A 48350-nucleotide genomic window follows, 5' to 3' on the forward strand; every position below is an offset into this window, starting at 1 on the left:
TTTCGATCTTCCAAAATAGTCAAAATTGGATTAAGGAATGAATTTGATAGTTGAACAATTGCAAATAAAGCACCTAAAGTAGTTTGCCCCTTAACCACCATGTAAATTCCCACTAAGAATGGAGTTAAGAACGTAAATAAACTAGCAATCAAGTTAATCCAAGAACTAGTATCTAGATTGAGTAAGTTCATTTTACGCAAAGCATCTTCTAATTGATTGATTAAAACTTTATTTTTCTTAACCGCATTATCGCGCTTGTTGTATAAGTTTAACGTTGTGCTACCAGCCAGAAAGTTTTTAATATGACTAACATATTTATCATTAGCAGTTGTCCAATTTTCTGCTGCAGTTTGAATCTTCTTTTGAAATAAATTAGAAACCAGCATCGGCAAACATGAACCGATTAAAAATAATAATGTAACTAACCAATTAACATATAAAGCATACCCTAGCGCAAAGACAATCATATAGGCCTGCATCATTATTTCAATTTCGGCATCAAAACGATTAGTTTCCAGCAGTTTAAAATCTGTAGTTAAAAAGCCTAAGCTAGCAGTATTTTCTTCGCTAGTCTGACCCAGCATCCCCTTTAAAATACCAGCTCGCAGCGTCGTATTAGTCTCTTGAATAGCACTTGTTTTTAACCGATTGAAAATCAGCGAAGCAATAAAAGTCGCAATAAACGCCCCAATAACAATAACTAGAAATTGTGCTAAATCGCCAAACCTTCTTTGCGTACCAACATTGGTCAATGTCTGTACCATATATGCAAAAATGATTTGTTGTGTACTAGCAATCAAGCCTAAAATAGTTAACATAATGAATTTTGCATGTGAAGAATATTTGTAAATCATTTTTTGTCCTCCTGTATTTTACTTGAGGCTAGTATCGCAGGATAATGACGTAAAATGCAGAAAATTTGCAGATCTGCAAATTTAAGCTGGTTAAAACTAAGTAAAAATCGAGAGGAGGATTTATTATGTTGCCGTTTGGGGCTTCAATGAAGCAAGATCTATTTTACCTACATATAAATGGCTAAATAATGATGGATTTAGCCAAGAACAAATCAAGTTTTTCAAAAAGTTTATGCATTCCAATGCTCACTTAATTTTCAAATATGCAAAGCAACATAAGCCAGATCTTCTTGATTAAAAGCATTAAAAAAGCGCAATCTACAAAATTGCGCTTTTTTATCATTCCTAATTTACTGTGATATTTCCATTTGAAGTATCAATCTCTAGCACATTATCCCCGACGTCATTTTGGCTATACGTGTCGCCTTCATCTTGTCCATTCACTGTAATTCGTCCGTTAGATGTATCAAGGTCATATCCTTGAGCCACACTATTTCTAACCACAACACTACCATTTGACGTGTCGATTTTACCTTGCTTAAGAGCAAGATCTTTCACTGTTACATTACCGTTTGAACTGTCAATTGTCACTTTATCAAGCTTCTTTTTAGGTATTTCAATTGTAATCGTAGGTACAATCGAATTCTTCTTAAACAAATCAAAAATATTTGCATTAATATTTACAGATCCATTATTACGTTCAACCTTTAAAACACTATTTTCAACTTTAACTGCCGGTACCATTTTTTCTCTACCGTTATAGATTACACGATAACTGTCACCTTTTTGAATCTTAATATTTGCGTTAGCAACATTTACATCGATTTGATTAAACTGTTGATATGTCAGCTCTTTTTGGACGATCGGACCTGCATTACCTTTTCTAAACATTAAACTCGCTCCAATTACTAAAGCCAAAATTACTACTAATATAGATACTTTCAAAACTCTTTTACCTTTCATTTTTTCCTCCAAGTACTTGATGTATTTTGATTATCGCAAGATAATAAGCCTAAATCTAACATATTTGCAGATCTGCAAATCGAGGTAAAAAATTATGTTCAAATATGGTTCAGTTTACAAACAATTGCGCAAAGATCAAGAAATCACTCAAACTGAAGCCTGCAAGGGTATTTGTTCAATCTCCAAGTTATCACGCTGGGAAAACAATCAGGTAGAAGTTGAGTTTAGCACCGCCATTGCATTACTCAGGCGCATCAACATTACGCTTAACGAATTCACGCATTACGCTGCAATGAAAACAGAATTTACATTGCCAGACGACATTATAACGGCCATTAAAGACAATGATACAAAGGTACTCGAAAAATTTGTTCAGGAGCAGCTAAATCATTATCACGCCACCAAAAATATTCTCGAACTCAAAAACATCATTCTTGTCTGCAATCAATTATTTCTCATGACTGGTAAAAACTATCTAACACCTGCAGACATTAATCGAATCGGTTCATACCTGCTTCACAACACCGTTTGGTCTAAATACAATATTTTGCTCTTTGCTAACTCACCGTTTTTGCTAAATTCTAAAATCGGCTATCAAATTGCTCTGCGAATTATTCACAACTTTCATCCTACAGAAAGTTTGAACGAAAACACCACCATTTTCATAGGTGGTTTATCTGATACAGTTATTGCCTTAGTTTTCAAAAAGAAGCTAGATTACGCTCAAAAAATTCTTAATGAATTAAAAAAGATAGAACTTCCCTTCTATCTCATGTTCTTTAGTTTAACATTGACCCTTTTACAAAAAATTATCGACTACTGTCATACTCTCGACGCACAGCCTGTATTGGCAATGATTGATACCATAGTTCAGCTGAATTGCATGGAAGTTGCTCAAAAATGGCTTGAGATTTTTAAAGACGTACAACAAATCTGGCCAGAAAAAGAAAATTAAAAACCGTAAAAGTAATTTACTTTCACGGCTTTTGACATGGTATTCATTATGCAAGCTTACAAATTTTTAGCTTTTAATTAATCCTTTACAACGTCTTTGATGTTCAACCATTGACTCTTGTTGATCTTGACGATCTTCTTGCCAGCAGCTTTCTTAACATCCTTAACGGTGTAAGTTGAACCCATTGAAACCTTTTGGCTAGTCTTGTGACCTTGTGCGTCCAAAACATTAACTTTTTGGTTCTTAGTGTCCTTTACAGTAACAAAGATCTTGTCACCCTTTTTAATTGCAGGATCAGTTGGCATAGTTTCGGCAACACCTAACTTTGGAGCAGGAAAACTAGCTGCTTGACTAACTGAAGCACCAACACCCATTAAACTCATTGAAGCAACTGCGATTGAAACAACTTTAACTAAATTCTTTGAAACTAACATAATGAATACCTCTAATTTCTATATCACTTAACTTGTTGGAACTTTTTGTTCCCTTATTCCTTACATCTTTATTGTATAACATATGTTATTAATTGCAAGGGGTTTATCGAAAGTTTTTTAAAAATAATTCGGTCGTCTCAAAGTGTTGCTATAATAACGATTATGAGGATCTTTTGTCCAAAAGCATTAAAAAAGTGTCTGAGAAACCGTTCTTTTCCAAACACTTGTTTCAATCTCTAAATAAAACCTAACGCGTTATAGAACATGTGCACCAAAATTGAATAGCGCAAATCCTTGGTTGACATATAGACCCAAGCTAAAACCATGCCTAAGACCCAATATACTAAGATATACTTACTTAATGCCGGATCATGCATATAGCCAAATAAAAATCCGCTTGCAACAATACCTAGCCACTTATTTCTAGTATTTTTCTTAGTGAAAAAGATATTGAAAAACATCCCTCTAAAGATATGTTCCTCACAAAATGGCGCGATGAAAACTACTAGGATCCTAAATAAACCTGCATTGTATTCCGCTATTTTATTCAAGCTTTCCTGGTTCTTTGAAACGCCGCCACCAACTAGATTAAGCATCACAATCGAACCTACTACAATCAGTACAAAACCGATCATCGCTATTCCGATTCTGCGCCAGTCCCAGTGTGGTGTTTCATCAAAGCCCCAATCATTTTCTTCTTTTAATTGCCTGCGATAAATATAGGAAATTGCAAACAAAACTATTACCGTAGCAAGCGCCGTAACGAAGACGCGATATTGCCCGAAATCAAATCGCTGAGGTCTAAAGTAAAGTACTTCTAATTCAGAATACATTACCAAAGCCAACACAGCCCCTGCAATATTTCCCAGGTAATGTCCAAATCTCTTCATTTTTCATTCACACCTTGATTCTTTCAACTAGTAATCATTGTTTCTATTATAATGTAAATAAGAAAAAATACCTAAGGAGGAGTATCTATCTATGCTTAATCAGATCATCGCTTTTTTGGGGAGACGCGGTGAGTTCTTCTACATTTCAGTCTTTATGTTACTGATATTTTTTGTCTTTTTAATCTCTTGGCTTATCGAACCAAGACGTTTGATTAATGGCGTTTTGTTTACTATCTTTATAGTCTCAATGCTCTCTTGGATCACCGTTATGGTACACAAAAGTACGAGTCACGGCTTGCAACGTGCCTATGACCTACTAGTTCTAGCTGCATTATTTGGCGTTGCATTGCTATTAATTTTTGCTTGGATCTTTCTGTTTTGGAACGCCTATTTCGTTTGGAAATATGAAAGCCATACCCTACCTAATTTACTCACTTTGATTTCTGGATTTTTGGCTTTAATTATTAGTATCATCGTGATTTTAGGACCTGGTAAATATTTGCCACGCTGGCTCAGCATAGCCCTAGCTTCAATTCCAGCGATTGCAATCTACCTAGGATTGGTACTCTACAATTTTTTACTAAATTTGCTCCTATACCAAATCTATCCTCGCACTTATCATCAAGACTATTTGATTGTTTTGGGAGCTGGCTTGATCAACGGTGACCAAGTGTCTAAATTGCTGGCAGCCAGAATTAATCGTGCGATTCAATACTCTAACCGTCAATACCAAAAGGGACGTAAGCGGCCAATTCTGATCATGTCAGGTGGTCAAGGTCCTGATGAGAAGATCTCAGAAGCACTCGCCATGTCTCGTTTTGCACAACGCCGTGGGATCCCCGTTGACCACATTTTATTAGAAGACCAGTCCAAAAATACTTACCAAAATATGCTTTTTTCTAAAAAAATCGCTACTGAAGACTTCGGTAATACTCACTTCAAAGCACGCTTCTTCAGCAATAACTACCACATTTTTCGCGCTGGCCTTTTAGCTAAAGAAGTTGGTTTAAAAGCCAATGGTGTCGGTGCTTACACCAGATTCTACTACTTGCCTAACGCAATTATCCGCGAATTTGCCGGTGTGTTTGTCATGCATAAACGCCGTCATTTCGTTATCATGGGATTAATCGTTTTATTCTTTATCCTGCAAGCTATCTTAGTCATGACAGGATTAGAAAGATTTACTGTAATTTAGAAAAGAGGGATGCAATGCTTCAACTAAAGCATATTTTTAAGTCATATAAGGTGGGGGACAACATCACCCACGCTTTAGACGACGTTACAATCTCGTTCCGTGATCAGGAATTCGTCGCTATCTTAGGTCCGAGTGGTTCTGGAAAAACTACCATGTTAAACGTAATTGGCGGACTTGACCGTTACGACCAAGGTGACTTGATCATCAACGGCAAATCTACCAAGAATTTTAAAGAGACCGACTGGGATGCTTACCGCAACAATACCGTTGGTTTTGTTTTTCAAAATTATAATCTAATCCCCCACTTGTCGATCATCGCCAATGTGGAACTAGGGATGAATTTGTCTGGTGTGCCTAAAAAACAGCGCCATGAAAAAGCAATTGCGGCGTTAACAGAAGTGGGATTGAAAGACCATCTAAATAAACGTCCTAACCAGTTGTCTGGCGGTCAGATGCAACGAGTAGCGATTGCTCGAGCAATTGCCAACGACCCTGATATTCTACTTTGTGATGAACCAACTGGTGCACTTGATACTGAGACTTCTGTCCAAATTATGAAGTTGATCAAAAAACTATCTAAAGATCGACTCGTTATTATGGTGACCCACAATCCTGAATTAGCTAAAGAATACGCCACAAGAATCGTTAATTTCCAAGACGGTAAGATTCGTCATGATTCTGATCCTTTTAGCCCTAATAAGGAAGAAGACAAATTTAACCTCAAGCGTACCAAGATGTCTTACTGGAACGCCATCAAGTTGAGTTTCACCAATATTATGACAAAAAAAGGTCGAACTCTGCTAACTGCTTTTGCTTCAAGCATCGGGATTATCTCAATTGCCGTAGTTTTAGCTATCTCTAATGGTTTTCAAAAGCAAATCAATACCACAATGAGCAAGGCCTTAGCAAAATATCCGATTTCTATTTCACAGACCGCAACTGACATTACTTCAGCTAATGCACGTAAAGAATCGGATAAAAATGTCAAAAACCGCGGCTATGTAACGGCAGAACAAGACCAAAGCGAACAGGCCCAACACGTTAATAAAATTAGCACAAAGTATGTTAACTACATCAAGAAGATCAATCCTAATTATGCCAATAACGTGTCTTACCAACGCGGCGTAAGCTTGAATTTATTAGCTAAAAACAAGGGAAAAATTGAACGCGTGCAATTTTCAAATACGGATCCTGATCAGACTAATTCTGTTCTAGCTGCTAGATCCCAAGCGATGAGTTCAATGGGACTGGGTTCAAGTGTCTTTCCCACTACTTTAAATAAAGAGAAAGGCTCATTTTTGAAGCAAAATTATCAATTGCTCTCAGGCACTTGGCCTACTAAGGCAACCGACTTGGTTTTAGTTACTGACAATAAAAATACTGTTAACATCAATGCCTTAAAAAATCTTGGTTTCGATTTAAAGAATAAGGAACACGTCAAATTCGGCCAATTAGTAAATAAGCAATTTCGTGTAGTTGCCAACAATGATTACTATCAGCAATTGCAAACTGGCATGTTTATTCCTAAAAAGGTAAATAACGCCATGTATAACGGTGCTCAAACCAATCTAAAGATTGCTGGTGTCATTCGTCCTAAAAACGAAGATTCAATGGCCTTGTTATCAACTGGAATTGCTTATAGCGATCAACTTTCACAACGCGTGATTAATGAAAATAAAAACTCTGCAATTGTAAAGGCACAAAAGAAGAGTAACCATAGCGTATTAACTAACCAAAAACTAAATGCCAATGAAAAGAAAGCTACAATGCAGACTCTTGGCGGTACCAGCATCCCTACTGGCATCATGATTTATCCCAACAATTTTGATGATAAAGATAAAGTACTTGATTATCTTGACAAATGGAACAAAGGGAAGAAAAAATCAGACAAGATTCTCTATACTGACATGTCAAACGCTGTTACCACAATGACTGGCGGCCTCTTAAGCGGGATAACGACGATCCTTGTCGCATTTGCTGGTATTTCATTAATCACATCTATGATTATGATTGGTATTTTAACTTATACCTCAGTACTTGAGCGAACTAAGGAAATCGGGGTACTCAAGGCATTAGGTGCCCGTAAAAAAGACATTACTCGTGTCTTTGATGCCGAAACCTTCATCCTAGGTGTTTTCTCTGGTGTATTAGGCATTCTGATTGCTTACCTACTAACATTCCCAATTAACAGTATCATTTACAAGATTACTGATCTGGCAAATGTAGCCCAACTAGATCCTACTGCTGCTATTGTTTTGATCATTATTTCAACTATCCTCACCCTCTTAGGTGGTCATATTCCAGCACGAATGGCTGCAAAGAAAGATGCTGCAATTGCATTGCGGAGTGAATGAATTTAATAAAGAATTTGTTACGTTGTTCACAATAACCTAAATTTTTAGCAAAATATGTGGTATCTTAGCTTTAGCAAAAACAAGTAAGAAAGGAACTTTTTTCACCATGACTGTTAAAAAATTAGAAAATAACAGCGATGTTAATGTAGTGGCAGAAGAAAGCAAAGTTTTAACTAATTTACTGAATGAATCAACTAAGCAAGTAATCGGTCAAGCAGCTTTCGATAAGATCCAAAACTTAATTAAAATCTCTGCCGCCAAAGATTATCAAGAACTTGAAAAGCAAATTGCTAGTCTTAACAATCGCGAAATGATTGTTGTTGCACGTTATTTTGCTACTCTCCCACTCTTGATCAACATTTCAGAGGATGTAGAACTAGCAAGTAAAGTTAATGTGCTTAACAATACTCATCAAGATTATCTAGGTAAATTGAGTGACACAATTGACATTGTAGCCCAAAAGAAAAATGCCGAAGAAATCCTTGAACATGTAAATGTAGTACCCGTTTTAACTGCCCATCCTACTCAAGTACAAAGAAAAACCATTTTGGAATTAACCGATCAAATTCATCAACTTTTGCGCAATTATCGTGATGTGAAGAATGGCACAATTGATCGCGATGAATGGACTGAACAAATGCGGGCTTGCATTGAAATTTTGATGCAAACTGACATTATTCGTGGTCACAAATTAAAGGTAGCTAATGAAATTACCAATGTTTTGGCTTACTACCCTAAGGCTTTAATCCCTGCAATCACCAAATTTACTAGTCGTTACAAGGAATTAGCTAAAAAACACGGGCTAAACGCTAGTCATGCTACGCCAATTACCATGGGAATGTGGATCGGCGGCGACCGTGACGGTAACCCTTATGTAACGGCTGATACGCTAGAACTAAGCGCTACTTTGCAAAGCCAAGTAATCTTTGAATATTACATTAAGCAAATCAATAAGCTTTATAGAGCCATTTCCATGTCTACTTCTTATATGGAGCCATCTGACGATGTAATGCACCTATCTGAGCTTTCTAATGATGATTCACCATTCAGAACTAACGAGCCATATAGACGAGCATTCTACTATATTCAAAGCCGTTTAGTGCACACTGAACAAAAATTACTGAATATTACTAACAAGAACACTTTCTTAAAGAAACGTGACCTCCAAAATCTTGATAAAATCCCTTGTTATCAAAATGCTCAAGAATTTAAAGCCGACTTAGAAATCATCAAAAATTCACTTGAAGAAGACCATGATCACGCCGTAGTAGACAGCTACTTTACTCAAATTCTTGAGGCTATCAACATCTTCGGCTTCCATCTAGCTACAATTGATATGCGTCAAGATTCTAGCGTTAACGAGGCCTGTGTCGCTGAGCTACTTAAGAGTGCTGGAATTTGTGACAATTATAGCGATTTAAGCGAAGACAAAAAGATCAAGCTTTTACTCAACGAATTGAACAATGATCCACGTAACTTACACGCCAATAACAAACCCAAGTCTGAGTTACTACAAAAAGAATTAAAGATCTACAAGACTGCTCGTCAATTGAAAGACCGTTTGGGTGAAGACGTCATCAAGCAACATATTATTTCTCACACTGAGAGTGTTTCAGACATGCTAGAACAAGCAATCATGTTAAAGGAATACGATTTACTTGATAATCAAAAAGCCCGAATTCAAGTGGTACCACTATTTGAAACGGTTGAAGACTTGAATAATGCCCGGGAAATAATCAAGGAATTCTTAAGCTTTGATATCGTCAAGAAGTGGCTTGTTTCTCAAAATAATTATCAAGAAGTTATGCTAGGCTACTCAGATTCTAATAAGGACGGTGGCTACTTAGCTTCATGCTGGAACCTTTATAAAGCTCAAAAGGATCTAACTAAGATCGGTGAAGAAATGGGTATCAAGATTACCTTTATGCATGGCCGTGGCGGTACCGTTGGTCGTGGTGGTGGTCCATCATACGAAGCAATTACAGCACAGCCATTCAAGTCAATTAACGATCGGATGCGGATGACTGAGCAAGGTGAAATTATCCAAAACAAGTATGGTAATAAAGACACCGCCTACTACAACCTAGAAATGTTAGCTTCAGCAACAATCGATCGAATGGCTTCTAAACAAATCGTTAGCGAAGATCATGTCGCAGATTTCCGTTCTTCAATGGATCAAATCGTAGCTAAAAGCAACGAAGTTTACCGGAAACTAGTATTTGAGAATCCTAACTTCCTTAAGTACTTCTTCCAAGCAACTCCAATCAAAGAAATCTCTGGTCTTAACGTAGGTTCACGTCCAGCTTCAAGAAAGAAACTCACTGACTTTTCTGGCTTAAGAGCCATCCCTTGGGTTTTCTCTTGGTCACAAAGCCGTGTAATGTTCCCTGGTTGGTATGGCGTAGGTTCTGGTTTCAAGTCATTTATCGATGCCGATCCAGCCAACTTGAAGGAATTACAAAATATGTACCAAGGTTGGCCATTCTTCCACTCCCTGCTTTCCAATGTTGATATGGTTTTATCTAAATCAAATATGAGAATTGCCAAGCAGTATGCGGATCTTTGCGAAGATGAACAAGTTAAATCAGTCTTTGATATCATCAATCAAGAATGGGAACTAACTAAGAAAGTCATCCTACAAATTGAAGGTCATGATGAATTAATCGAAGATGCACCTACTCTTAAGAAGAGTCTGGAATACAGAATGCCTTACTTCAACATTTTGAACTACATCCAATTAGAAATGATCAAGCGTGATCGTGAAGATGAGATTCAAGGTGTTTACCAAAGTATTATTCCAATTACTATCAACGGTGTGGCTTCCGGTTTACGTAATTCAGGATAAAAAACACATAAAATTCAGCTAAAAAAGGCTCCTCATTGCCTGTTTTATCAAGCATTTGAGGAGCTTTTTTTAATTTATTAAACTTTTTAGTTACGCCTTTTTCATAACTAAGTTAAGTGGCGTTACAATTACTGGAACTACAATAGCTGTAAAAATTGCTTCTACTAAACCGTTCATGCCCAATGCCATAATTAAAATTAAAATCAATGGCGTACTTGAACTATAATTTCCTAGGTAATGAGTTAAGCTTGCTGGATCATGCATGAAGAAAATACTCGTCAGCAAAATAACCATCACGGTATTAGTTAACGAAGTGACTGCTCCACTTATGATATAACCCAATTTCGCATATTTAGTCTTACTCATACCCTTCGCAATAATTCCCGGGAAATAGCCAGCCAAAATACTTGGTACCAATGAAATTACCGGATTTTGGAACAACATTAAGCTGACCATATCGCCAGGTTGAGTATATGCAACAATCAATCTGGTAATACCCCAGAATAAGCCAAAGCCTAACCCGGCCTTTGGTCCCATTAACGTGCCATAGACGGCAATTGTCATTGGAATAGTAGTTACAGCTGGCAAAGCCGGGATAATTCTTACATAGCCAACATTTGGCACAAAAGTCTGTACAATCAATAAAGCAGCAAAGACAGCAGTAATTGCTAATCTTTTAGTTTCTTCTCTTCTCATATATTTCTCCAACTTAATTCTTTAGACTCAATTAAACCATAATTAAGATTTTTTCTCAGCAAAAAAGTTTATTATACAATATCTAGGTATATTTTATCTAATATGACAAGATATTGTATTTTTTATTATTTTTTTACTTAATTATGCATTATCCTTACTCTCTCTAATGCATAATCGTGTTCTATACCAATTAAGAATCCCTTTATATCAATACTTTATGTTGTATGTCAATTTTGACATAGCCACTAAATATTGTTAACCTCGTTTTATGTTAAAAATCATTTGATGGAGAGAGGATCAATTTTATGAATAAAAAAGTCAAAAAATTACTATCTATTGGTGTGCTTGCATTGAGTTTAGGTGCAATTTTAACCGCCTGCTCTGGTAAAAAACAGGGTGCAAGCAATAATAAATCAAGCGATGCCAAGCACTCTATTGCATTAATTACTGACGGTAATGGTGTAAATGATAACTCTTTTAACCAATCTGCTTGGGAAGGATTTCAAAGTTATGGCAAAGAGCACAACTTGAGCCGCGGTCGAAACGGTTATCAATATTTTCAATCAAGTAGTGCTGCTGATTTCACTCCTAATTTTGATCAAGCAGCTAAAGCTGGTTATCAAACTATCTTTGGCGTTGGTTACAGTTTAAAAGATGCCGTAGCTTCTGCCGCTAAACGCTATCCTAAAAAGAATTTTGCCATTATTGACGATGTAATCAAGGGACAAAAGAATGTTGTCTCAGCTAATTTCAAGAGCGAACAAGCTTCCTACTTAGCTGGTGTCGTAGCTGCTAAAGAAACCAAAACCAACACGGTTGGCTTCATCGGCGGTGCTCATGGCGATATTGTCGACCTTTTTGATGCCGGATTTACTCAAGGTGTTAAAGATCAAGCCAAAAAAATGCACAAAAAAGTTACTATCTTAAACCAATATATTGGCAACTTTACTAGTTCAGACAAGGCCAAATCAATTGCTCAATCAATGTACACCAAAAAAGCCGACATCATCTTCCATGCTGCTGGTGGTGCTGGTGATGGTCTTTTCCAAGAAGCTAAAGCCATTAATCAAACTAGACCAGCTAAAGATAAAGTGTGGGTAATCGGAGTTGATGTCGATCAATCTCATCTCGGTAACTACACTGCTAAAGGCGGACAAAAATCTAATTTTGTTTTGACATCAGTAATAACTGGAGTAAATGTTGCTGTTAAAGATATCGCCAATAGAGCTTATAATAATAAATTCCCTGGTGGTAAAAATTTAGTTTATGGGCTTAAAAACAATGGTGTTTCTATTGAACGAGGACAGATTTCAGCTTCAACTTGGAAAGATGCCCAAATTGCTAGAGCTAATATCCTAAAAGGCAAAATTAAGGTTGCCATTCATCCTAACAATAAATAAAAGCATACTAGTATAGTTTGCTTTTTTATAATTACAATCAATTATTTTTTTGCCTGATCAATATTTTTGTTGACAAAATACGTATTAATTAATAAACTTATTTATAAATTGTTCGGTATTAATATTGTGGAGGACAGAAATAATGAACGTAAAGTTCAAGAAAATTTTATCATTTGGTGTCGTTTTAGCATCAGTTGGCTTGATTCTAACTGCTTGTTCGGGTAAAAAGTCTGGTCAATCAGCCAACAAAGATACTAAACATGGCATTGCCCTAATCACAGATGAAAATGGTGTTGATGATCATTCATTTAACCAAGCTGCATGGTCAGGATTTAAAGCATACGGCAAGGAACATGGTTTAAAACAAGGAAAAGGTGGTTATCAATACTTCCAGTCTAGCAGTGCCGCAGACTTCACTCCTAACTTTGATCAAGCCGCTACAGCCGGCTACCAAACCATTTTCGGTGTTGGCTATCAATTAGCCGACGCAGTCAAGCAAGCAGCCAAGAAGAATCCTAAAAAGAATTTCGTTATCATTGATAGCGTTGACTCTGGGATTAAGAACGTCGCTTCTGCCACCTTTGAAAGCAATCAAGCTTCTTATCTTGGCGGATTGGCCGCAGCTTACACCACTAAAACCAACAAAGTAGGTTTCATTGGCGGTGCTAAGTCATCTATTATTGATTTATTCGAAGCCGGTTTTAAGCAAGGTGTTGCTGACGGTGCTAAAGCTCTTCACAAGAAGATTTCAGTTCAAACCCAATACATCGGTAACTTCACTTCAACCGATAAGGCTAAATCAATTGCTCAATCAATGTATGCTAACCGCGCTGATATTATTTACCAAGCAGCCGGTAACGCAGGTAACGGTGTTTTCCAAGAAGGAAAAGATTACAACCAAGCCCGTCCAGCAGCTAAAAAGGTTTGGGTAATCGGAGTTGACGTTGACCAATCTAACCTAGGTAACTACAAGTCAAAAGATGGTAAGAAAGAGAACTTCACTTTAACTTCCGTCTTAAAGGGCTTAGATGTTGCTACTAAGTCAATTGCTAATGATGCTTACAATGGTAAATTCCCTGGTGGTAAGCACTTAGTTTACAGCTTAAAGGGTAATGGGGTTTCAATCACCAAAGGTAATTTAAACGCTAAAACTTGGGCAGCAGTACAAAAGGCTCGTCAACAAATTATTGATGGCAAGATTAAGGTTGCTACTGCTCCAACTAAGTAATTCAGCTGCTTAGTATTTTGAGAACTCTTCGTTTTTTAGCGAAGAGTTTTTCTATAGTTAATTAAGGAAGTATTTATTTACATGAAAGAACAGAGAAATAAAGTAATCGAGATGCGCCATATTGTCAAAGATTTCGATGGTTTCAAGGCAAATGACGATATTAACCTTACGCTCTATCAAGGTGAAATTTTGGCTTTGCTTGGCGAAAATGGCGCGGGTAAATCTACCTTAATGAGAATTTTATCTGGCTTACTTGAACCAACAAGCGGTGAAATTCTGGTTAATAATCAAAAAGTAAATATTAAAGATCCAACTGTCGCTAAAAAATTAGGCATTGGGATGGTACACCAGCATTTCATGCTTATGGATTCATTTACCGTTTTAGAAAATATTATTCTAGGACATGAATCAACTAAGGGACCCGTTATCGATCTGAAAAAGGCAAGAAAACAGGTCCTAGCTCTTGCACAAAAATATGGCTTTGCTATTAATCCAGATGCCAAAATCTCTAGCATTACTGTCGCCCAACAGCAAAGAGTTGAGATTCTAAAGGTACTTTATCGTGGTGCAGATATTTTAATTTTTGATGAACCAACTGCTGTTTTAACCCCACAAGAAATTTCTGAATTTATTAAAGTACTCAAAAATTTAGCTAAAGAAGGCAAATCAATCATTTTGATCACTCATAAATTAGAAGAAATCAAGGCTGTTGCAGATCGAGTTACAGTTATCAGACGTGGTCACGATGTTGGTACTTTTGCTGTTGATCAAGTTAGTGATGAGCGGTTAGCCGAATTAATGGTGGGGCGGCATGTCAACATGAAGCTAACCAAACCAGCACCTAACTTGGGCAAGCAAATTCTAGCAATCAAAAACTTACAGGTAAAAGGAAATCACGGTGCCTTAAGCGTTAAAGACCTTTCCCTTTCAATCCGTGGAGGTGAAATTTTAGGGCTAGCCGGAATTGACGGCAATGGACAAGATGAACTGGTTGAAGCAATCACTGGTTTACGCCATGTTAAGTCAGGGCAAATTTTAATTAATGGTCAAAATTTAACCAACCAAAAAGTTCGCAAAATCACCGAAGCTGGCGTAGCGCATATTCCTGCAGACCGGCAAAAATATGGCTTAATTCTTCACATGTCATTAGCTGATAACTTAGCGCTGCAAACTTACTACCAACGTCCCTTCTCTAATCATGGCATCATTAATCATCAAGCAATTTTGAAGCATGCCGTAGATTTAATTAAAAAATTCGATATTCGAACTACTAGCCCTGCATTGCCAGCTAGCGACCTATCGGGAGGTAACCAGCAAAAAGCAATTATCGCTAGAGAATTAAATAGAAACAGCGATCTAATCATTGCATTCCAGCCCACTCGCGGTTTAGATGTTGGTGCAATTGAGTATATTCATAAGCAGCTTTTAGCTCAAAGAGCAGCAGGAAAAGCTATCCTATTAATTTCATATGAACTTGATGAAATTATGCAATTATCTGACCGGATTGCTGTTTTGCATGATGGTCAAATTTCAGGCGAAGTATTACCTGAAAAAACTACAGATCAAGAACTAGGTCTTTTAATGACCGGTGTTAAGAAAGAAGATGCAACAATTGATTAAAGTTACACCTAAAGTCAAAAATATTCTAGTACCAGTTATCTCAGTAATTGCTGGTTTTATAGTTGGTGCAATTATCATGCTGATTTGGAGCTATAATCCTTTTCAAGCATACAGCTCCATGTTCTCTAGCGCACTGGGCAATATGAATGGTATTGGTGAAACTATTCGTGAAGCTACGCCATTAATTTTTATTGCTATCGGTTTTGCAATTGCCTCAAAAGCTGGCTTCTTTAACATCGGTTTGCCAGGTCAAGCACAAGCTGGTTGGTTGACTTCTATTTGGATTGTATTGGCCAATCCTCAATTGCCTAAGCCAGTATTATTGCCTTTAGCTATTATTGCAGGCGCTATAGCTGGTGCTATTGTTGCAGGAATTGCTGGCTATTTAAGAGCTCAATTTGGAACTAATGAAGTAATTACTACTATCATGCTTAACTATATTGTGCTCTATACTTGTCAATATTTAATGCAACAAGTAATGTCCTCAAAATTAAGAATTGATACCGATACTACCAAAACAATTCCAGCCAATGGCAGCTTAAAGCTTAACTGGTTAACTAGCATGTTTGGTGATTCGCGAATCAATGCTGGTATTTTCTTAGCAATTATTGGGCTTATTTTTTATTGGTATTTAATGAAAAAAACTACCGTTGGTTTTGAAATCAAGGCAGTTGGACTCAATCCTTTTGCTAGTCGCTATGCCGGGATGTCTTCTAAAAAGAATATTATTATTTCAATGTTACTTTCAGGTGCATTTTCTGGCTTAGGCGGTGTAGTACAAGGACTTGGTACCTACCAAAACTACTTCACTCAAACAACTAGTTTGGATATTGGCTGGGACGGGCTTTCAGTTGCCTTACTTGGTGGTGGAACTGCAATTGGTATTTTATTAGCTTCACTTCTTTTCTCAATTTTAAAAATTGGTGGTTTGGGCATGCAAACTATTGCCGGTATTCCTTATGAAATCGTATCTATCGTAATTGCTGCCATCATTTTCTTCATCGCTATCAATTACGTCATTGGTTTGCTTTTTAAAACTAAGAAGAACCGCAGTGATTACTACATTCCAACCAGAAAAGAAAAAGGACCCAACAATGGTGTTGATGGTCCAGGTAGAAAAGTAATCGAAGGAGAAAAATAATGAATTTCGTTACAATGATGGCGTTAATTGTTTCATCCACTTTAGTTTATTCTGCGCCTCTAATCCTAGCTTCTCTTGGTGGTGTTTACAGTGAAAACTCTGGGATTGTTAATATTGGCCTGGAGGGTATCATGACCATGGGAGCCTTTGCGGCGATTGTCTTCAACCTAACTTTCGCTTCAACTTTTGGTGCAGCTACTCCTTGGCTTGGCACTCTAGTCGGCGGAATTGTTGGTTTGATTTTTTCATTGCTTCACGCTGTTGCCACAATCAATTTTCACGCTGATCATGTCATTTCCGGAACAGTGCTGAACATCATGGCACCACCTTTGGGTGTTTTCTTGATCAAGGCAATTTATGATAAAGGCCAAACTGAAAATATCACCGCTAACTTCGGCTACTTCAGCTTTCCTGGTTTAAGCAGCATTCCCATCGTTGGGCCAATCTTCTTCAAAAACACCTCTGCCCCTGCTTGGATTGCCATTATTCTTGCTATTTTTATGTGGTGGATTTTATATAAGACTCGCTTTGGCCTACGCTTACGTTCATGTGGTGAAAATCCTCAAGCAGCTGACACAATGGGAATCAATGTCTATGGCATGCGTTATGCAGGTGTATTAATTTCCGGCTTTATGGCAGGTCTTGGCGGTGCCGTCTTTGCTCAAGCAATATCTGGTAACTTCTCTGTTTCTACTATCGTTGGACAAGGATTCATGGCTTTAGCTGCCGTTATATTTGGTAAATGGAATCCAATCGGTGCAATGCTCTCATCCCTTTTCTTTGGTTTTGCTCAAAGCTTAAGTATTATTGGACATCAACTGCCAGGAATCGATCAAATTCCATCCGTTTACATGCAGATTGCACCTTACGTTATTACAATCATCGTTTTGGTCCTCTTCCTCGGCAAGTCAGTTGCACCTGCCGCAGATGGGGTTAACTACATCAAATCGAAATAAGAAAAAAGGTTGTTTCACATGAAACAGCCTTTTTTTACACATGTCCACATAGTTATCCACAAGATATAGTGATTATATGTGATAATCTTACTATATCTTGTACTAAATAACAGCTAACGGCGTTTTTTCAGTTGGCATTGGAAAATCACTGTTAAGCAATCTAAGCTCATCATCTGTAAGTTTAATCTTTTGTGTTGCAATATTTTCCTTCATGTGTTCTACACTACTTGCCTTAGGAATCGTTAAAACATTGCCATTGCGCATCGTCCAAGCTAGCATTATCTGATGAGGCGTAACGCCATGATCACGTGCAACAATTTTCAAATTACGCGTAATTCGAATTGTGTTGCCCTTGCCTGAATTAAATGGTGAATACCCAATAAAGTTTACACCGTGCTCTTCTTGCCAAGCTTGCAGATCAAATTCTGTCCCACGTTCACTGATATTGTATAAGTCTTCATTAGCAAAGCATTCTTCTCCACCTGGCACTGTAAAAAGCTCCTGCATATCAGCCGTATCAAAGTTGGATACACCCCAATAACGGATCAAGCCATCTTTTTGTAATGCTTGTAAGCCGCGGATCGTATCAGACAAGCGGTGACTGCCCCGCCAGTGTAATAGATAAAGATCCAGATGATCTGTTCCAAGGCGTTTTAGACTGGCTTCTAGACTCTGACGTTCTAGTTTTGGCGTTGCATGATAGGGGTAGAATTTTGAAATCAAAAATAATTTTTCGCGATCATATCCTTTAATCGCTTCACCAATTAGCTCTTCGCTTTGGCCATCCCCATACATTTCGGCTGTATCAATTACACTCAAGCCATGATCAAGGCCATAGCGAATAGCTGCTATTTCATCTTTTTTCTTTTTAGGATCTTCACCCAAACCCCAGCTGCCAATTCCTAAACCTGTTAGTTTTTCAAAATTCATCCTCGTTCACTTCCTTATGTTCAAATTTTAACATAATTGATTCGTAATTATTTTTATCAACCAATTGACAAAATGGTCTATTCCATTTTATAATGGACTAGACCAGTAAATGAGGAGGTCTTAATTATGAAAGTTATTGTTACCGAAAATAAAATTCAAGGTGGAGCAAAAGCATTTGAAATTTTTGAAAAAGGAATCAAGAACGGTGCTAAAGTCTTAGGTTTGGCAACCGGCTCAACCCCTGAAACACTTTACCAAAACTGGGTAAAAAGCGATCTTAACTGTGAAAATCTTACCAGCATTAACCTCGATGAATACGTTGGTTTAACCCCAGATAATCCTCAAAGCTACCACTACTTCATGCAAAAGCATTTATTTGACAAGAAGCCATTTAAGAAGACTTACGTTCCTGACGGTATGGCAAAAGACGTTGATGCTTTTTGTAAAGAATATGATCAAATTATCAAAGACAATCCTATCGACATTCAACTATTAGGAATCGGCCGCAATGGTCACATTGCCTTTAACGAACCAGGCACTCCATTCAACATCGGCACTCATGAAGTTAAGTTAACCGAAAATACTATCAAGGCTAATGCTCGCTTCTTTGACAGTATCGATGAAGTGCCAAAGAGTGCCATCTGCATGGGTACTGCTAATATTATGCAATCTAAGAAGATTGTTTTGATGGCTTTTGGTGAAAAGAAAGCTCACGCAATCAAGAAAATGATTGAAGGCAAAGTCACTGAAGAAGTACCTGCATCAATTTTGCAAAAACACCCAGATGTAACGGTGATCGTAGACGAGGCTGCCGCACAAGAATTAGACGACAAATACAAGAACTAAAAACAATAATTTAATTATCAGCATAGAAAAAGCTAGGCTTTCTACAATCGTGGAAGACCTAGTTTTTTTATTTAGCAGCCTGTATCTACAATGAAATATACTTCACAAAATTTCATTTTTATATAAAAAATGAAACATAATTCAGTTTTTTATCGAATTATGTTTCATTCCTATTCGATTTTTTATTTCTACCCTTGACTTTTAGATGTGAAACATAATCAAAAAATCACTTGTGTGCCACAACATATCGTATTAAACTTAATAATTGTCTACATATGGTATTTAAGAAAGAATGTGATTCAAGTTATTGTTTTAAGTGGGCCAATTGGAGCCGGTAAATCCAGTTTAACCAGTATTCTAGCTGAACATTTAGGGACTCAGGCATTCTATGAGGGCGTTGATAACAATCCCGTATTGCCTTTATACTACAAGGACATGAAGCGTTACACTTTTTTGCTTAACACTTACCTCCTTAACCACCGTTTAGCACAGATCAATCAAGCAATTCAAGAAAAAAACAGTGTCTCCGATCGTTCTATCTATGAAGATGCACTGTTCTTCAAGATGAACGCCGATAGCAAGGTCGCTGATCCAACCGAGTTCAAGATCTACGATGACTTACTCGACAACATGATGGAAGACACTCCTGGCAATCCAAGTAAGAAGCCTGACTTACTGATTTACATTCATGTCTCCCTTGATACTATGCTTAACCGAATCAAGAAGCGCGGTCGTTCATTTGAGCAAATCAGCACTGATCCAGGTTTGAAAGATTATTACGCAAGACTTTTAAAGTACTACAAACCATGGTATGAAAATTATCATGCCTCACCAAAGATAGAAATCAATGGCGACAAACTTGATTTTGTTACCAACATGGATGCACAAAAAGAAGTACTTAAAGAAATTGATGAAAAGTTGCATGAAATCGGCAACTTATAAGAAAAAGAAGGAACGTGATGACAGTTATTGTTTTAAGCGGGCCAATTGGAGCCGGTAAATCCAGTTTAACAGGTATTTTATCTAAATATTTAGGGACTAAGCCTTTCTATGAAAGTGTTGATGACAATCCAGTTTTGCCACTTTTTTACGCTGACCCTAAAAAATATGCATTCTTATTGCAAGTATATTTCTTGAACACACGCTTCCACAGCATTAAAGACGCGCTCACTGAAGATAATAACGTCTTAGATCGTTCTATCTATGAAGACGCCTTATTCTTCCAAATGAACGCTGATATCGGCCGTGCTACTTCTGAAGAAGTCGATACTTACTATGAGTTATTGCACAATATGATGAGCGAACTAAAACGGATGCCTAAGAAGAATCCTGACTTGCTCGTTCACATTAATGTTTCTTATGATACGATGATCAAGCGAATTCAAAAACGTGGCCGTCCTTACGAGCAGCTGAGCTATGATTCAACCTTGGAAGACTATTACAAGCGTTTGTTGCGCTACTACAAGCCATGGTACGATAATTACGACTACTCACCTAAGATGGAAATTGATGGTGATAAGCTTGACTTCATGGCTAATCCAGCTGATAAGCAAATAGTCTTGGATCAAATCACTGACAAATTAAAAGAAATGGGCAAGTTGCCTGCAGATTGGAAAAAGCCAACCGATATTCAAATCGAAGCATAAATAAAAACATTCAATTTGCGTACGAATGCATTTTGAATGATTTTTTGTTTACAGTGAATTTTTCGCTTTATTTTTGTATAATTTGAAAAAATGTGTTTAAAGGAGGAGTTTTTATGTTATCAACCGTAACCGGTGGACAATGGTTTTTCCCACTTATCATAGTTTGCTTAATTTTGGGCATTGTCGCAATCATCGCTCAAAAGAAAAAGTTGACTAAACTAAAAAGAATAACCGATAACTTTGCCTATGCAATATTAGTTATTCTCTTAATCATTGAATGGATTCTATATTTTCAAAAACAATTTAATTTTATTACTCCAGCAATCTACACCCTTGTTGTCATCTATCTTATTGGACGGCAATTACTAACCAGATACCGTTCTTCTCTATTGAAAAAATTAGGAAGCAAATATAAGCAACTGACAATTGGACTTGATACTATTTATATTCTCCTGGTTGCCCTATTACTTTTAATCGGATCTAAATTTTCAACTATGGGCTGGATCATTGCTGGATTAGTTATCGTAGCCTTTGGCTTCGTTAGCTACATCTTTGAAAAAGACAAACAATAATTTCCCAGGAAATAATAAATCGCATAGAGCTTCTATGCGATTTTTATTTATTCAATTTTTGCTAATGCCTTCGCAACCCCATCATGATTGTTATCAGCAGTAATTTGTGCCGGAGCAAATTTTTGTTTTAGTTCTGCTGGGGCATTACCCATTAAAAATGGATACCCCACTTCTTCCAACATATCTTCATCGTTATAGTTATCGCCAAAAGCAATGCAATTTTGCAAGTCTACGCCATATTCTTGAGCAACTATTTTGACTGCACTAGCCTTGCTTACACCCTTTAAAACAATTTCTAATAGATTCTCTGCTGATCTAACAAAAGTCAAATCAGGATATTTAGCAGTTAATTCTTCTTGCATACGATCAAGATCCGCTGAATCTCCCATAATTAGACCTTTATGCACGCCCTGCAGTTTTTCAAGTTGATTAATTGTAGTCGGTGTTGCTTTTACATCGACAATTCTTTCTTCATTTTTAACCCGTGGGCTCTTTTCTTCACTACAATACCAAACATAGCCACTATAGATATTCCAAGCTGCATCATTATCTTGCTCATCAACGTAGCGGCAAATTTCAGCTGCTTCTTTTGCATTAAAAAAACGGCTGATTAGTACTTTGCCTGTTTCATCAAGGGCTAAAGCACCGTTATACGCGATAAACGGACAAACTTTCAAAATTTGATTAACCACTGTCATCATCCCTTTAGGAAGACGTGCTGATGCAGGAACGAAAATATTACCATTAATAATTTGTCTACGAATTGCATCCCGCGTTGCGGCGGTTACCTTTAAATCATCATTAATTAATGTGCCATCAAGATCTGAAAAAATAAGTTGTGCGGACATTCTTTCACCTTTATTTCTTTTTTAATTCTTATATCCTAGGATAATGCTTTATTTATGCTAATGAAAGCTGATTCAATTAAATGCTTTTCCTATCATTTAAAGATAAATTGCAATAAATGCCCAAGTAATCATTAAAATAATTCGCGTTTACAAATTTATTTATCAATGCTAAAGTATAAGAGTTGTGTTCAAGAAGTTAAAACACGAACAATATTTTGGGGAGATAAAATGAATTTTATAAAAAGCTACTTTCAATTAGATAAGTACAAAACTAACATTCGAACTGAATTTATTGCTGGTTTAACTACCTTTATCAGCATGTCCTATATTTTGTTTGTTAACCCTAGCGTACTGGGCGCCAGCGGTATGAATACCGGTGCAGTCTTCACCGCTACTGCTTTAGCTGCCGCTCTTGGTACTGCAATCATGGGGATCGTTGCCAACTACCCGATCGGTGAGGCACCAGCTTTGGGAATCAATGCCTTCTTTGCTTACACCGTATGTATTGGGATGCATGTTTCATGGGAAACAGCCTTGGCTTCAGTTTTCGTTGCATCAATTATTTTCATCTTAATTACTTTATTCAAATTAAGAGAAAAGATCATTGATTCAATTCCAGCTGACTTAAAGTTTGCCATTTCTTCTGGGATCGGCTTATTCATTGCCTTTTTAGGTTTACAAAATGGTAAATTGATCGTTGCTAATAAATCAACTTTGGTAGGTTTAGGATCATTACACGATCCCCTCGTTTGGATCACTATCTTTGGTTTGCTAGTAACTGTCATTTTGATGATCTTGAACGTTCCTGGTGCAATCTTTATCGGAATGGTTCTTGCCGCTATCTTCGGGATCTGCACTGGGCAAATTGCATTGCCACACAAGGTGATTTCTACCGCACCTAGCTTAGCTCCAACCTTTGGTCAAGCTATTTTCCACGTAAAGGACATCAACTCCGTGCAAATGTGGGTTGTTGTCTTAACATTCCTGCTTGTTACTTTCTTCGATACTGCAGGTACCTTAATCGGACTTGCTCAACAAGCTGGTTTCATGAAGAACAACAAGATGCCACGTGTAGGTAAGGCCTTAGCAGCTGACTCAAGTGCGATGGCTGTTGGTTCAATCCTTGGTACTTCACCTGTTGGTGCCTTCGTTGAATCAAGTGCTGGTATCGCCGTTGGTGGCCGTACCGGTTTAACCGCAGTTTTTGTAGCGATCTTTTTCTTAATCTCAATGATTTTCAGTCCATTGCTTGGTGTTTTCACTAGCCAAGTTACTGCTCCTGCCTTAATCATTGTTGGAGTATTAATGGCACAAAATACTGCTCATATTCATTGGAACAAGTTGGAAATTGCAGTTCCTGCATTCTTGATTATTTTAGGGATGCCTCTTACTTACTCAATTTCAGACGGTTTATCATGGGGCATGATCACCTACCCTATCTGTATGCTTGCTGCTAAGCGTGGCAAGGAAGTCACACCGATGATGTGGGTACTGTTTGTAGTATTCCTGATCTTCCTGTGGGTGTTGAATTTTTAAGGAAATAATTAAATTTTGAAAAAGAGGACCAGCCAATTTTGACTAGTCCTCTTTTATTGCGGTTATTTTTCAAGCAAAAAATCAATAATATTCTGATGAATTATCCCATTGCGACTCATATCAAACTTGTCCATTGAAAGGACATATTTTGGATAATTGTCCGCAATGCCATCATATGCACCGAATTCACGTTCAATTTACCTCATTTATTATCGATTATAATCGATATAAATACAAAAATCATCAATCTTATCGATTATAATCGATAAGATTATTAAAAATGGGTGCTTTATCGAATATAGTCGATGTTTTTTGATAACTTAGCCTTTTTTTAGTATTATTCATCAATAAAAAATAAAAGAAGGTAGTCCTGTGACCATTGGTGAGGCATTAAAACAAATTAGACATGAATTATATCTTACTCAAGAGCAAATGTGTGCAGGTGTTGTAACTCGCTCCTTTTACGCTAAAGTTGAAAGCGGAAGAAATAGAATCAGCGCCGATAAATTAACTGAAATTCTATTTGAACACGATATTGATATTACATATTTTTATCAATTGCTTCGCAATACCTATAGCTCCCAATCTAAATTAAAAGAAAACGATCTGAATCAAAAGATGAACCAGGCTTTTAATAGTGGAAAAATTGAACTAATTGAACAAAATTATCATAAAATTCTTCTTCAATCTAATTCAAGCATTCTAAAACTGAGAGCTATGATTTCAGTAGCTAATCTAAAAGATGAATTAAACTTAATTGATCCCAAAGTAAAAGAAAAGCTTTTCGTTGAATTTGATGAAGGAGCAAATTGGATGACCAGACCTGATTTACTGCGATTATTTACAGATACAATGCCACTATGGGATTCATCTGACTTATCATTTTTTATCGGCAGGCTACTTGCGAAAGTACAAAAGGAGCATAATATACCTGAATTACTACAAGAAAGATATCTTCGCGTCTTCGAGAATTATTTAGCGGTCTATTATAAGAAAAATAATCCTGTAAAAACCATAGATGTAAATGTTCAAAAAACATTTGATTATATTCTTAATCTAGAACCTACGGTACATTTCTTGCTTTACAAGGTTGCTGCAGTATATTTGCAAAATTTATTTCTTGGTAACAAGGAAGAGGCACAAAAAATTAAAGACGAAATGAAAAAATATGGCTATCAAGATATAGTTAAAACTTGGCCAAAATGATTTTGTATAGTATGTGATACAAAACAACTCGATGCTGATTAATATCCTGTATGATTTAATTATTATTTATAGGCATGGCACAACAGCCGTGCCTTTTTTGAAAGGATATTTATGATCAAAGTTGAAAACCTAACTATCACAACCAGACAACCAATTTTAAAGAGTTTTACGACTACTTTTAAAACTAGAAATATCTATCAAATTATGGCAGAAAATGGTGCTGGCAAAAGCACCTTTCTTAAAGCATTAACCCAACTAGTTAACTATAAAGGGGCTATCACTTTTGATAATTTGCCATTTAATCAAATTAAGGAGAAAATATTTTTCTTTGAGGAGAACAGCTGGCTTGACCCCAATCTAAACAGCTTAGATTATCTTCAATTTGTGAAAGTTTCATGGCATTCGCAACACGATATAGATACAGAACTCAGCTTTTGGGGAATAGATCAATTTGCAAAAGTACCCATTAAAAAATATTCTCTAGGGATGAAACAGAAATTAATTATCGCTATGTACTTAGTCAGTGATGCCCAATATTTATTAATGGATGAGATTACCAATGGCTTAGATGAAGAAAACAGAAACAAGCTCTACTGTAGATTAAACGATTTGATCAGTTTAAATGACAAATGCATTATTCTAACCTCTCACTATGCAAACGAAATTAATAATTTAAATAACGTCACCAAGTTAAAACTAGAGAATTTAACAATGAATGAGGTGAAATAATGGCTTATATTCAATTTCAGCTAAAGAAGGTTTTCAAAAATAACATTTTTCTAATTACAGTACCATTATTACTAATAATTTCTTTTATCGTGCTCGGTCTTAATGCGACCACTTCTAGGAGTATGTCCTTAGAAAATCAAGCTAAGGGAAATTTAGCTATGCAAAATAACGCTATTGAACAAATGGAACATTCCTTAAAGCATTACAAAAAGAATGGCGAAGCATATAACTTAACCAAACAAAGTATTTCAGATACTAAAAAACAGCGCAAAGATAGTCAGAATCTACTCAATGCATTCAAGCAACAAAATTGGCAAGAAGTTTATCACTATCAGCTAAAAGCCGCAAATTTGGCTAAAAATATTCAATTAAAAAATCATAATGTCAGCAACGATGAAAAAAATGCTCTAACTAAAAATGTAAAATTTTTTGAATATTTAACTAAACATCCACTTCCGTATGAAGACACTCCACCCGTGACTGGAATTCAATTTTTATTAGATTTAAATCAACTATACCTGCCATTTTTATTCATTTTAGTAGTCACGTTTATTTTGACCCAACTCTATACTTCAAAATACAAAAACAAAGCAGATATTAGTTCGTTATTACCAATCACTAACAATCACAGATATGTATTTGATAATTTAATTGGCATAATCATTGCAGGTGGTATTTTTTACCTACTCAATATTTTAATATTCATAGTTGCAACACTAATTTTTAAAACTGGTAATCTGAATTATCCATTCTATCTCTACAAAAATCTAACCGGACAAACACTTAACGAGTATGTACCAACGCTAAAAATTATCATGCCAATCCTAGTACTTCAGCTTTTAGTGGGATTATTTATCATCAACTTTATCCAATTAATTTCTAATGTCGTACGTGACAAGTTTCCTACCTTATTTATTACGCTGATTTTGTTAATAGGAGTAAGTGTTTCAAGCACCGTGATTGAGCCGTTGCAAAAAGCAGCAGCATGGTTACCTACCACCTACTTTAATGTTATTGGTATAGTTTCTGGGAAAATTGCAGTGCAATATCATAATAATCAAGTAACTTTTATCTCTGGCTTAATCACATTGATTGCTGGCATACTAATTACCTATTGCCTAGGCTTAATTATCAATAAAATTAGACATTAACCAAAAAAGATTGCCTCAAACGACAATCTTTTTTTCATTCCCCAGGAAATATTACCGCCCTACTTCCAAACAATAGGACTTTTCATGACAATCGGGGCAGCGCAGTCTTCTCATCTTGGGCGTATGTGCAGCAAATATGAACGTTCTAAACGATGGAACAAAAGTATGACCACAATGCGGACACACATACGCTACTGCCTTGTAATAGTTTAGACTTAGCTTAAATGCACCAAATACAACAACGAGTAACATTATTCCAACTGAAGCAATTACACCAATATCATTTCCCCGCTTGCCAAAATAGAAAGCTAAAATAATCCCTATAATCTCAATTGCATCTAACAATAAACCATAAACCAACATTCTTCTTCTGAACTTCTTTAAAATAGTCTCATTAGTCATCATCTTCGTAAGGTCAGTTAATTCTAAATTACTTTGTTTGGTTAGTATTTTTTGCAAATCATGAAGTTGCTTCTGTTGTGTCTGAAACTTTTCTATTTCTTCATTATTACTCTGCAATTGCGCATTCACCAATAAAGCCAACGATTCTTGCGCATGGTCAGCCTGCAATAATGTTTTTATCTTAGCTAGAGAAAAGCCTAATTCTTTTAAATAAATAATCACCTGTAATTGCTGCACTTGATCCTCGTTATAAAAGCGATAGCCATTTTCTGCCTTAGTTGGTTTAAGTAGCTCTTTTTGATCATAAAAACGTAATGTACGCGTACTTACTTGCAATTTTTTAGCAACTTCACCAATTCCATATCTTTCTGACATTACTTTTCACCTGCTTTCTAATTCAAATATACGGTTTTACGCAAGGTAAAGGTCAAGAGTTTTTCAAAATAAAGCGTATTCATTGTCAAAATCGAATGAAATCGTTTAATTCTATTGAAATTATTAACTATTTAAGTATAATTCTAATTGAATGTTCATATTATACAGACTATGGAGGAATAAATGAATTCTATCAGTAAGTTTTTTCATCTAAAAGAGAACAATACCTCTTTTAAAACAGAATTATTGGCTGGTCTTACTACTTTTGTAAGTATGTCATACATTCTGTTCGTTAACCCAAACGTCCTAGGTGCCAGCGGTATGGATAAAGGTGCTCTATTCACCGTTACTGCATTGTCGGCTGCCTTTACCTGTATCGTAATGGGGCTTATCGCTAACTACCCAATTGCTTCCGCACCAACTTTGGGCTTAAACGCCTTCTTTACCTATACTGTTTGTTTAGGCATGAAGGTTAAGTGGCAAACTGCTTTAGCAGCTGTTTTCGTTGCATCAATTCTGTTCATTTTGTTAACTGTCTTTAAGGTACGTGAAATGATCATTGATGCCATCCCTGCCGATATTAAATATGCTATTTCCGCAGGTATCGGCTTATTCATCGCCTTTATCGGTTTGCAAGGTGGTAAGTTGATTCAAAACAGTGATTCTACCTTAGTTACTATTGGTAGTCTCAACAACCCTACTGTTTGGATCACTATCTTTGGTTTAATCATTACTATTTTCTTAATGATTGCCAGAGTTCCAGGTGCCATCTTCATCGGAATGATCGCCGCTGCTGTTTTTGGCATAGTGACTGGTCAAATTCCCATGCCTAAAGGCGTTATCTCTTCAGTTCCAAGCATTGCTCCAACTTTTGGTCAAGCAGTCTTCCATATTGGCGATATTAATACCGTTCAAATGTGGATCGTTGTCTTTACATTCTTACTTGTTACTTTCTTTGATACCACTGGTACCTTAATTGGTTTGGTTCAACAAGCCGGTCTGATGAAGGACAACAAGATGCCACGTGCTGGTGAAGCTCTAGCAGCTGATTCCAGTGGTATGTTGGTCGGTTCTGTTCTTGGTACCTCACCTGTCGGTGCCTTCGTTGAATCAAGTTCTGGTATCGCTGTTGGTGGTCGTACCGGTTTAACTGCCGTTTGGGTTGGTATTTTCTTCCTTATTTCAACTATCTTCAGTCCAATTTTGAGTGTTTTCACTACCCAAGTTACAGCACCCGCTTTAATTATTGTTGGGGTATTAATGGCCGAAAACTTGGCACACGTTCACTGGACTAATCTTGAAATTGCCATCCCATGTTTCTTAATCGCATTGGGAATGCCTCTTACATACTCTATTTCAGACGGACTTGGCTGGGGTTTGATTGTCTACCCTGTATCAATGATCGCAGCCAAGCGTTTCAAAGAAATCACGCCAATGATGTGGATTTTGTTTATTGTTTTCGTAATCTACTTCGTTGTGCTGAATGTAAAATAATTCTATCTTATAAACCCTATCTTACTTTTACATTAATAGATACCCCCATCTAACCAAGTAGCATGTCTACTTGGTTTTTATTCTAAAAAGATGTCTGTTAATAGTATGAATGATGACAGCAGATTCTATTAGATGATATAATAATCAAAGAAAGGCTGTGACTAAAATGAAATCATATAAAAAAATTCAAGCTAATGTTGACTCCTCACTAGCACTTCAAGCAGAAGGAATTTTTCAAGATATAGGGCTCAATACCACTACCGCAATAAATGTGTTCTTAAAGAAAGTTGTGGCAACTGGTGGTATCCCATTTGAATTAAAAGAAACTCCTGAACAAAAAGCCTCAAGAGAATTAATTCAAAGCATCTCAAAAATCCCCCACAAAGAAGCTAAAACCAAAAAAGAAATTGAGGATTGGCTAGATGAGGACTAATGATATTGTAGATATTTATGTTGCTTACATTGATAAGCCTGGAGGAAAAAATAGGCCTGTATTAATAATTAAATTACTAAACAGTAAAGCTTGGCTGCTAAAAATCACTTCAAAATATAAAGAAAAAAGTGAAAATATCCGAAAGCATTACTTTCCCATTTTTGACTGGAAAAAATATAATTTAGATAAACCATCATACATTGATACTAAAAATTATTTAATAGTTAATATTAGTGATTTAAATATCGAAAAATACCGAGGCCATTTCTCAATAGCAGATTTACGCAAATTAAAAGATTTTATTGACGAAAATTCAAACTAAGAATTAAACTATATGTTTTAGTTCCTAAACACAATCTCAAATATGAGATTGTGTTTTTATTTATCCAAATGGCATCTTTTGATAATCATTTGACGCCTTATGATGTTCGGATTCTTCTAAATTGCCGCTATACTATTTTCAACAAATCAAGTTAAGAAATATTTATTTAGGAGGAATTCATTATGACAACTCAAGAAGGAAAAACTGCTTTAATTACTGGTTCATACGGTGGGCTTGGTACCCAATTCGTTAACATTCATGCTTCACGCGGTGGTGACCTAATCCTAGTTGGTCGCAATGCTAAGAAATTAGCCGATCAACAAAAAGAAGCCCGTAGAAAGTACAACGTAACGGCGCATATTATCGATGTTGATCTCTCACAACCAGATGCTGCGCAAAAGATCTATGATACTTGCAAAAAGAACGGTTGGACTATTGACTACTTAATCAACAATGCTGGCTTTGGTGGTCAAGGCGAATTCATTAAAAGAAGTATGGAACAAGACATGTCCATGATCGCCGTTAACATTGAAACGCCTACTCGTTTAACTAAATTATTTTTACCTGACTTCGTAAAACGCGGCCGTTATGCCTGGCCCACTTCAAGCCGTTTACTACGCTACTAAAGCATACGTTACAAGCTGGTCAAATGCGTTATAGCGTGAAGTACAAGGCACAGGCGTTACGGTAAGCTGCTTAATGCCTGGCGCTATGCAAACCGGTTTTATCAATCGTGGTGATTTGAGTTCAACTCAATTATTCGCCCATGCGGTTAGTCCAGAAGGTGTTGCAAAAGCTGGGTATGAAGGAATGATTGAAGGCAAGCTTAACATTACCGCTGGTTTAACTGCAGCCCAAAAACCATTCATGAAATTAGCACCAATGTTACCTAAGAAGATGCTCATGAACAATGTTTATAAGATGCAAGAACAAGGTAGTAGAAAGTAATCAACTTATCTTATAATATGGATCAAAAGGATGGTATTTGAATGAATCACTTTATCTTAGATGGTCGCTATGAAGACCTACTCTCTCATTATAAATTTAACGTTGAAGAAGCACTTAAAAAAAGCCAATATTCCCTACCCTCTTTTCTAGTTTTATCAGAATTTGCATTTTTAGTGGGACTTTTGCGCAAGACGACCAAAGAAGCTATTTTCCCGCTGAAGATCACAATGACATCCCCCGTCAATGATGAGCAGGTCATTAACTTCTTTGGCTGCAAAATCGAATCGGGTAAACGCAACACCATCACTTTTGCCAAAAAAGACTTGCAGGTCAATTTTATTAGTTATAACTAAGCAATGTGGGATTATTTCAAGCCTGAATTAACTAAACGCTTATCTGAATTATCCGTTGATGATTCAACTAGTGCTAGAGTACGTAGCATATTGACCGAATTACTCCCTAGTGGTGAATTTACAATTGACGATGTAGCGAAAAAGTTAGGTTATTCTAAACAGACTTTACAGAGAAAGTTGAATAGCGAAAACACTACTTTTCAAAAACAACTGAACTCCACCCGAGAAGTTTTAGCGCTAAATTATTTACAAAACACCGATATGACAACTAGCGATATTGATTACCTTCTAGGCTATCAGGAATTTAATTCGTTCTTACGTGCCTTCAGCATCTGGAAAGGCATGAGCATTAGCGAATATCGTGAAAAAATGAATAAATAATAAAAAGCAGATATATTTTCTGTTTTTTTACTTTATAAAGGAAATAATATAAAATTTTTGCTATAATTTACTTTATAAAGGAAATAATATGAAAATTGCTAAAAATTTACTTTATGAAGGAAATAATATGCAGTTAAATTTAATTAACCGCCCACAGTATTTAAATCAATTACTTCAATTTCAAAATACAGAATTCATCAAAGTACTGACGGGAGTACGAAGATCAGGCAAATCTTATATTTTAATGCTTTATCGTGAATATTTACTCAAACACAACATAAATGAACATCAAATCATTTATATTTCTTTTGAAGACTTTGATAATATAGATCTTTATGAACCTAAAAAGCTTTATTCATACTTAAAAGAACGAATTATTAGTGACCAAAGAATGTACATTCTACTTGATGAAATCCAATATGTATCAGATTGGCAAAAAGTAGTAAATAGCCTTCGACTTAATCCTCTACTTGATATCACAATTACTGGCAGTAATTCCAATCTATTAAGTGGAGAATTAGCAACCTTACTATCAGGAAGATATGTAGAAATACATGTTTATCCTCTTTCTTTTAAAGAAATGCTAGATTTTAAACATATTTCTGAACCATCAGAGCGTCAGATTGATAACTTATATGATGAATACATTAAATATGGTGGTTTCCCCGCGGTAGTGTTAGCAAAAGAAGAATTAAAACAAACTATTCTTTCTGGAATTTACAATACCATTATTGTCAATGATATCGGCTACAAAAATGGATTAAGAGAACCAGAATTAGTTGCATTAGTAGCTAAATATCTAGCAGATTCGATTGGTCAATTAATTAATCCGAACAAGATTGTAAATACACTAAAATCAGCAAATTTTGATATCTCTTATAACGCTGTGCAGCGTTACCTTAAATATTTTGAAGAAGCATATCTTTTTTATAAATCTAGTCGTTATGATATTAGAGGGAGAAAGATTCTTTCTACTCAAGGTAAGTATTACATTGTAGATACTGGTTTGCGTACCCAAGCTTTAGGAGAAAGAAATAATGACCGCGGTAGTGTTTTAGAAAATATAGTTTATGTCGAATTACTTCGCCGGGGCTACACAGTTCAAATTGGTAAATTAGATAATAAAGAAATTGATTTCATCGTTTCCAAGGTAAATGATAAACAATATATTCAAGTAACCTACCAGCTTCCAGAAAATTCTACTAGAGAAACTGATAATTTACTTCAAATTCCAAATAACTACAAAAAAATAGTCATCACTGGCCGATATGAAAATGAAGAAATGATTTCCGGTATTCCAATAATCAATATTAAAGATTGGTTATTAAGCTCTAAAAACTGATCAAAATAGGATCGACTAACTCATGTCGATCCTATTTTTAAATTAAATTATGTTTTTTACAATAAGTAAAAATTCCGTCATCTTGCACGCTGCCACAGATGTCATCAGCAATTTCCTTCACATCGTCTGTTGCGTTCTCCATTGCAACGCCGTGACCAACAGTCTTTAACATTTCAATATCGTTGCCGCCATCACCAAAGGCTATTGCTTCGCTCACAGGGATTTGATAATAATCTAACACTTTTTCAATTGCTACACCCTTACTACCAGTAGCTGGAATAATATCTGCTGCTCTATCCCACCAAGCTGTTACCTTAGCATTTTGCGTATTAGCTACAAGTCTGTCATAATCTTTTTCACGACAGCCTACCATTATTTGATAAACCGTATCCTGATCGACAACCACATCAAAATCTGGCGCCACTTTCAAATCCGTTCCACCAATAGCAAAGTATTCCTTTAAATCCTCATCAACACCATTAGCTGCAATCCGTGTTTTGGTAGCTACAGCTAACGGCCGATTTATTTTCTGAGCATTTTGAATCATCTGCAAGACATCTCCTTGCCTTAACGGATTATCAAAAACAATGTCTTGATCGTTATAGCAGTAAGAACCATTAAAAGTTAAATATGCATCAAAATCTACACCCAACTTAGGCAGTTGCACTGGTGGTCTGCCTGATGCAATACAAATCATAATACCGTTGTCTTGTAAAGCATGCAGTGTCTCTAGCATTTTAGGTGTAATTGATTTTTTCTTTTCAATTAAAGTACCATCTATATCAAAAAATATTATCTTAGGTTTGCTCATTATTTTTACCTTCTAAAGAATTTTCTACTAATTATTATACTTTAACCGATATTTCCCAGGAAATATTAAAATTGAGCTCTCTTCCTCAACATCTGTGCTAAACTAGATACAATTAGTTTCTTTAAAAGTTAATAGTTACGGAGGAATTTTTAAATGCAGACATTGGAAAAAGTCTTTCATTTACAAGATGCTCATACCACTGTTAAACGTGAGTTAATCGCTGCTTTAACCACTTTTGTCAGTCTCTCCTACATCTTATTCGTTAACCCAAACATTTTGCACGCAGCTGGTATCCCTAAAGGTGCCGCTTTTACTGTAACAGCTCTTGCCACAGCAGTTGGGTGTTTTTTAATGGGTTTTATTGCTAATTATCCGATTGCCTTAGCTCCAACCTTAGGTAGCGGTGCCTTTTTCGCTTATAACGTATGTGTTGGGATGCATATTTCTTGGGAAACAGCTTTGGCTGCAGTCCTTGTTGCTTCAGTTTTATTCATTTTAATTACTGTCTTTAAATTACGCGAATTAGTGGTTAATGCCATTCCACAAGATATGAAGTATGCTATTTCAGCAGGAATTGGGTTATTCATCGCTTTTATCGGTTTAAAAAATGGTCAATTAATTGTTAACAGCGATTCAACCTTAGTTACTCTGGGAAAATTTAGCACCCCAGCAGTTTGGATCACATTATTCGGTTTAATTTTAACTGTTGTATTAATGGCATTAAATGTACCTGGCTCTATTTTTATCGGTATGATTGTTACTGCAATCTTTGGTATGATTATTGGTCAAATTCCATTGCCACACAGTATTATCTCTGGTGCACCAAGTATTGCGCCAACTTTTGGTCAAGCTGTCTTCCATATTAAAGATATTAATACAGCCCAACTATGGATGGTTGTACTAACCTTCCTGCTGGTTACTTTCTTTGATACTGCCGGTACTTTAATTGGGATGACTGAACAAGCTGGCATGGTTGATAAGGATGGCAAGATTCCACGGATCGGTCGCGCCTTTTTAGCCGACTCAACTGCCATGGTTGAAGGTGCCGTCTTTGGTACTGCCCCACTTGGAACTTCTGTTGAATCTAGTGCTGGTATCGCTATGGGTGGTAGAACTGGACTTACTGCGATTTTTGTTGGTATTTTCTTCATCATCAGTATGATTTTTAGTCCACTTTTGCAAGTAATTCCAACTACTGTAACGGCTCCTGCTTTAATTATCGTTGGTGTACTGATGGCCAGCAACTTAAAGAAAATCGATTGGGAGAAGTTTGAGATTGCTTTTCCTGCCTTCCTTACTGTGGTGGGGATGCCATTAACCTACAGTATTTCAGATGGTTTGGCATTAGGCTTGATTGCATATCCAATCACAATGATTGCTTCCAAGCGTTACAAAGAAGTTAGTCCAATGATGTATATCTTGTTTGTGGTATTCGTCATCTTCTTCTTGGTTACTAATTTATAACATGCTATTACGACTCATTCTTTTAATTAAGAATGAGTTTTTTCTTTATAATAATATAGCTAGTTTCACATGAAACACACATACGAGAGGTATAATCATGAAGTTAAACAAAAAAGCACTTTGGATCATCGGAACTTTAATATTATCTGCCATTACTGGTATATTTTTCTATGTCAATGGACACAGTACGTCTACCACCACTATCGGGGTTATCTTAGCGGGAATAACTTTATATTTTCTATTTCAGACTGGTCAATTGTATAAAAAGATCTGGATTAAGATCTTAGTTTATCTTATTGATGCAGTTTGGATTTTAATTGTGTTATTGATAATTAGCTTGTTTATTTACTGATTTCACAAAAACTTGCAAACTTATACATAATTTATTGCTTTATCGTTTACAACCGTAAATTTAAGTGGTATAGTTACATATGTAAACGATAGGAGGAAAAAATGGTTAAACTGCAAGAAAAAGAGAGCACAATTTCTGACAGTGAATGGGAAATCATGCGAATTATCTGGACGATAGAACCCGTGAGCTCTACTAAAATAATTCAAGAACTTCAAGCTAAGAAAGATTGGTCTGAATCAACAATTAAGACCCTATTGCGTCGCTTAGTTAATAAAAACTTGCTAAGCACTACTAAGGAAGGCCGACATTTCGTTTACTCGGCCAAAGTTAACCAAACACAAGTAATGACTGAAGCAGCACAGGAATTGTTAGATCGGATGTGCAACATGCATAAAGGAGAAGTTATCCTGCAACTACTTGCAGATTCTCCTATTTCTAAAAATGACTTAGCTAAAATGAAGCAGATCATTGATCAAAAAGAAAAGACTGCCCCTGAAACAGTGCCATGCAACTGTTTACCAGGAAAAGAGCATCTGTGCTAAAGAGAGGTAAATAAAATGGAAATTTCACAAATTATTACACTAATTGTAGCCATTCTACTAATTGGCTTTATCCTCTGGTGGTTCTTTGGTAAACATACAGAAACTGTCGGGACCGCTAATATAGGCCAAGGATCACAAGAAGCAGATATCGTTGTTAAGGGCGGTTACTCCCCTTCAACGATTGTTTTAAAGCAAGGCGTTCCCGCCAAAGTGAACTTCGACATGCAGGACTCAACTGCCTGTTTATCCCATGTCGTCTTTGAACAACTGGGCGTTGATAAAGATTTAACCAAGCAAAAAGTTACTACAATTGATATTCCTACTGATAAAAAAGGCACTTATAATTTTGCCTGCGGAATGGGTATGTTTCATGGAAAGGTTGTTGTTAAATAATGAGTATTTTTTCAAAGAATCAAACTAAAAAAGTTGTTGTTAATGCAGAAAATCATGGTTATAAACCAAACACAGTTACTTTCAAGCAAGGTAAACCAGCTCAATTAAAGTTTATTCCATCAGATAATATGGGCTGCATGAATGAAGTAGTCTCTAAAGATTTAAATTTTGACCAAAAATTAGATGGTAAAAAAGAAGTTACGATTGACATTCCAACTGACAAGCCAGGTACTTACACCTACGCTTGTGGAATGGATATGTTCCGCGGAAAGGTTGTTGTTAAATAATGAAGCTCTCAAATATTAAGCGCTTCTGGATTTCATTTATTTTAGCAATTCCAATGCTAATCCAGATGTTTGCCACGCCATTTCACTGGATGATGCCGGGCTATAATTGGATCGCCTTTATCACGACTACAATCATAATGGCAATTTCTGCTGCGCCTTATTGGAGCAGTGCTTGGTCCGCTTTTAAGCACCATAACGCTAACATGAACACGCTGATAGCCGTTGGTACTTCAATAGCATACTTCTACAGTATCTTCGCCATGTTTACTGGCCGTGAAGTTTATTTTGAAACTGCTGCTTACGTAACCGTCTTCGTTTTACTCGGGGATGCCCTGGAAGAAAAGATGCACAATAACGCTTCAAATGCCTTAGCTAAATTGATTGACCTTCAAGCTAAAGACGCTGAAGTTGAGCGCAATGGCGAGTTTGTTAAGGTACCTCTTGACCAAGTCAAGGTTGGCGATATCATCCGCGTTAAGCCAGGTGAAAAGGTTCCTGTCGATGGTGTAATTGTTAATGGATCATCAACTCTTGATGAATCAATGGTTACTGGTGAAAGTATGCCAGTTACTAAGAAAAAGGGTGACGATGTTGTTGGTTCAACGATCAACACCAATGGTACTTTTACCTTTAAAGCAACTAAGGTTGGTAGCGAGACCATGCTATCTCAGATTGTTGATTTAGTTAAAAAAGCCCAAACCAGTCATGCTCCAATTCAAAACCTAACTGATAAAATATCTAATATCTTTGTCCCAGTCGTTTTAATTATTGCAATTATTACCTTCGTAATTTGGTATGTTTTCTTAGGTGCAACATTGGTTAATGCTATGCTCTTCGCCGTTTCAGTAGTCGTAATTGCTTGTCCATGTGCACTAGGTTTAGCGACACCAACTGCTTTAATGGTTGGTACTGCCCGTAGCGCTAAGATGGGCGTTTTAATCAAGAACGGTGAAGTTCTTGAAGAAGTTAGCGACATTGATACCGTTGTGTTTGATAAGACTGGTACAATTACCGTTGGTAAGCCACAAGTTACTAATGTTGTAGGCAATAAAAACAAGGTTTTAGCTATTGCTGCTAGCTTGGAAGAAAATTCCGAACACCCACTAGCAACTGCCGTAGTTAAAGCTGCTAAAGAAGCAAAGACTGAAATTAAGTCTATACAAAACTTTGCAGCTATTGAAGGCCGCGGAGTTAAGGCAAACTATGGCAATCAAGAAGCTTTTGTTGGTAGCGATCGTTTATTAGAAAATATTTCTATTTCCCAGGAAATGAAAGATCAGGCTCTCCAACTTCAAAAAGAAGCAAAAACTGTAGTCTATGTTGGCCTAGGTAATGACATCATTGGCTTAATTGCCATTCAAGATGTACCTAAAGCAAGTTCTAAGCAAGCAATTGAGGAACTTAAAAAGCGTGGTTTAAAGACGGTGATGCTTACCGGTGACAATCAAAATGTTGCCGAAGCTATTGGCCGTGAAGTCGGAATTGATCAAGTTATAGCAGGCGTTCTGCCAACTGAAAAAGCTACTGAGATCAAGAAACTACAAAATGAAGGCAATAAAGTGGCCTTTGTCGGTGATGGTATTAACGACGCACCTGCACTGTCTACAGCTGATGTCGGCATCGCCATGGGATCAGGTACCGATATTGCTATTGAATCTGGTGGCATTGTTCTCGTTCAAAATGACTTAATGGGCGTAGTTAGAGCGCTTGAGATCTCTAAGAAGACTTTCAACAGAATCAAATTAAACCTCTTCTGGGCTCTTATTTACAACACTATTGGTATTCCAATTGCAGCAGGTTTATTCATGGCCTTTGGTCTGCAGCTTAGTCCTGAACTTGCAGGTTTAGCTATGGCCTTCTCTTCTGTTTCTGTTGTAACTAGTTCACTTTTATTGAATAAAACAAAAATTGCTGGTGAAACAGCTCAAGTTTCAAAGTAAAATAATTCTCCGACCGGATATTTTAATCCGGTTTTCTTTTTGTAAATTTTTCAATTTGCGACTTAAAGTTTCAGCAGTAATACCCAAATATGATGCTAAGTCTTTCTTTTTTAACTTTAATTCCACATTTTTACTCCCCTGTTTTTGAGCTAAGTCTTGCAAATAGGCCATTAAGCGTTCCTGAGCATCCATTGAATTGCGCCGAATAGAGTTAGTTTCGATTGTAACCAGCTGCTCGCCAAAATTATTAAGCAAATTCAATGCTAAATCTGGCGTCTTTTTCAATAACTTTTGAAAATCACGACGCTCAATAGAACAAACATAAGTATCTTGTAAAGCCTGCACAAAGCTTTCCTGGGCATGTTCTTGAAAAAGATTCTGCTGTCCATTAGCATCGCCTTGATTCAGCACACCTAATACGGTCCCTTTACCGTCTTCGTTGAGATTGTAAATCTTGGCACTGCCTTGATCCATAAAAAGCATTCCGTTCTTACCATCACCTGGTTGTCGAATAATACTGCCTTTTGGAAAATATTCTTGATGCGTTGAAATTGGTACTAGTTTTTCTAACATTTCATTTGGCAAATTTTTAAATATGGCTGCTTTGCGAATACAAGCCATGGGTGAATGTTGCATAAAAGCCTCATTTCTTGATCTAAGTCAATTTATTTTTATCTGCATCTTAATACAATGTATTTAACAACTCAAGCAGAAAGGAAATATTAATCATGACTAAATACATCGCACATATTGAGCCTTTAAACGCTGAAAAAATTGGTACCAAGGCACACGGTACTGCCACTTTTGAAGAAAAAGGTGATCAACTACATATTCACGTTGAGATGTTTGATACTCCAGCAAATATTGAACACTGGGAACATTTCCATGGCTTCCCGAATGGTCAAAAAGCTCATGTACCAACTGCAGCTCAAGACGTTAACCATGATGGCTTTATTGATTTACCAGAAACTGAGCCGGTCTCAGGAACTACAATGGTGCCACTTGATGATGCCCCAGAAAACATGAATATTCCTCATGATGGTTATCCTGTTGCCGACAGTAATGGACATTATGAATATGAGATTGATGTCTCATTAACAAAGCTACAAAAGAAATTCAAAGCTGCCTTTGGTAGCGATAAACTACAACTAGACAAGCGTGTAGTTTACGTTCATGGTGTACCTGCAGATCTGGAATTACCTGATACTGTAGGTGGTTGCGTAATGAGTTATGATGCCCATACTACCTTGCCAATCGCAGCTGGTGAAATTGAAAAAGCTTAAGTTAAAAGCCATTCCTTGTGAATGGCTTTTTGCATCCTTTCTTATTTTTTGATAGCATAGATATAGATTATATAAAGTATCTAAGAAAAGGAGATGTTTTATAAGTAGGCTTAGATCCTACTCTTATGGAGAATAACGAAAAAATTATCCAAGAAAAGAAACGCGAAAAATTTATTAAAACTAAAAAGAATTACAAGCGTGCACCACTAATGTCAGTTCACTTAAGAGTGATGATGGCCGTTATCTTAGGTCAAATCGCCTGTGGCTATTCCCTGGGAATTAGTGGTACCGCTCTTTCTAATGCAGCTAAATATATCAACATTAGTGACTTCTGGACTGGATTAATTGGGGCTGGTGCTTTAATTGGCCTTGCTGGTAGTCTTTTGGTCGGTCGACTTTCTGATAAAATCGGTCGCCGTAAACTCTTAATGTGGAATATGTATATATTAGCTGCTTTTTCTTTATTACATCTAATAACCGCTAATTTTAGCTTAACCTTTATCCTCCGTATTGGAATTGGTTTAATGATTGCTGTTGACTATACTGTAGGGAATGCCTTGTTAACCGAATGGCTACCTAAGGGTGAAGACAGCAAGCGCCAGAGTCATTTATTAATCTACTGGACTATTGGTTTTATTTTGTCTTACCTAGCTGGTAGTTTTATCACTGGATTTGATAGTTATACTTGGCAAATAATCTTAGCAACAAGTGCAGTACCTGCACTAGTAACTGCTATCTTCAGAAGTCTTTTCCCACTCCCTGCTTCACCAGGCTGGCTAGCAAGTAAGGGTAAGATTAAGACGGCCAACAAGGTCATTCGTAAGCACATGGGACGCAAATGGAGATTACCTGCCCGCTTTATGAAGCGGAATAAAAAGAAAACGCCTAGAAATATTTCCTGGGCAATTTTATTTTCCAAGCAATATCTGCGACGTACTCTAGTAGGTGGGATTTTCTATGCCTGCCAAGCCTTCTCATTTTTCGGTATTAGTATCTTCTTGCCAATTTTATTACAAAGCATGAATATCACTAGTGGAAATATCTCAGGAATTATCTACAATGGTGGGATGTTCATTGGTGTGCTAATCGGTACCTGGATCTTTAACAAGGTTAGCCGCCGCTTCTATCTTATCAGTAATTTTCTAATCTCAGGTCTGCTAATCGGCATTTTAGCAATAGTACCTAACTTAAATTCAATACTTAAATTAGGTATTTTTACGTTATTTGCGATTATTTTATCAGCTGGTTTGATCCTAGATTATCCTTATCCGACTGAATTATTTGATCTGAAGGTACGAGCAACTGGTGTAGGTACTTGTATTACAATCAGCCGAATCGGGGCTGCCGCAGGGACTTTCTTATTGCCCGTCTTAACTAATGTGGGTGGTGCTAGCCTGGCAATGCTAGTTTGTGCGATTGTTTTACTCTTTGCCTTTATCGTTTGCCTCATCTGGGCACCGGAGACCTCACCCCAATTTATGAAAAAATAAAATAATTAATATGCTACACAAAAAGACAGATTACATATGATGCAATCTGTCTTTTCTTATTTCTTATCTTTTTTCTTCTTGTCCTTAGAATCCTTATTTAATAATTCTTCTGGATCCTTATGCTTAGGCGTCTTCTTTGGATCTGGTACAGTTGCAAAGCGATCAAGCATCTTCTGTAAGTTATTAGGGTTGTCAAAAGTTAATCCCATAAAACATCTTCCTTTCGTTTTCTCAATTATATTAAAATTTCAATTCAAATGACAATAATTTTAACCCTCATTATCAATAAATTGTTGCATCTTAATCATTTCTGAACCAGCCAGATCAACACTAATTAAATCACTATAATCATGATCACTAGTATCTCCTAAACCATATTCAGTTACAATTTTTAGGTCGAAGCCACTATCAGAGCGATCTTCAATTAAGCCTAACCGATCAGGATAATGATAAATTGAATCACTAATTTTCACTATTTGATCTTCGGGCCAATTATCAATAATTTCTGCCGGTGACTGAATTTCATCCCGTAATTTAACTGAACGCTCCAGCCTGTCCGGATCAAAACTGCCATTATTTTTTTGCCATTGAACTAAAAAATTAAAGAAGAGCAAGCGCTCGGAATCTTCAGTAATATGCGTTATATGGCTCCTAGCAATCACTGCAATTGATTCAACCTGCCCTAACTCATTGATGCTCTCGAATACCAGATTATCATCGTCATACTTGAGTACTTTACCAATAGCAAAACTACCATATTGATCATCAAAGGTATAATCAAAATAAATTTCAACCAGATCCAAGTCGTTAGTGAATTCTTGCTTCTGTGATTGCCGCAAATATTGGGTAAATAAGCGATTATCAATGGCATTAGTGTCGACACAAACAATATCGTCAAGTGGTATAACGGTGGCATAATGCTCTAAAGTTAATTCATTGCGTTCTAAAATACGCACCTCTTGCTGATCAAGTTGAGTAATTAAGCCAGTGTAAGTAGCACCTGTATTCACCTCAAAAGTTGTAAAGGGTTGCGCGTCAGCTACGTTAATCAGTAAATCATGCAGATTAGTAAAATCCCAGGCTAACACTGTCTTATTTAATTGCTCTAAGTTAAATGAATCCTTAACTTGGGTAATCATATAATAGCGTAGATTAGGCGTATCGTCTTCAATCTTAGCTACTTGATCTTCTTTAATAAAGACTATTCCACCTAAATTACCGCCTTGATCGACTGATTCAAAGGTAATCCAGCCATGATGTTGCGTGATGATGCGGCCAATATAGTAAGAATTTGCATCAACTACCGTAATACTTGCATCCCCATCTAAGTTATATTTTTCTTGATCAGCCTTAAGCGTGATTTGTACAAGTTTATTCAATTTTTCGCCCCCTCTTTTTTCTTCCGTGAATTTAATTGTCGCCTAATCATTATTTTTCTGCAAGAAAAAAGAAGACGGTATTGCCATCTTCTTTTAGGTAGTTTTTCTAACTAATACGCGTGGTGCTAGTTAAATCGTTCTAGACAATATGCCATATTATAGGTCAAAATGGCTATTTCTAGCCGCTGTTGAAAGCCTGCTAGATTCCTTGCTCGGTTGTTTTCAGTATTGTAATAGCTAAGCAAGAAAAAGTCGCTTTCAATCGTTCTCCTAATTGCCATTAATTAGTGATCGTTATGCTTTTTAGAGCCTTTCATATTTTTGCGATATGGCGTCCAAAGCACATATCCCATACGCTCGTCTCTTTGGCATCATGTACCGACGCCTTAGTAACTGCGTAATCAAGCAGATAGCCATCATCACTCACTATCGCGTGGACCTTGAAGCCATAATAGTAGACTTTTTTGGTGGCTTTATAGCCAATATCGGCTATGCCACGGAAAATTTTAACGCGATAATTGCGAACAGGCTGACAAACTGGAACAGGAAAACTGTCAATAATCAAAAATTCTCCAGCAACCCTTACTTCTTTATTCCAAGCTTGACGGATACAGCGAATTAAAGGCAGGAGCATCCGAGCTCGCCGATTAAAGCGAGAATGAGACAAGCCAACAAAGAATTTACAAAATCTTCGTTGAGACTCAATCCCAATTTCAGTTTGCCAAATGAGCATCGCTAAGATAGAGCTGTCAGAAAGCTTGGTACGATCAACATTTTTGCGATGTTTAAGCTTATCGGGAGCATAGAGTTTATACAGAGAGCGGCAGATTACATTTAAGCGACTAAAACTAACTTGTAAATGGTGAGAGAAACGATTAAGCTTGAGGTAGTTCAATTAGATCAGACTCTTTTCTATTAATTTAAGTTACAGCTTGAGTCTAATCCGATTGGACTTTTTTGATAACTAAAACGATTTAACTAGCACCACGCGTTTGCAGATCAGTAAAACTAGTTGGATCATTGATAGCAATAATCTCCTCACTGATTTGCGGATACAGCCTGCAGACTACACTATACGGAAAAATTATTGATAGAGCTAAATCTTGTTCTCCAGAACGATTTCTAATCGAATGTATTTCCTGAGAATTAACAATAAAGATTTTTCCAGGCTTAGTGTTATATTTTTTACCGCTAATTTGAAAATTATCGATGTTTCCTCTTATCGTATAGCTAAGTTCAATCCCACGATGCCAATGCGGAGCAATATAAAACGGAATTTTATTGTCATGAAAAACGAAATACCATACGTTTAACGGATCGGTAGGAATTACTACTTCGTGAAGATTCTTTTCAGACATTATAGTTTTTCACCATTAACGTGTAGCAACAAGTTGTATAAAGCTCCAAATAAATTTGCATCATTCTTAAATTTAGCTTCAACAATCTTAGGACGAGTCAAAGTCATCTTGTACATTGGCATTTGATCCAAAAATTGATCATATGCACGATTGATTTCTTCAACTAGAATCGGTTGCGCTGAGATTCCACCACCAATCGCAATTGTTGTCAAATCTACTACTGATTGGATATTAACAATGATGCCAACCACATCCCAGCAATAGGAACGTAGTATTTTCAAAGCTTGCTCATTGCCCGAATTGATAGCTTCAAAAGCAGCTAAGCCATCAGTTTCATCCTCATTGCCGATCGCTTTAATGACCTGGCTAACCATGCGAACTGCCGAGCCCATAGTTCCAGCAATATCATCAAAACCCATTTCTTTGGCCATCTTTAAAACCATGAAGCTCAATTCACCGGCTTGGAAGTGAGCACCATTTAATAAGCGACCATTCACAATTATTCCGCCACCTACTCCTGAACCAAGAGTAATAGCAGCACAATTTTGCAAGTCCTTCAAATTTCCTAGCCAATTTTCAGCCAAAACACTAGCCTTGCCATCATTTATTACTGCGACTGGAATGTTGAGATCCTTATATATTTCTGAAAAATCAATCCCATCAAGAAATGGCAATGCGCCACCGAAATGAATCTTCGTGTATTCAATTTTACCTGGTGCACAAAAAGCTAGACCCTTGATATCTTTTTCAGCGTAATTTTTAACTACTTGATCAACTGTCGTCAAGAACTTTTCTTTTTCATGTGGTGATTTTGTTTTGCCCTTTTCAATAATATTGCCGGCATTGTCTAACAAAGCATATTTTAAGTTAGTCCCACCAATATCAATACTTAGATAATTTTTCATCTCATATGTATTCGCTTTCATTATCATTACCACAATTGTACTCAAAGCTCAAAAAGCAAACAAGCCAAATATTGATCATAATTTGGCTTGTTTGACATTATTTAGTTTAAAATTTTACGCTTCTTTTCTAGTTTGTTGGCTGATTAAAGCAAAATCAAGATGACGATAAGCATTCAATAAAACTATGGTACTTAAGAACCAAGTAGCCGGATAAATCCAGTTGGCCATCCGAATATCCTGGAAAAATGGCTTGGTACCTAATAAAACTGCTAACCTTACTACAACCCAGCAAAGCATCATTGCTAACATTGGGATCGTCGCTTTCCCTGCACCACGCATTACTGAAGCAATTAAATGCGTAATCGCAACCAAGAAAAAGAAGAAACCACAAACTCTTGCACGCCCAACACCAAAGGCGACGACCGAAGGCGTCGGATCAAATAGCGCGATCAGTTGCGGCGCAAAGGTAAATACGCTTAAGCCGATTATTTCCGCAATCAGCACTGCCAAAATCACTCCAAACCGAACACCTTCTTTAATTCGCTTAATTTTTCCGGCACCAAGGTTTTGCGCCACAAACGTCGTCAAAGCTAAAGTGAAACTAGTTACTGGTAGAAAAGCAAAACCCTCAACGCGAGTATAGGCCCCGATTCCTGCAACTGCATGTGCACCAAACATGTTGATATATGATTGAATAACCACATTAGACACGGAAATTAACGAATTCTGTAATCCTGATGGTAAACCATAATCAATCGTCAGCTTCAACATCGGCCGATATATTTTAAGATGGCGCAGATCTACCCGACTTGGACCTTTTAGCTTACGCAATTTATTATAAGCAAGACAAGCAGAAAATGTTTGTGCTATTACTGTAGCCAAAGCTGAAAAGCCAACGCTTAAATGAAGCCAATAGATAAAAATAATGTCAAAAGCAATATTTACTACTGATGAGGCAATTAGGTAATACAAAGGACCCTTACTATCACCATTGGCTTGAAGGATACTAATAAAAGTGTTGTACATAACAAAGCCCATTGATCCCAAAAAGTATACTCGTAAGAATTCTACTGATTCAGGCATAATGCTTTTTGGCGTTCCCATTAATATCAGAATTTGTGGAGTCAACACTACACCAATGATTATCAACAAAAAGCCACAAATAAAGCCCACAGCAACCACTGTAGCCACTGCTTCGCGTGTGTGTTGATCAATTTTAGCACCAATACATTGTGCTATTACTACTCCTGCACCCATCGCTAGTCCTTGGAATAACCCGATTAGCAACATGATCAAACTTCCAGACGATGAAACTGCAGCTAAAGCATTCGACCCAATTACATTACCAACTACCAACGAATCGGCAGCACTATACATTTGTTGGAATAAATTTCCCAAAAATAGTGGAATTGCAAATTTAATTATCTGACTTCGATATGAGCCTTCAGTCATTACAATCGCGTCATTATCCACCTAATTCCCCCTTACTTATCCAAACCGTTAAATAAATATCATCTTAACTTATAATTTAATTAAATCACAGGGAAAACAACTATACAAACAGTGACTTGGTTCTCCAAGTACCATGATGCCACCGGTAGATCATCAACATTGCGCGCAAACTTTCATCGATCGCATATGCAATCCATACACCTACTAACCCCATATGAAAGACAATTGCCAATAAATATGAAAATGGCAAGCTAATTAGCCATAGCACAGTTAAACTACATGCAAGCGGAAATCTAACATCCCCACTCGCATTTAATGATCCTACCAAAGTCATATTAACCGCTCTTGCTGCTTCAAGAATAATTTCGACCAAGAAAACCCAGCGTGCCAATTCAATGATTTCAGGTTTATTTGTATAAATATGCATAATTGGCGTAATAAAAATAAAGGTCACGATTGAAATTGAAGTTGAAATTCCCACATTTTGTACCATTGACCGAAAGCCTCTTTGATATGCTCCTTCGAAATCTTTTGCGCCAACAGTACGACCAATAACAATTTGATTTCCTTGACATAAGGCTGAAGCCGTTAAAAATACAAATTGGGTAATCGCTGAAACATACGATTTGGTAATCAATACATTAGTTCCTAAAGTAGCAACAATCATTGTGACTACCACTTGAGCCCCAGAATAAGAGACTGATTCACCTGATGAAGGTAATCCTAACTTAAGAATTTGTTTTAAAAATGGTATCGAAAACCGTTTGAAGTTAACTTTTAACACATTGAACTTCACATATCGCTTAACTAAATAAATTGCTACAATCCCCGCACAAAATTGGCCAAAGATACCTGAGATTGCAATCCCTCTAACGCCAAAATTAGGTAAGCCGAATGGTGAGAACAGCACCAAATAATTCCCACAAACCGCAAGAATATTAGCGATAGTTGGCACAATCAAAGCTTGCAAGGTTAAACCATGCGTTCTCAAGCAAGCTAACATGACAGAATTTAACGCCAAAATAATCGTTCCTGTTCCATACAGCTGCATATAAGGGATCGCAATTGCAATTACATCATCTGGAATGTTCAAGAAGCGTAACAGAGGGTATGGCAAAAGAATAAAAATAGCTCCTAAAAGCAGACCAATTCCAATTGCTCCAAAGATTGCTGTATTCATTACCTTAGGAATCTCTTTGTGTTTTTTGGCACCAAGAAATTGCGCAATCATGATTTGTGTACCTACCGTTACAAACCCATAAACATTATATGAAAAGCCAAGAAATTGGTTGCAGGCACCAACAGCAGCTACAGCCACTTCATCAAAGTGAGAAATCATCCATACATTGACGTTTCCCACCATCACATTGAAGAGAAATTCAATAAAAATTGGCCAGCTTAGAATGATTAATTCTTTGTCTGATCGGTTTAAAAACTTCATGGCAATACCTAACCTTTCAAAATAAAATTGAAACCGTTTTATTCGATTTGTACATATTTTATTCTATACACATAAAAGGTAAAGACAAAAGCTATACTTTTTTCAATTAATCTTGATATCTGAAGAAACTGTCAAATCTTTTGTGTAAATAGATCTTTCTCGTAAATTGATTTTTTAATTATTTATTTAATCAAAGTAGGATTCTAAG

Annotated in this window: 49 protein-coding genes and 2 pseudogenes (1 of these 51 only partly in view); 33 read left to right on the plus strand and 18 right to left on the minus strand. The window is 36.6% G+C overall.

The window, feature by feature from the left end:
• Both CP363_RS03265 and CP363_RS03270 read right to left on the minus strand, forming a co-directional pair.
• Positions 1-854 carry the 5' portion of an ABC transporter ATP-binding protein gene (locus CP363_RS03265; protein WP_098035836.1) on the minus strand. Its footprint begins 715 nt before the window's first position, so the window shows 854 of its 1569 coding nt (coding positions 1-854); its start codon is at positions 852-854; its stop codon lies off the left edge, out of view.
• Positions 855-1199: 345 nt separating this feature from the next.
• Positions 1200-1817 carry a DUF4097 family beta strand repeat-containing protein gene (locus tag CP363_RS03270; protein WP_098035837.1) on the minus strand — a complete coding sequence of 206 codons (618 nt, stop codon included), beginning with the start codon at positions 1815-1817 and terminating at the stop codon, positions 1200-1202.
• Between the two features lie 94 nt (positions 1818-1911).
• Here CP363_RS03270 and CP363_RS03275 point away from each other — a divergent pair, with 94 nt between their 5' ends.
• Complete coding sequence (locus CP363_RS03275) at positions 1912-2772, plus strand: helix-turn-helix domain-containing protein (RefSeq protein WP_089145720.1); 861 nt, start codon at positions 1912-1914, stop codon at positions 2770-2772.
• A gap of 77 nt (positions 2773-2849) precedes the next feature.
• Here CP363_RS03275 and CP363_RS03280 read toward each other — a convergent pair whose 3' ends face one another.
• Together CP363_RS03280 and CP363_RS03285 are read right to left on the minus strand one after the other, a co-directional pair.
• Entirely contained in the window at positions 2850-3206 is a 357-nt protein-coding gene (locus CP363_RS03280) for a hypothetical protein (protein ID WP_013087062.1), read from the minus strand.
• A gap of 236 nt (positions 3207-3442) precedes the next feature.
• Complete coding sequence (locus CP363_RS03285; RefSeq protein WP_098035838.1) at positions 3443-4096, minus strand: CPBP family intramembrane glutamic endopeptidase; 654 nt, start codon at positions 4094-4096, stop codon at positions 3443-3445.
• Between the two features lie 91 nt (positions 4097-4187).
• On the opposite strand from CP363_RS03285, the gene CP363_RS03290 reads away from it, so the two are divergent.
• From CP363_RS03290 to ppc, 3 genes are all read left to right on the plus strand, one after another.
• Positions 4188-5291, plus strand: a complete 1104-nt coding sequence (locus CP363_RS03290; RefSeq protein ID WP_089145293.1) for a YdcF family protein — start codon at positions 4188-4190, stop codon at positions 5289-5291.
• 14 nt (positions 5292-5305) lie between these two features.
• Positions 5306-7645: an ATP-binding cassette domain-containing protein gene (locus CP363_RS03295; RefSeq protein ID WP_098035839.1), complete on the plus strand. Its 2340-nt coding sequence runs from the start codon at positions 5306-5308 to the stop codon at positions 7643-7645.
• 106 nt (positions 7646-7751) lie between these two features.
• Complete coding sequence (ppc, locus tag CP363_RS03300) at positions 7752-10490, plus strand: phosphoenolpyruvate carboxylase (RefSeq protein WP_089145726.1); 2739 nt, start codon at positions 7752-7754, stop codon at positions 10488-10490.
• A gap of 90 nt (positions 10491-10580) precedes the next feature.
• On the opposite strand, the gene CP363_RS03305 is transcribed toward ppc, so the two are convergent.
• Positions 10581-11186 carry an ECF transporter S component gene (locus tag CP363_RS03305; RefSeq protein WP_061205043.1) on the minus strand — a complete coding sequence of 202 codons (606 nt, stop codon included), beginning with the start codon at positions 11184-11186 and terminating at the stop codon, positions 10581-10583.
• A 305-nt stretch (positions 11187-11491) separates the two neighbouring features.
• On the opposite strand from CP363_RS03305, the gene CP363_RS03310 reads away from it, so the two are divergent.
• The 5 genes from CP363_RS03310 (at position 11492) to CP363_RS03330 (ending at position 17531) form a co-directional block, all read left to right on the plus strand.
• Positions 11492-12586, plus strand: coding sequence for a BMP family protein (locus CP363_RS03310; protein ID WP_023487778.1), 1095 nt, complete (start codon positions 11492-11494; stop codon positions 12584-12586).
• 142 nt (positions 12587-12728) lie between these two features.
• A complete protein-coding gene (locus CP363_RS03315) occupies positions 12729-13814 on the plus strand; it encodes a BMP family protein (protein WP_013087069.1) in 1086 nt (361 codons plus the stop codon).
• An 81-nt stretch (positions 13815-13895) separates the two neighbouring features.
• Positions 13896-15434 (plus strand): ABC transporter ATP-binding protein, encoded by a 1539-nt coding sequence (locus CP363_RS03320; protein ID WP_023487779.1) that lies wholly within the window; start codon positions 13896-13898, stop codon positions 15432-15434.
• Positions 15427-16575, plus strand: a complete 1149-nt coding sequence (locus CP363_RS03325; RefSeq protein ID WP_005726928.1) for an ABC transporter permease — start codon at positions 15427-15429, stop codon at positions 16573-16575. The genes CP363_RS03320 and CP363_RS03325 overlap by 8 nt, the downstream gene beginning before the upstream one ends.
• A complete protein-coding gene (locus CP363_RS03330) occupies positions 16575-17531 on the plus strand; it encodes an ABC transporter permease (RefSeq protein WP_098035840.1) in 957 nt (318 codons plus the stop codon). The genes CP363_RS03325 and CP363_RS03330 overlap by 1 nt, the downstream gene beginning before the upstream one ends.
• A gap of 102 nt (positions 17532-17633) precedes the next feature.
• Here the strand turns inward: CP363_RS03330 and CP363_RS03335 are convergent, their stop codons facing one another.
• The gene (locus tag CP363_RS03335) at positions 17634-18461 is read right to left on the minus strand and encodes an aldo/keto reductase (protein ID WP_013087072.1); all 828 of its coding nucleotides are present in this window, start codon (positions 18459-18461) and stop codon (positions 17634-17636) included.
• A 126-nt stretch (positions 18462-18587) separates the two neighbouring features.
• Here CP363_RS03335 and nagB point away from each other — a divergent pair, with 126 nt between their 5' ends.
• The 4 genes from nagB (at position 18588) to CP363_RS03355 (ending at position 21525) form a co-directional block, all read left to right on the plus strand.
• The gene (nagB, locus tag CP363_RS03340; protein WP_005719942.1) at positions 18588-19307 is read left to right on the plus strand and encodes a glucosamine-6-phosphate deaminase; all 720 of its coding nucleotides are present in this window, start codon (positions 18588-18590) and stop codon (positions 19305-19307) included.
• 294 nt (positions 19308-19601) lie between these two features.
• Positions 19602-20249: a deoxynucleoside kinase gene (locus tag CP363_RS03345; protein ID WP_089150038.1), complete on the plus strand. Its 648-nt coding sequence runs from the start codon at positions 19602-19604 to the stop codon at positions 20247-20249.
• A gap of 17 nt (positions 20250-20266) precedes the next feature.
• On the plus strand, positions 20267-20953 hold the full coding sequence (locus CP363_RS03350; RefSeq protein WP_013087073.1) for a deoxynucleoside kinase: 687 nt from the start codon (positions 20267-20269) through the stop codon (positions 20951-20953).
• A gap of 113 nt (positions 20954-21066) precedes the next feature.
• Positions 21067-21525: a hypothetical protein gene (locus CP363_RS03355; protein WP_089143196.1), complete on the plus strand. Its 459-nt coding sequence runs from the start codon at positions 21067-21069 to the stop codon at positions 21523-21525.
• Between the two features lie 47 nt (positions 21526-21572).
• On the opposite strand, the gene CP363_RS03360 is transcribed toward CP363_RS03355, so the two are convergent.
• Positions 21573-22373 carry a Cof-type HAD-IIB family hydrolase gene (locus CP363_RS03360; protein WP_089150039.1) on the minus strand — a complete coding sequence of 267 codons (801 nt, stop codon included), beginning with the start codon at positions 22371-22373 and terminating at the stop codon, positions 21573-21575.
• A 228-nt stretch (positions 22374-22601) separates the two neighbouring features.
• Here CP363_RS03360 and CP363_RS03365 point away from each other — a divergent pair, with 228 nt between their 5' ends.
• Positions 22602-23909, plus strand: a complete 1308-nt coding sequence (locus CP363_RS03365) for an NCS2 family permease (RefSeq protein ID WP_005719937.1) — start codon at positions 22602-22604, stop codon at positions 23907-23909.
• 62 nt (positions 23910-23971) lie between these two features.
• On the opposite strand, the pseudogene CP363_RS11175 reads toward CP363_RS03365, so the two are convergent.
• Positions 23972-24106: pseudogene (locus CP363_RS11175) on the minus strand (ATPase); the annotation flags it as partial.
• Between the two features lie 175 nt (positions 24107-24281).
• Between CP363_RS11175 and CP363_RS03375 the strand changes: the two are divergent.
• The 3 genes from CP363_RS03375 to CP363_RS03385 all read left to right on the plus strand — a co-directional run bounded on the left by CP363_RS03375 (position 24282) and on the right by CP363_RS03385 (position 26995).
• Complete coding sequence (locus CP363_RS03375) at positions 24282-25115, plus strand: helix-turn-helix domain-containing protein (RefSeq protein ID WP_098035841.1); 834 nt, start codon at positions 24282-24284, stop codon at positions 25113-25115.
• Positions 25116-25226: 111 nt separating this feature from the next.
• Positions 25227-25844 carry an ATP-binding cassette domain-containing protein gene (locus CP363_RS03380; protein ID WP_065990178.1) on the plus strand — a complete coding sequence of 206 codons (618 nt, stop codon included), beginning with the start codon at positions 25227-25229 and terminating at the stop codon, positions 25842-25844.
• On the plus strand, positions 25844-26995 hold the full coding sequence (locus CP363_RS03385; protein WP_057726317.1) for an ABC transporter permease: 1152 nt from the start codon (positions 25844-25846) through the stop codon (positions 26993-26995). Before CP363_RS03380 ends, CP363_RS03385 begins: the two co-directional genes overlap by 1 nt.
• 51 nt (positions 26996-27046) lie before the next feature.
• On the opposite strand, the gene CP363_RS03390 is transcribed toward CP363_RS03385, so the two are convergent.
• Positions 27047-27772, minus strand: a complete 726-nt coding sequence (locus CP363_RS03390; protein WP_098035842.1) for a MerR family transcriptional regulator — start codon at positions 27770-27772, stop codon at positions 27047-27049.
• A gap of 183 nt (positions 27773-27955) precedes the next feature.
• Here CP363_RS03390 and CP363_RS03395 point away from each other — a divergent pair, with 183 nt between their 5' ends.
• From CP363_RS03395 to CP363_RS03430, 8 genes are all read left to right on the plus strand, one after another.
• Positions 27956-29266, plus strand: coding sequence for an NCS2 family permease (locus CP363_RS03395; RefSeq protein ID WP_013087079.1), 1311 nt, complete (start codon positions 27956-27958; stop codon positions 29264-29266).
• A 166-nt stretch (positions 29267-29432) separates the two neighbouring features.
• Positions 29433-29699: a type II toxin-antitoxin system RelB/DinJ family antitoxin gene (locus tag CP363_RS03400; RefSeq protein WP_005720719.1), complete on the plus strand. Its 267-nt coding sequence runs from the start codon at positions 29433-29435 to the stop codon at positions 29697-29699.
• Complete coding sequence (locus tag CP363_RS03405; protein ID WP_013087080.1) at positions 29689-30021, plus strand: hypothetical protein; 333 nt, start codon at positions 29689-29691, stop codon at positions 30019-30021. Before CP363_RS03400 ends, CP363_RS03405 begins: the two co-directional genes overlap by 11 nt.
• A gap of 182 nt (positions 30022-30203) precedes the next feature.
• Entirely contained in the window at positions 30204-30647 is a 444-nt protein-coding gene (locus CP363_RS03410; RefSeq protein ID WP_098035843.1) for an SDR family oxidoreductase, read from the plus strand.
• A gap of 73 nt (positions 30648-30720) precedes the next feature.
• Entirely contained in the window at positions 30721-30969 is a 249-nt protein-coding gene (locus tag CP363_RS10785; RefSeq protein ID WP_198995778.1) for a hypothetical protein, read from the plus strand.
• Positions 30970-31010: 41 nt separating this feature from the next.
• Positions 31011-31322 (plus strand): hypothetical protein, encoded by a 312-nt coding sequence (locus CP363_RS03420; protein ID WP_068813429.1) that lies wholly within the window; start codon positions 31011-31013, stop codon positions 31320-31322.
• Between the two features lie 3 nt (positions 31323-31325).
• On the plus strand, positions 31326-31703 hold the full coding sequence (locus CP363_RS03425) for an AraC family transcriptional regulator (protein WP_098035844.1): 378 nt from the start codon (positions 31326-31328) through the stop codon (positions 31701-31703).
• Positions 31704-31830: 127 nt separating this feature from the next.
• Positions 31831-33045 (plus strand): ATP-binding protein, encoded by a 1215-nt coding sequence (locus tag CP363_RS03430; protein WP_057726309.1) that lies wholly within the window; start codon positions 31831-31833, stop codon positions 33043-33045.
• Between the two features lie 37 nt (positions 33046-33082).
• Here CP363_RS03430 and CP363_RS03435 read toward each other — a convergent pair whose 3' ends face one another.
• Entirely contained in the window at positions 33083-33856 is a 774-nt protein-coding gene (locus CP363_RS03435) for a Cof-type HAD-IIB family hydrolase (RefSeq protein ID WP_089151088.1), read from the minus strand.
• A gap of 153 nt (positions 33857-34009) precedes the next feature.
• On the opposite strand from CP363_RS03435, the gene CP363_RS03440 reads away from it, so the two are divergent.
• The 6 genes from CP363_RS03440 (at position 34010) to CP363_RS03465 (ending at position 38834) form a co-directional block, all read left to right on the plus strand.
• Positions 34010-35320 carry an NCS2 family permease gene (locus CP363_RS03440; RefSeq protein ID WP_089147297.1) on the plus strand — a complete coding sequence of 437 codons (1311 nt, stop codon included), beginning with the start codon at positions 34010-34012 and terminating at the stop codon, positions 35318-35320.
• Positions 35321-35417: 97 nt separating this feature from the next.
• Positions 35418-35672: a hypothetical protein gene (locus tag CP363_RS10915; RefSeq protein WP_057726305.1), complete on the plus strand. Its 255-nt coding sequence runs from the start codon at positions 35418-35420 to the stop codon at positions 35670-35672.
• A 101-nt stretch (positions 35673-35773) separates the two neighbouring features.
• A complete protein-coding gene (locus CP363_RS03450) occupies positions 35774-36214 on the plus strand; it encodes a CopY/TcrY family copper transport repressor (protein ID WP_089142934.1) in 441 nt (146 codons plus the stop codon).
• A 15-nt stretch (positions 36215-36229) separates the two neighbouring features.
• Complete coding sequence (locus CP363_RS03455; protein WP_089146643.1) at positions 36230-36607, plus strand: cupredoxin domain-containing protein; 378 nt, start codon at positions 36230-36232, stop codon at positions 36605-36607.
• Entirely contained in the window at positions 36607-36894 is a 288-nt protein-coding gene (locus CP363_RS03460; protein WP_005724722.1) for a cupredoxin domain-containing protein, read from the plus strand. Before CP363_RS03455 ends, CP363_RS03460 begins: the two co-directional genes overlap by 1 nt.
• A complete protein-coding gene (locus CP363_RS03465; RefSeq protein WP_098035845.1) occupies positions 36894-38834 on the plus strand; it encodes a copper-translocating P-type ATPase in 1941 nt (646 codons plus the stop codon). Before CP363_RS03460 ends, CP363_RS03465 begins: the two co-directional genes overlap by 1 nt.
• Here CP363_RS03465 and CP363_RS03470 read toward each other — a convergent pair.
• Positions 38826-39470, minus strand: coding sequence for a Crp/Fnr family transcriptional regulator (locus CP363_RS03470; RefSeq protein ID WP_098035846.1), 645 nt, complete (start codon positions 39468-39470; stop codon positions 38826-38828). The genes CP363_RS03465 and CP363_RS03470 overlap by 9 nt on opposite strands.
• A gap of 92 nt (positions 39471-39562) precedes the next feature.
• Between CP363_RS03470 and CP363_RS03475 the strand changes: the two genes are divergently transcribed.
• Both CP363_RS03475 and CP363_RS03480 read left to right on the plus strand, forming a co-directional pair.
• On the plus strand, positions 39563-40117 hold the full coding sequence (locus CP363_RS03475; protein WP_005720746.1) for a hypothetical protein: 555 nt from the start codon (positions 39563-39565) through the stop codon (positions 40115-40117).
• 125 nt (positions 40118-40242) lie between these two features.
• The gene (locus CP363_RS03480; RefSeq protein WP_005720747.1) at positions 40243-41607 is read left to right on the plus strand and encodes an MFS transporter; all 1365 of its coding nucleotides are present in this window, start codon (positions 40243-40245) and stop codon (positions 41605-41607) included.
• A 56-nt stretch (positions 41608-41663) separates the two neighbouring features.
• Here CP363_RS03480 and CP363_RS03485 read toward each other — a convergent pair whose 3' ends face one another.
• The 7 genes and pseudogenes from CP363_RS03485 to CP363_RS03515 form a co-directional block, all read right to left on the minus strand.
• On the minus strand, positions 41664-41816 hold the full coding sequence (locus CP363_RS03485; RefSeq protein ID WP_003624933.1) for an SPJ_0845 family protein: 153 nt from the start codon (positions 41814-41816) through the stop codon (positions 41664-41666).
• 60 nt (positions 41817-41876) lie between these two features.
• Positions 41877-42986, minus strand: coding sequence for a hypothetical protein (locus CP363_RS03490; RefSeq protein ID WP_013087090.1), 1110 nt, complete (start codon positions 42984-42986; stop codon positions 41877-41879).
• Positions 42987-43111: 125 nt separating this feature from the next.
• A pseudogene (locus CP363_RS03495) lies at positions 43112-43881 on the minus strand (IS982 family transposase).
• 79 nt (positions 43882-43960) lie between these two features.
• Positions 43961-44344 (minus strand): cupin domain-containing protein, encoded by a 384-nt coding sequence (locus CP363_RS03500; protein ID WP_061205015.1) that lies wholly within the window; start codon positions 44342-44344, stop codon positions 43961-43963.
• Positions 44344-45249 (minus strand): ROK family protein, encoded by a 906-nt coding sequence (locus CP363_RS03505; protein ID WP_013682702.1) that lies wholly within the window; start codon positions 45247-45249, stop codon positions 44344-44346. Before CP363_RS03505 ends, CP363_RS03500 begins: the two co-directional genes overlap by 1 nt.
• Positions 45250-45363: 114 nt before the next feature.
• Complete coding sequence (locus CP363_RS03510; protein ID WP_012845486.1) at positions 45364-46722, minus strand: MATE family efflux transporter; 1359 nt, start codon at positions 46720-46722, stop codon at positions 45364-45366.
• 79 nt (positions 46723-46801) lie between these two features.
• On the minus strand, positions 46802-48142 hold the full coding sequence (locus CP363_RS03515) for an MATE family efflux transporter (protein WP_012845485.1): 1341 nt from the start codon (positions 48140-48142) through the stop codon (positions 46802-46804).
• Between the last annotated feature and the right edge of the window lie 208 nt (positions 48143-48350).

Origin of the sequence: Lactobacillus sp. UMNPBX12, from assembly GCF_002553955.1 — a bacterium.
Lineage (GTDB): Bacteria > Bacillota > Bacilli > Lactobacillales > Lactobacillaceae > Lactobacillus > Lactobacillus crispatus.

What these genes read in the sequence shown, in the direction of transcription:
- CP363_RS03380 (WP_065990178.1), top strand. Translation starts at nt 25,227, where the DNA reads ATGATCAAAGTTGAAAACCTAACTATCACAACCAGACAACCAATTTTA.
- CP363_RS03355 (WP_089143196.1), top strand. Translation starts at nt 21,067, where the DNA reads ATGTTATCAACCGTAACCGGTGGACAATGGTTTTTCCCACTTATCATA.
- CP363_RS03295 (WP_098035839.1), top strand. Translation starts at nt 5,306, where the DNA reads ATGCTTCAACTAAAGCATATTTTTAAGTCATATAAGGTGGGGGACAAC.
- CP363_RS03360 (WP_089150039.1), bottom strand. Translation starts at nt 22,373, where the DNA reads ATGTCCGCACAACTTATTTTTTCAGATCTTGATGGCACATTAATTAAT.
- CP363_RS03460 (WP_005724722.1), top strand. Translation starts at nt 36,607, where the DNA reads ATGAGTATTTTTTCAAAGAATCAAACTAAAAAAGTTGTTGTTAATGCA.
- nagB (WP_005719942.1), top strand. Translation starts at nt 18,588, where the DNA reads ATGAAAGTTATTGTTACCGAAAATAAAATTCAAGGTGGAGCAAAAGCA.
- CP363_RS03350 (WP_013087073.1), top strand. Translation starts at nt 20,267, where the DNA reads ATGACAGTTATTGTTTTAAGCGGGCCAATTGGAGCCGGTAAATCCAGT.
- CP363_RS03320 (WP_023487779.1), top strand. Translation starts at nt 13,896, where the DNA reads ATGAAAGAACAGAGAAATAAAGTAATCGAGATGCGCCATATTGTCAAA.
- CP363_RS03285 (WP_098035838.1), bottom strand. Translation starts at nt 4,096, where the DNA reads ATGAAGAGATTTGGACATTACCTGGGAAATATTGCAGGGGCTGTGTTG.
- CP363_RS03270 (WP_098035837.1), bottom strand. Translation starts at nt 1,817, where the DNA reads ATGAAAGGTAAAAGAGTTTTGAAAGTATCTATATTAGTAGTAATTTTG.
- CP363_RS03400 (WP_005720719.1), top strand. Translation starts at nt 29,433, where the DNA reads ATGAAATCATATAAAAAAATTCAAGCTAATGTTGACTCCTCACTAGCA.
- CP363_RS03315 (WP_013087069.1), top strand. Translation starts at nt 12,729, where the DNA reads ATGAACGTAAAGTTCAAGAAAATTTTATCATTTGGTGTCGTTTTAGCA.
- CP363_RS03475 (WP_005720746.1), top strand. Translation starts at nt 39,563, where the DNA reads ATGACTAAATACATCGCACATATTGAGCCTTTAAACGCTGAAAAAATT.
- CP363_RS10915 (WP_057726305.1), top strand. Translation starts at nt 35,418, where the DNA reads ATGAAGTTAAACAAAAAAGCACTTTGGATCATCGGAACTTTAATATTA.
- CP363_RS03365 (WP_005719937.1), top strand. Translation starts at nt 22,602, where the DNA reads ATGAATTTTATAAAAAGCTACTTTCAATTAGATAAGTACAAAACTAAC.
- CP363_RS03280 (WP_013087062.1), bottom strand. Translation starts at nt 3,206, where the DNA reads ATGTTAGTTTCAAAGAATTTAGTTAAAGTTGTTTCAATCGCAGTTGCT.
- CP363_RS03305 (WP_061205043.1), bottom strand. Translation starts at nt 11,186, where the DNA reads ATGAGAAGAGAAGAAACTAAAAGATTAGCAATTACTGCTGTCTTTGCT.
- CP363_RS03470 (WP_098035846.1), bottom strand. Translation starts at nt 39,470, where the DNA reads ATGCAACATTCACCCATGGCTTGTATTCGCAAAGCAGCCATATTTAAA.
- CP363_RS03420 (WP_068813429.1), top strand. Translation starts at nt 31,011, where the DNA reads ATGAATCACTTTATCTTAGATGGTCGCTATGAAGACCTACTCTCTCAT.
- CP363_RS03410 (WP_098035843.1), top strand. Translation starts at nt 30,204, where the DNA reads ATGACAACTCAAGAAGGAAAAACTGCTTTAATTACTGGTTCATACGGT.
- CP363_RS03480 (WP_005720747.1), top strand. Translation starts at nt 40,243, where the DNA reads ATGGAGAATAACGAAAAAATTATCCAAGAAAAGAAACGCGAAAAATTT.
- CP363_RS03385 (WP_057726317.1), top strand. Translation starts at nt 25,844, where the DNA reads ATGGCTTATATTCAATTTCAGCTAAAGAAGGTTTTCAAAAATAACATT.
- CP363_RS03515 (WP_012845485.1), bottom strand. Translation starts at nt 48,142, where the DNA reads ATGAAGTTTTTAAACCGATCAGACAAAGAATTAATCATTCTAAGCTGG.
- CP363_RS03335 (WP_013087072.1), bottom strand. Translation starts at nt 18,461, where the DNA reads ATGAATTTTGAAAAACTAACAGGTTTAGGAATTGGCAGCTGGGGTTTG.
- CP363_RS03450 (WP_089142934.1), top strand. Translation starts at nt 35,774, where the DNA reads ATGGTTAAACTGCAAGAAAAAGAGAGCACAATTTCTGACAGTGAATGG.
- CP363_RS03395 (WP_013087079.1), top strand. Translation starts at nt 27,956, where the DNA reads ATGAATTCTATCAGTAAGTTTTTTCATCTAAAAGAGAACAATACCTCT.
- ppc (WP_089145726.1), top strand. Translation starts at nt 7,752, where the DNA reads ATGACTGTTAAAAAATTAGAAAATAACAGCGATGTTAATGTAGTGGCA.
- CP363_RS03440 (WP_089147297.1), top strand. Translation starts at nt 34,010, where the DNA reads ATGCAGACATTGGAAAAAGTCTTTCATTTACAAGATGCTCATACCACT.
- CP363_RS03500 (WP_061205015.1), bottom strand. Translation starts at nt 44,344, where the DNA reads ATGTCTGAAAAGAATCTTCACGAAGTAGTAATTCCTACCGATCCGTTA.
- CP363_RS03390 (WP_098035842.1), bottom strand. Translation starts at nt 27,772, where the DNA reads ATGTCAGAAAGATATGGAATTGGTGAAGTTGCTAAAAAATTGCAAGTA.
- CP363_RS03425 (WP_098035844.1), top strand. Translation starts at nt 31,326, where the DNA reads ATGTGGGATTATTTCAAGCCTGAATTAACTAAACGCTTATCTGAATTA.
- CP363_RS03405 (WP_013087080.1), top strand. Translation starts at nt 29,689, where the DNA reads ATGAGGACTAATGATATTGTAGATATTTATGTTGCTTACATTGATAAG.
- CP363_RS03430 (WP_057726309.1), top strand. Translation starts at nt 31,831, where the DNA reads ATGCAGTTAAATTTAATTAACCGCCCACAGTATTTAAATCAATTACTT.
- CP363_RS03275 (WP_089145720.1), top strand. Translation starts at nt 1,912, where the DNA reads ATGTTCAAATATGGTTCAGTTTACAAACAATTGCGCAAAGATCAAGAA.
- CP363_RS10785 (WP_198995778.1), top strand. Translation starts at nt 30,721, where the DNA reads ATGCCTGGCGCTATGCAAACCGGTTTTATCAATCGTGGTGATTTGAGT.
- CP363_RS03465 (WP_098035845.1), top strand. Translation starts at nt 36,894, where the DNA reads ATGAAGCTCTCAAATATTAAGCGCTTCTGGATTTCATTTATTTTAGCA.
- CP363_RS03330 (WP_098035840.1), top strand. Translation starts at nt 16,575, where the DNA reads ATGAATTTCGTTACAATGATGGCGTTAATTGTTTCATCCACTTTAGTT.
- CP363_RS03290 (WP_089145293.1), top strand. Translation starts at nt 4,188, where the DNA reads ATGCTTAATCAGATCATCGCTTTTTTGGGGAGACGCGGTGAGTTCTTC.
- CP363_RS03485 (WP_003624933.1), bottom strand. Translation starts at nt 41,816, where the DNA reads ATGGGATTAACTTTTGACAACCCTAATAACTTACAGAAGATGCTTGAT.
- CP363_RS03455 (WP_089146643.1), top strand. Translation starts at nt 36,230, where the DNA reads ATGGAAATTTCACAAATTATTACACTAATTGTAGCCATTCTACTAATT.
- CP363_RS03310 (WP_023487778.1), top strand. Translation starts at nt 11,492, where the DNA reads ATGAATAAAAAAGTCAAAAAATTACTATCTATTGGTGTGCTTGCATTG.
- CP363_RS03435 (WP_089151088.1), bottom strand. Translation starts at nt 33,856, where the DNA reads ATGAGCAAACCTAAGATAATATTTTTTGATATAGATGGTACTTTAATT.
- CP363_RS03505 (WP_013682702.1), bottom strand. Translation starts at nt 45,249, where the DNA reads ATGAAAAATTATCTAAGTATTGATATTGGTGGGACTAACTTAAAATAT.